Origin of the sequence: Alcanivorax sp. HI0007, from assembly GCF_001635525.1 — a bacterium.
In the GTDB taxonomy this organism is placed as follows: Bacteria; Pseudomonadota; Gammaproteobacteria; order Pseudomonadales; family Alcanivoracaceae; genus Alcanivorax.
The window spans coordinates 1-46,304 of the sequence record NZ_LWEJ01000213.1 but is presented as its reverse complement, the minus strand read 5'-3'; the positions used below and the strand labels follow the sequence as shown (position 1 = coordinate 46,304).

Genomic DNA, 46,304 nt, shown 5'->3' with positions numbered 1-46,304 from the left:
GGTGCAGACCATTCAGGCCTGGATTCATGAGCACTACAAGCAAAGCACCAGCCTGGGCCAGCTGGCGGGGGCTCAGGTGGACNGAGCCCCCGCCAGCTGCAGCGTCGCTTTACCACCACCCTGGGCGAGCCTCCACTGCAATATCTTCAGCGGGTACGCATCGAGGCAGCCCGCAAGATGCTGGAACGCGGCACCAATAACCTGGCAAAACTGTCCGAACAGGTTGGCTACCAGGACGTGAGCAGCTTTTCCCGTCTGTTCAAGCGCCATACCGGCCTGTCTCCCAGCCATTACCGTCAGCGTTTTGCCCGCACCGGCGCCCTCACTGACTGACCGTTAAAAAAGCCGACGAGCGTGAAGAACCTTGACGGTTCGTTGACGACTGGGGCCTGATGATGGGTACAACTACAAAGGAGAGACCCTGTGGAAAACCTGTCCATCTTACTCGTGGAAGACCATCGCCAACTGGCCCAGACCGTGGTGGAATTTCTGGAACAGGAAGGTGCCACGGTGGACTATGCCGGTAACACCAGTCTGGCCCGCGAATTGGTTCAGGAGCATCACTATGACCTGATGCTGCTGGATGTGATGCTGCCCGGGGAAGACGGCTACAGCTTCTGCCAGTACCTGCGCAAGGATCTGGCCCTGGACCTGCCGGTGATTTTCATGACCGCCCGTGACCAGCTGGAAGACAAGCTGGAAGGCTTCGACCGAGGTGGCGATGATTACATCGTCAAACCCTTTGCCCTGCCGGAGCTGGCAGCACGGGTCTCTGCACTGATTCGTCGACAGCGCCGCGAAGTGACCGCCAACACCTTGCAGGTGGCAGATCTGGAACTGGACCCGGCCCGCCAGGAAGTTCGCCGGGACGGTCAGCTACTGAAACTGTCCCCCACCGCCTTCCGTATTCTGCGTATCCTGATGCGCGAATCCCCCCGTGTGGTTAGCCGTGAACAGCTGGAACACGAACTCTGGGGGGATCTGGTACCGGATTCAGACGCACTGCGCAGCCATCTCTACAACCTGCGCAAGGCCGTGGACAAGCCCTTCGATAACGCTCTTCTGAACACCTTGCCCGGTGTGGGTTTCAGCATTCAGGAAGACCGGCCCAGCGCAGGTTGATTGGCAGAAAAAACGCGCCGTCCGTCTCGCGGGGCTTGTAGTTTTCATCCCGGGGACCAGAGAATACGCAAAATTTGCAATATTCCCGGTCCCTATGCCCGCCAATATTCTTCATCTCCCACACTTTTCGTCCTGCAATGCCCTGCTCGATGCGCATCTTGAAGAGCTGCAGAAACGTTTCGGGATGACCACATGGATGATTACCCGCCTGGTCGGTGACGAGCTGGTTATCTTGCGACTCAAAGATCGGCATTACCGGCTGCATCGGGGTTATCGACTGAACTGGCGCCAGAATTACTGTGATGAGGTGGTGGAAAAAGGCCGTCCGGCTATTTTTCCCGATGCCTGTGCGCATCCCGACCATGCGTCGTTGTCACGGAACAATCCGTTGAATATCCGGGCATATGTGGGGCTGCCACTGGTCGATAGCGACAACCGCAAATTCGGCACTCTCTGTGCCATCGATCCACAACCCCAGTCTGACAGCCTGCAGGACGCCGCCACCTCCCTGATTCACGAGGCCGCCCTGATCAGCTTCCTGCTCAGCAACGCGGTGCGCGAAGCCAGGGAAAAACGTCTCACCACCTTTGTGGAGCATCCGGACCGATGTGACGATACCGGCCTGCCGGGCCATGAAGGCTGGCAAGACATTTGCCGACAGGAAGCCAGCAATTGCCGGGATTTCGGTCTGGAGTCATCGGTCCTTTATCTGCAGGCCCCACAGGGCAGCAACAGCCTGACCATTGCCGATTCCCTGGCCGCCCTGCTGCGGGAACAGGACAGCATTGCCCACCTGGGCGATAATCGTTTCGGGATCATGCTGGCAGACACCGATGAAACCAAGTCCCACCGTGTGGCAGACCGGATTCGTGATGCCTTGAACGCCAAACAATTGCTGGTGCGCATTGACCGGGAACGGCTGGTCAGCGGCTAGTAGGGCCTCTGTATAACGCCTTCAGGCTCACTCTTTCCTCTTTCTGCTGACTCGCCCCAACGGATTGCAGGCCTGGCTGGCAGGCCCGGCAGCACTCGCAGCGCCCGAATACTCCAGAGCACAGGGGCGCGAACTGAAAGGCAAAATTGCCGGGTTTTGTGGCTAGGAAAAACGGATCGCCACTTCCGTGCCGCGCCCCGGGGCACTGGTGACCATCAGGTGCCAGTGATAGCGCTCACAGAGGCGTTGTACGATCGCCAGTCCCAGACCGTGGCCGGCTTCCTGGCTTTGCCCCCGCTCGAACGGTTTGAGGATTCGCGCCAACTCATCCGCATCCATACCGGCGCCATAATCCACCACGTGCACGGTTTTTTCCGCCACCAGAATGGTGACATCACCGGAGCCACTGTAGTTGATGGCGTTGCGCACCAGGTTGGTTAATACAATCGTCAATGCCACTTCCGGGCTGTGCACCGTGAGCAAGGCAGTCTGACGCACCTGCAGGCGAATCTGCTTGCGATCGGCCAGCGGGCTGAGGCGCTCCATCAGATTCACTGCCAGGTCGTTGACGATCACATCCTCATTGTCTGGCTGACGCTGTTCCGTCCGCGCCAACATCAGCAAGGTTTCCAGCGTCGCCTCCATGTCTTCGACGGTATCTTCCATGCGACGAATCAGCGGACGATCCCCGATCTGACTGACCAGTAATTCCAGGTTGGCACGAAACACCGCCAGCGGGGTTCTCAGCTCGTGGCTGGCATCGCGGGTGAACTGCCGCTCGCGCTCCACGAAACTCACCAACCTGTCCGCATAGGCATCAAGGGCCGCCACCAACACGGCCACTTCGCTGTCAGTGTCCGCATCAATACCGCTCAGATCCGGGCGCGCAACGCTGGGATCTTCCACCGGAGTCTGCCGCAAACGATCCGCCAGCTGGACCAGTGGCGACAACAGGTCGCGGGACTTTTTCCAGCCCAGGAACGAGGTGATATAGATCACCAGAAGGACACCGGTGAGCGGCAGAATACCAAACAGGAATGCCAGCACGGATACCCGTTGCTCATCGAAAATCAGATACAGCCGGGCATTCCCCTGACGCTCGATATAGACAATCGGACGTTCGCCAGCGAGGTCCGCCCGCTGGTAACCGTCCGGCAGAGACTGCAGCACCTGCGGGATGTCATCGTTCACCGCTTCACTGTTCAGCAGCCCAAGCAGATGCCGGGTATTCGGGCGCGGCTGAGTGGGATTGTCATCCAGCAGGGACCAGTAGTGCTCGGCTTCCTTGATCAGCGCCTGCTTGACCAGTACCTGCTCGATGATGTTGGCGGTCGCCCAGACGCCCAGCACGGTCGTCAGACTGATCAGCAACAGCTGCAACAGATAGACACGGGTAATACGATGCTGGACGCCGGTTTTCTTCATGCACAATGCTCAACAATGTCAGCCGGCGGCATTTGCCGGACGGGAAAACAGATAGTGGGCCACGAACCACTCTTCCCCGTCACGATAGTCAAACAACTCCGCACAAGCCATGAAAAACATGCGCCAGCGTTGCAACCAGACCTTTCCTTCGCCCTTGCCATAAACCTCATCCAGCAACGGGATCAGTTGGGACTGTTTCTGGTCCGCCAGATCCAGCCAGGCTTCCAGGGTCCGCGCATAATGGGTACCGTTCACGGCCCAGCGCTGATCTTCTTCCAGCTTGCCCGCACAGTGCGGCAACCAGTCGTAGGCCGGCATCATGCCACCGGTGAAAAAGTAACGGGCCATCCAGTCGCTGCTGCCTTCGTCTTCAAACAGATAGGTCAGGTTGCGATGGCAAAAGACATGGATAAACAGTTTGCCGCCGGGCTTGAGCCAATCGTGGATCCGCGCCATCAATGCTGTGTGATTACGCATGTGCTCGAACATTTCCACCGACACCACGCGGTCAAACGGTTGATCCGGATGGTACAGGGACGCGTCAGCGGTGATCACACGTACATTGGTCAGACCCTTTTCCGCCGCCCGGCCCATAATGAAGGCTTTCTGTGACGCCGAGTTGGAAATGGCGGTTATGCGACTACCGGGGTAATGCTCGGCCATCCACAGGGTCAGCGATCCCCAGCCACACCCCATTTCGAGAATATCCTGACCGTTGTCCAGCTCTGCCCGCTCGCAGGTCATTGCCAGCATGGTGCGCTCGGCCTCAGCCAGGTCGTTAACGCCTTTGGGCCAGTAAGCGCTGGAATATTTCAGATAGGGGCCAAGCACCTGCTCATAAAACCGGGAATCCACCTCGTAATGTTGCTCGTTGGCTTCATCCTGACCCACCGCCACCGGGCCCTGTTTCAGCGCGCTTTCCAGGTCCTCGCGACGCTGCTTCTGTCGCTCCTGCTCAAGCCGCTTTCCCAACAAACGCCGGATACCGAAACGTACCAGGGCATCCGGCAACAGGCCGGACTCCGCCATTTGAATCATCATGCTTTGGGTCTCCAGGGAAAGAACGCACTGGTGGTGCGTTGATAGTCGCGATAATCGTCGCCACGGGATTTAAGTGCCTGCTTTTCGGTGTAGGGGATACCCGTGACGAACCACAGGAACACGAACATGGCCACTGGCAGGCACCACAACCAGGCACCCTGACTGGCGCCAATGGCAATCAGTGGGTAGCTGCACCAGTGCAACCACTCGAAAAAGTAATTGGGGTGACGGGAATAGCGCCACAACCCGTCTCGGCAGGTACGACCGGCGCTGTCGGGTTTGCGCTTGAAGCGTGCCAGTTGTCTGTCGGCAAGGCTCTCACCGGCAATCGCCAATGCCCCCAGACAAGCCCCGGCAAGCACCGCTATGCTGACGCTGTCCTGCTGGTTGCCAATCACCCAGAATGTGAGGGCAAACCCCCATGCCAACAGTGCCTGGCCCCAGTAAAACAACAGAAAAACCGGTTGGGTCTTTTCCTGCAAGGCCTCGCGCATGGCCGCATAGCGACCGTCTTCCCGGGACTCACTGGCGACACGTCGAAAGATATGGCTGCCCAGACGCACAGACCAGAGCAACAGCAAGGCGCCGGCAACCCAGCGAGGCAATACCTCTCCGCTGCCGGTCACCAGAAAGATCAGGCCGACCACTCCCACAGACCAGGACCAGAAAACATCCACCCAGCCCGCATTGCGGGTCTGCAGTTGTTGTAACCACAACACGGTGGCAACAATCAGCAAGGCCACAAGCAACAAATAATGTATCTCAGGCATGATGATGTTCCTTTTCGCCGGTAAGTTGTGCGGCGTAGGCCAGCAACGGCACGGCCACCGCCCATACCACACCATAGGTGATCGCAATGGGCAGCCACTCAAGGGGCGCGCTGGCAGCGCCAAGCCTCATCCCCATGGTGACCGAAAAGACCCCGCCAATGGCACCAAAAGCGGCTCCCAGCCAGGGTCTGCCGCATAGCCAGTTGAGGCTGTAATGAAAACTGACGGCAAACCCCAGCCACAGCGCCCAGATCCATGCCGGCGCCAACCAGGGGTGCTGCCAGCCGGTATAGGCCAGTAGCCCACTGCTCAGCCAGATCGGCTCAAGCAAGAGGCAAAGTACCAGCCCCCACAAGAGCATGGCGACATTTTTCGACCAGCGCGGGTCGAACCACCATTGTCCGGCCAGCATCACCGCCAAAACCGTCCAGGAAGGCCAGGACATTTCCCTGGCACCGCCAAACACCGCGGCAGCCCACAGCAGCTGAAAGCCGACAAAGTTGATAATCAAGGGAGCAGGCAATCGTTTCATCAGCGAACAGTGCACCGCGACTCGTCAATGGCCTGTGAAATTCCTTCACAGCCGGATCACCTGACTGCGATCAGACTCGCCTCATGAAATCATTACTTTTGACAATGGTGTTGCTGGTACCGGTTCTACTAACGGGCTGTAGTAGTACCCCGCTTGGCCCCTATGGCTACACCGACCAATTTCTGGAACGCCTGGAAGCAGACGGCCAGGTTGCTGTGCAACCTGATGACGACACCTTGTCCCGCTTTATTGATTTCTACAATCCGCTGGATCATCAGCGCATCGCCGAAGGGATCGACCAGATTTATGCCAGCGATGTGTATTTCAACGACACCCTGGTGATCGTGCGGGACAGGGAGACTCTGCAGAAACACCTCCTGGCCACCGCCGAACGGTTGAGCTACATGTCACTGGAGCCGTTGAATGTGGTCCGCGACGGACAACAGGTCTACCTGGTCTGGGTCATGGAAGCGCATTTTTCCCTGCTGGGTCGGGAGCGCTTGTCCCGCACCATTGGCATCAGCCAGCTGCGCTTCAACCGCGACGGACAGGTTTTCTTCCACCAGGATTTCTGGGACAGCAGCCAGGGCCTGGATCAACATTTGCCAGTATTAGGACCGATGACACGATGGCTACGCGATCACTGACCCGTTCCTTTCTCCTTTCAATGTCCTGCCTGTTGGTAATGGGCAGCCCTGCCCAGGCGGATGACTGGCAGCAGTGCCACCGCAGTGATGTGAAGGCATTACGCTTTATTACCGTGGGTGAAGCTCGCTTGCTTCGGCAGGATTGCAATGTGGATGACCTGCTGGCCGCCCCCATGAGACTGGAGTTCAGCTACCAACGGGAGGTGCCTGGTGATGCCTTTGCCAAGGCCGCCATGAACTTTCTGGAGAAAAACCTCAGCGACAGCGAGTTCGAACAGCTGAAGCCCCGTTTTGAACGATTCAACAGCCATTATCAGGATATTGGCGATGGCGACACCTACGCCATGGTTTACCAGAACGAGCAGCTGCAATTGCTGCTCAACAACGATCCCCTCACCAGTGAACAAGGTGCGCAATTCGCAGAGGCCTACCTGACAATCTGGTTCGGGGAGAAACCCTACTCCAGCAATCTCAAGCAGGCCCTGCTGGGCAATCCCTGACTGCGTCTCCACTATTGCGCCTGGGCGGGGCAATCGGGATACTGATTGGATAAAAATCAATATCTTGTTCGGGGATATCACAGCATGTCCAAGCTGTTCCATGTGGTGGCCTCATCGGCCCGGCAGACAAGCCGGCACGACCGTGCCACCGCACTCAAGGGCACCCTGCTGATTACACTCAGCGCCGTATTGCTCTCTCTGATCCTTACCAGCATCGCCATTCTCGTGGTGGGTGAGAGGGACTGGCTTTCCGCCCTGATTCTGGCCACCGTGCTGCCGCTGATGCTGCTGCCGCCCCCACTTTATCTGGTGGCCAGCCGTTTGATGTCACTGGATCGGCAGAATCACCAGCTGCAACAGCTGGCCCGCGAGGATCACCTGACCGGGCTGTTCAACCGCCCTCACCTGCTCAGCATGCTGGAAAGAGAACTGGCATTGAGTCAACGTCATAACTACACGGTTTCCATTCTGTTACTGGAGATTAACGACTTCACCCAGTTGCTGGATGAATACGGTCGCCATACCGGTGAAAAAGCATTGCGCCTGTTTGCCGATTGTATCCGTGAAAAAATCCGCGAAAGCGATCTGTTCGGACGCTTCGATGGCGCCCAGTTCCTGCTGGTACTCCCCCACACGAACTACGATGATGCCGCCCGAATGGGTGAGGGTCTGCGCGCACTCACTGCCGGCATAAGACTGTCTAGCCCGCGACCCGGAGAAGCACAGCCGGAAAATGTCAGGATCAGCGCCAAAATCGGTGTTGCCAGCACCGAAAACAGTGGCCGCAATATCAATCCTCTGCTTAACGAAGCCGACTATGCGCTTTACCAGAACCGCAACGAAGGACGCGACCGTTCTGAAGTGCCGAAAAGCAATCTTTAAATCGTACCTCAAAAATAAAAAGTAATGCTTTTACACTAGATAATTACAAAACCCCACTCCGCCGATACCAAACTATTTCCATATTTGTAAATTTTTTTATTAATCTGTCATGTGAGGATTTACATGGGAGACCGGCTGCACAACACTGACCCGGTGTTTGTACTGCCTATTGGACAAAACAAGGAAGGAGCTTATGAACGCTAAACATTTTTTGGCGGCTAGTATTGCTTGCGCATCTGTCACTGCGACCACTGCGGTCACTGCTGATGAAATTCCCGAGCGTTATTTCTACTTTGGTGGTCACATCAGTGAGAACTGGATCGACATCGGCGATCACTACGACCAGAACACCAGCGAGAACAGTGTAACCCTTCCCGGTGCCCAACTGGGCTACCGCTTCAACCGTGACTGGTCTGTCCAGGGTTGGTGGGAGCGTAACAACTCCAACACTGACCTGATTGGTGATGCAGACATCAACATCGCTCACGGTAGCCTGCGTAAACACTTCGCCGGCAACTCCGCGTTCGAACCCTACGTGGGTATCGGTGCCGGTGAGTTCCGCACCGAGCCGACCAGCGACAGCTCCAACGATTTCAAGGAAACCATCGGTACCCTGGAAACCGGTTTCCAGACCCTGCTGCACCCGCACTTCCTGCTGGACGTGGGCGCTCGTCCCTACTACAGCTTCCGCACCGAGCGCTGGGATGCTGAAGTCTATGCAGGCCTGAACTTCCTGATCGGTGCATCCGAGAAGGAAGAAGAGCCGGCGCCGGTAGTTGAAAACGTGGTAACCGACAGCGACGGTGACGGCGTACCTGATGATCGCGATCAGTGTGCCAACACCCCGGCTGGCGCCCAGGTTGACGCAACCGGCTGCGAACTGGACGACGATGGTGACGGCGTAGTCAACAGTGCCGACGAATGCCCGGATACTCCGGCCGGCGCACTGGTAGACGAGAAAGGCTGTCAGCAGTACCTGGAAAAAGACGTTAAGGAAACCCTGTACGTTGAGTTCGGTCTGGACAAGGCGGAAGTGCGTCAGACTTCCTACCCTGACCTGGAGCGTCTGGCTGAAGAGATGCGCAAGTATCCCTCTGCTGACCTGGTACTGGAAGGTCACACCGACAGCACTGGCGCAGCGAGCTACAACAAGTCGCTCTCCAAGAAGCGTGCTGATGCAGTGAAGAAAGTACTGGTGGAAGAGTTCAACATCAGCACTGACCGCATCACCACCGAAGGCTACGGCGAAGAGAAGCCGATTGCCGATAACGGCACCAGTGAAGGCCGCGCGGAGAACCGTCGCGTAGAAGCCATCATGAAGGCCACTACCCAGGAAGCTCAGTACCAATAAGAGCTTTTCCTGAACGAAAAAGGGCCGGCATTGCCGGCCCTTTTTTTATGCTCTTCGTCGTAGGGTGCACTGAGCCTAAGGCGAACTGCACCGATTCAACGCCGGGGTGGTGCAGTTCGCCTTAGGCTCAGTGCACCCTACCCACCATCTCAACCCTTGCGGCGAGCCGCGAAAAACGCCTTCAGCATGGCCGCACTCTCCGCCGCCAGCAGCCCGCCTTCCACCAGCAGCTTGTGGTTATAGAAGTCCACCTGCGGCAACTGCAATTGACTCTCACAGACCCCGGCTCGGGGCTCTTTGGCTGCATAGACCAGACGAGCTACACGGGCATGAACCATGGCACCAAAACACATGGTGCAGGGCTCAAGGGTCACGTACAGCGTGCTTCCCGGTAAGCGGTAATTCTGCTCGGCACGTGCAGCAGCACGTAGCGCCACCACTTCCGCATGGGCGGAGGGATCATGGGCGATGATGGGTTGATTGTAGCCCTCGCCCAGCACCTGCTGATCACGGACCAGCACGGCCCCCACCGGCACTTCGCCTGCCTCGGCAGCCTGCCGGGCCAGTTCCAGCGCCCGCTGCATCCAGATTTCGTCGTTCATGGTTCTATCCTGATCAATGCGGGGCCATGGTATGTCGCAGCCGGCCCTAGCACCAGCACCCCATTTCGTTACAATCATGCCATCAATCGCATTGAGAGCTGTTATGACATCCATCGGAACGCCTTTTACCGACACCGCCACCCGCGTCATGCTGCTGGGCAGCGGCGAACTGGGCCGGGAAGTGGCCATCGAACTGATTCGTTATGGCTGCGAAGTGATCGCCGTGGACCGCTACGATCATGCCCCGGCCATGCAGGTGGCCCAGCGTCGTCATGTCATCAACATGCTCGATGGTGCCGCCCTGCGCCAGTTGGTCGAACAGGAAAAGCCGGCACTGATCGTGCCGGAAATCGAAGCCATCGCCACCGACGAACTGGTTCAACTGGAAAGCGAAGGCTTTACCGTGGTGCCCACTGCCCGGGCTGCAAGACTGACCATGAACCGCGAAGGCATTCGCCGCCTGGCAGCAGAAGAATTGTCACTGCCCACCTCCCCTTACCGCTTTGCGGAAAGCCTGGAGGAATACCAGCAGGCTGTTGCCGAGATAGGTCTGCCCTGCGTGGTCAAACCGGTGATGAGTTCCTCCGGCAAGGGCCAGAGCACCGTGAAAACCGAAACTGACATCCAGTCCGCCTGGGACTATGCCCAGTCCGGAGGACGCGCCGGTCAGGGGCGGGTGATCGTTGAGGGCTTTGTGGACTTCGATTACGAAATCACCCTGCTTACCGTGCGCCACCGGGATGGCACCACCTACTGCTCCCCCATCGGTCACCGTCAGGAAAATGGCGATTATCAGGAATCCTGGCAACCCCAGCCCATGAGCGACAAGGCGCTGAAAGCCTCCCAGGAAGTGGCGGGTGCCATCACCGAGGCACTGGGCGGCCTGGGCATTTTCGGCGTGGAGCTGTTTATCAAGGGCGATCAGGTGTATTTCAGCGAAGTGTCACCGCGCCCCCATGACACCGGCCTGGTAACCCTGCTCTCACAGAACCTGTCCGAGTTCGCCCTGCATGCCCGCGCCATTCTCGGACTGCCAGTCCCTGACATCGAACAACGGGGACCCAGTGCCTCTTCGGTACTGCTGGTGCAAGGCGACTCCAACCAGATGCGTTACCGTGGGCTGGACCAGGCCCTGGCCCAACCGGAAACGGAAGTGCGCCTGTTCGGCAAACCGGAAGTGAAGGGCAGCCGCCGCCTGGGGGTTGCCCTGGCCCGTGGTGAATCCATCCAGGAAGCGCGTGACAAGGCGAATGCCGCCAGTGCCGCACTGAAAGTCGATCTATAAAACGAGGTTAATCGCCATGCAGAATCAGGATACGCACAGCAAGGTCATCGGCTATCTGCTGTGGATTTTCGGCTTTATGGGCGCCCACCGGTTTTACTACGGCCGCCAGATCACCGGCACCATCTGGTTTTTTACGCTGGGGCTGTTTTTCATCGGCTGGATCATCGATCTGTTCCTGATCCCGGGAATGGATGATGCCGCCGACGAACGCTACGAACCCGGTAGTATCGACTACAACATCGGCTGGGTTCTGCTTACCTTCCTGGGCATCTTCGGCATTCACCGCTTCTACATGGGCAAGGTAATCACCGGGATCATTTACCTGCTCACCGCCGGCCTGTTCGGGCTGGGCATTCTCTACGATTTCTGGACCCTGAACGGCCAGATCACCGAGAAGAACCGCCTGGCCTGAACCCGGCATACGCCACGCCCATTGCGGGCGTGGCCTCAACGCATCACAAACCCGGCAAACAACACCGCGAAACCACCCACCTCGGCCACGATCAACGACACCATGAATGTGGACATGGCCAACTCCGGCACACTGCCGCCGCCCAGCCGGTGGGGCCGTTGCAACTGGTTACGGGTGTCCTGCAGAAAACCGTGGAGAATATAACTGCCAATGGCCAGGCCGAAGAACAGCAGGCTCGCCAGGACGGCCAACGTATTGATCCAGTCGTCCCAGACGCTAAGCAACGCAAACCGCTCCAGCACCAGACAGGCAAAGGCGTACATCAGGCTGGCCCGGTGCGCCACATCCACGTAGTAATGGGCACGCCCCTTTTCACTGGTAGCCACCTGCCAGTACTTCCACACCCCGGTCAGCAGGCCGGTCAGAAAGTAAATGCCGCAGCCCCACAACGCCCACTGGTCTGCTGTCATTGTGCTCTCTCCTTATAATTCAAAAAAACGGGCCAGGGTCGCCTGCATGTGCGGCCGGGTATGGCAATAGCGCCGCCGCCCTTCCCTTTCTACCCGGATAAGCCCGGCCTCCGCCAGTTCACGCACATGGTGGGATACCGTAGGGGCACCAATATTGAGACGCTGCATGAAGTCCCCGAAGGCACAACCCGCCGGCACTTTCGCCAGATCCGCATGACCATGGGCCCGGCAATGCTCCAGAATCACCTGGTAGATTCGCAAGCGGTTAGGATTGGACAGGGCCCGAAAGGCCGCTGCCAACTGCTCCGCCGAGCTCTCCGATATGTCTTTCCGTGCCAAAACCGGCACCTCCCCACAAAACAGTTTGACGGGTATAAAACTAACTTATAGTTTGACCATCATCAAACTATACAGCTGCTGACCGTAACAGGTCGTTGGAGGACAATCGTGAGCCACGCGGACACTCTCGGGCAATCACTGGCCCTGCCCTGCGGAATAACGCTGAAGAATCGCTTCGCCAAATCCGCCATGAGCGAAGCGCTGGGAACCATCGATAATCATGTGACCCCGGCGCTGGAGCGACTCTACGGTCGCTGGGCCCAGGGCGGCACCGGGTTGCTGATTACCGGCAATATCATGGTCGACCGCAACCACACCGGTGAGCCCCGAAACGTGGTGCTGGAAGACAAGCGCGACATGACCCTGCTGAAACGCTGGGCGGATGCGGGCCAGAGCCAGGGCAATGATATCTGGGTGCAACTGAACCACCCGGGCAAACAGATCCCGCGCATGCTCGCCAGCGGCGATACCCTGGCGCCTTCCGCGGTGCCCTTCGGCAAGGAACTCAAGAGCGCCTTCAAAACGCCACGGGCGCTCAACGAAGACGAGATTTTCGATATCATCCGGCGCTTTGCCACCAGCGCGGCACTGGCAAAAGAGGCCGGCTTTACCGGTGTCCAAATCCATGGCGCCCACGGATATCTGGTCAGCCAGTTCCTGTCCGGCCACCATAACCGTCGTAACGACAAATGGGGCGGCTCCCTGGAAAACCGTATGCGTTTCCCGCAGGAAATCTATCGCGCTATCCGCGACGCCGTTGGCCCGGATTACCCGGTGAGCATCAAACTCAACTCTGCAGATTTTCAGCGTGGTGGTTTCACCGAAGAAGAATCCATGACCGTGGCCGAAACCCTGGCCGCCGAAGGGCTGGATCTGCTGGAAATCTCCGGGGGTAACTATGAAAACCCGGCCATGGCCGGCGCCAGAGGTGTGCGCGAAAGCACGGTGAAGCGGGAAGCCTACTTCCTGGACTACGCCCAGGCCATTCGCCAGCGGGTTTCCATACCGCTGATGGTCACCGGCGGCTTCCGCTCGGCCCAGGCCATGGCGCAAGCGGTGGAAAGCGGCGCCACCGACCTGGTCGGTATTGCCCGTCCTCTGGCCGTGGAACCGGATCTGGCCAACCGCATTCTCGCCGGCCAGGAAGGGGTCATCAGCCGCGTCACGCCGCGCAAGACCGGCATCAAGATGATCGACGAAATGGCCATGATGGAAGTGTCCTGGTTCTCCCGTCAGCTGCATCGCATGGGCAAGGGAAAGGACCCGAAACCGGATGAGAGCGTCCTGCTGTCGCTGTTCAAGGTAGTCACCGAGATGGGGATTGGTAGCTTCAAGACTCGACGGTTGCGGGCGAATAATTAGTTGAAAGTTCAAAGTTGAAAGTTACAACGCGCGATAGGTGTGTTGTAACTTAAACGCAAGAGGCCGCGCTTATCGTTAAGCGCGGCCTCTTGCTTTTCCGGGACAGGAGAAACCTTCCAGCGTTTCAACTTTGAACTTTACACTTTCAACTGTCTTTACAACGCAGCAGCCACTTCCGCGCCCTGACGAATAGCACGCTTGGCGTCGAGCTCTGCAGCCAGGTCAGCGCCGCCGATCAGGTGGAAGTTTTTCGCGTCTTCCTGATACAGCTCACGCAGGGATTCCTGACCGGCACAGATCACCACGTGATCCACGTCCAGCACCCGGCTTTCCTCGCCAATCTTGATATGCAGGCCGGCATCATCGATTTTCTCGTAGCTACAGCCCTTGAGCATTTCCACATTGCGGGATTTCAGGGTGGCACGGTGTACCCATCCGGATGTCTTGCCCAGGTCCTTGCCCAGTGAGGTTGGCTTGCGTTGCAGCAGGGTGATCTGTCGTGCCGGTTTTTCCACGTCCGGCTCTACCAGCCCACCCGGGGCATCGCTGTTCATGTCCACGCCCCACTCCTTCATCCACTCCGGCAAAGGCTGCTCACCCTCGCGGGGATGTTCGGCCAGGAACTCGGACACGTCAAAGCCGATACCACCGGCGCCGATCACGGCCACCTTTTCGCCCACCTGGGCCTTGCCACGCAGGACATCCACGTAGGAAAGCACTTTGGGATGATCAATACCGGGAATGCCCGGGGTGCGCGGCAGCACCCCGGTAGCAATAACGATTTCGTCAAAACCCTGGGCCTGCAGATCGGCCACTTCCACTCGCGTATTAAGCTTCAGGGTGACGCCGGTGTTTTCGATCCGCTTGCCGAAGTAACGGATGGTGTTGTGGAATTCTTCCTTGCCGGGGATCACCTTGGCCATGTTGAACTGGCCACCGATTTCGCCGGCCTGATCAAACAGGGTCACATCATGGCCCCGCTCTGCCGCCACCGTGGCACAGGACAATCCCGCCGGGCCGGCGCCCACCACCGCCACCTTCTTCGGCTTGGCAGTGCGCAGGTAGAGAAGCTCGGTTTCGTGGCAGGCTCGGGGGTTGACCAGACAGGACGCCCGCTTGAGCTGGAAAGTGTGGTCCAGACAGGCCTGGTTACAGGCGATACAGGTATTGATCTCGTCCGCTTTGCCCTGCTCGGTTTTCTTCACGAACTCCGGGTCCGCCAGCAACTGGCGGGCCATGGACACGGCATCCGCCTGGCCACTCTTGAGAATCTCTTCCGCCACATCCGGATCGTTGATGCGGTTGGACGCGACCACCGGAATGGAAACCACGTCCTTCACCTGGCGGGTGGCCTCCACGAAGGCTGCCCGTGGCACGGAGGTAACGATGGTGGGCACCCGGGCTTCGTGCCAGCCGATACCGGAATTCAGCAGACTGGCGCCGGCCGCTTCCAGCTCCCTGGCCAGATCCAGCACTTCCTCACGGGTGGACCCTTCCGGGACCAGATCAATCACCGACATGCGGAACATGATGATGAAATCATCACCACAGCGTTTGCGGGTTTCGCGCACGATTTCCACCGGGAAACGGCGGCGGTTTTCCGCATTGCCACCGTACTTGTCCTTGCGCTTGTTGGTGCGCGGCGCGGTGAACTGGTTAATCAGGTAGCCTTCGGAGCCCATGATTTCCACGCCATCGTAACCGGCCTTCTTGGCCAGGTAGGCCGTGTGGGCAAAATCCTTCACCGTCTGCTCCACCTCTTTGGTGGACATGGCCTTGGGCTTGAACGGATTGATCGGGCTCTTGATGGCAGAGGCAGAGCGGGAGAACGGGTGGTAACTGTAACGGCCGGCATGCAGCACCTGCAGGGCAATCTTGCCCCCTTCCCGATGTACCGCATCGGTGACCTTACGGTGGTTCATCACATCAAAGCGGCTGTTGAACAGCCCGGAGAACGGATAAAACCAGCCCTTCTTGTTCGGGTTGAAACCACCAGTGACAATAAGGCCAACGCCACCGCGGGCACGCTCGGCAAAATAGGCTGCCAGCTTGGGAAACTGCCAGAAACGGTCTTCCAGTCCGGTATGCATGGACCCCATAATCACCCGGTTCTTGAGCTGGGTGTGGCCCAGATCCAGGGGGGAAAGCAGGTTGGAATAGCGGTCGGCTGTCATGGTGTATGCTCCGTATCGTCACCAAAGATGGCTACGCGTTAATTATCTGGACGGCGTCAAGTTAATGGCTTATTTTGACACTGTCAAGATTATTCCTGAAACTACCCTGGCAAGTGACACGTTGAACGTTTCAACGCGGCATCTGCGTGGCCATAATCTGCACCACCCTGGCCGCGCTCAAACCCGCTAGTTCGCGTAACCGGCGGCTTGTCTGCCGCCTGCTTTAACAGCGCGTTGTAACTTGCCACTTTCAACTTGCAACTGGATTACCCATGTCACGACCCGCCCGCTACCACCACGGCGACCTGCATTCCACACTGCTCCGGGAAGCCAACCGCTTGCTGGACGAGGACGGCATTGATGGTCTCTCCCTGCGCAAACTGGCAGAACGGGCCGGCGTCTCCCGCACCGCACCCTACCATCACTTTCGTGACAAGAATGCCCTGCTCTGCGCCCTGGCCACCCAGGCCTTCAGCCAGCTGGATGAGATGATCGCCCGGCAATTGCAGGGTGACGGCTCCCGGGAACGGATTCAGCACTTTGTCAGCGAGTACCTGCGTTTTGCCACCGAACACCCGGAACAGTATGAGCTGATGTTTGGCCGCACCATCTGGAAAAGCGGAGACCCCACCGACGAACTGAAAGCGGTGGCCTACCGCAGTTTCCGCCACTATGCCGAGCGGCTGGGCAGCCAGCTTCAGGGCCGACTTCCCGCTGACACGGATCCGCTACGGGTTGCCCAGGCCAGCTGGGCCACCATTCACGGGCTCTGCCGCCTGGTCATCGATGGCATCTATGTGAACCGGGACGACATGGAAGCGGTGAGCCAACAGGCCGTGGCGTTGATCATGGCCGCCCTCAAACCGGTGAAAAACGACTGATACACCGCCAATAACGACTCACTGGGTATTCGGGTCATAGGACTGCTCCACCACTTCGGGCTAGCCTGAGAGAAAGGGAGAGACAAAAGACCCGAGCCATGAAAACAATAGCCACGTTCTGTCGCGTCTGCGAACCCTCCTGTGGCCTGGTGGCCCAGGTGGAAGACAACATTGTCCAGCGCCTGCAACCCGACAGGAACCATCCTGTCAGTCAGGGGTTCGCCTGTCACAAGGGCGTCAATTACCTGGCCATTCACCAGGATCCGGATCGCCTGGACTACCCCCTGCAACGTGAGGGCTCCCGGCAGCCCGGTGAAGGGCAATGGCATCAGCAAGACTGGGATAGCGCTATCGCCGCTGTCGGAGATCAGCTTGCACAGATCCGCGACCAGTATGGTGCGGATGCCATCGGCGGATATATCGGCAACCCCACCGCCTTCAATGCCCTTGGCAGCCAGGGTATCGGTGAGTTTTTCATGGGTATCGGCAGCCGCCGTATCTTCAACTCCGGCACCCAGGACTGCTCCAACAAGTTTGCTGCCGGCGAAGCCGTTTTCGGCACCAGCACCCTGCACCCGTTACCGGATATCGACAATACGGACTGCCTGCTGATCTTCGGCGAAAACCCCAAAGTCTCACACATGAGCTTTATTTCCATTGCCGATCCCATGGCCAAAATTCGCGCGGCCTGCCAACGGGGCGCCCGTGTCTTTTACATCAACCCACGCAGGATCGAATCCGCCAGCCCGAAGACCGGCGAGGTGATACAGATTCTGCCGGACACCGACTTCTATCTCATGGCCGCCCTGCTCCACGAGATTGATGCGCTGGGTCGTTTCAACCAAGCCGTGCTGCGCGACCATGGCAATCACGTGGATGAACTGCGTGAGGTGATCGCGCCCTATTCCGCCGACAGCGTGGCCGATGTGGTGGGGCTTAGCGCTGGAGATATCCGTGCCCTGGCGGATACCTTCAGCGCGGCCAAGCGTGCCTCGGTGCACATGTCCACCGGCGTCAACATGGGTCGACAGGGCACCCTCTGCTACTGGCTCCTGCAGATGCTGAGCTTCGTCACCGGCAACCTGGACAGGGAAGGGGGCAATTTCTACAGCGAGGGCTTCTACCCGGCCGCCAAAGCGGGCCGTGCCCGGCCTGACGACAGCCTGTTCTTCTCCACCCGATACGGCGAGTTACGGCATATCCGGGGCGCCCTGCCCAGCAACCTGCTGCCGGACATGATCCTGGATGACGACAACCCTGTGCGGGCCCTGGTGGTGATTGCCGGCAACCCCCTGCTCAGCGTGGGCGGCGAGGATCGCTGGCGCCAGGCCCTGGAAAAACTGGACCTGCTTGTTGTCATCGACCTGTTTCGCAACGCCACCGGGGAGTACGCACACTTTCTGCTACCCTCCGCAGATATGCTGGAGCGACCGGATATCAATATCTGCGGCTTGGGCATGCAGTACCGCCCCCATGTGCAATACACCGATGCCGTGGTGCCGCCAGCCCATCAACGCAAGGAAGAATGGTGGATCCTGTCCCGGCTACTGCAACGCATGGGCTTAAGCGCTCCTCTGCTGGAGCAGACCCCGGCCAACCCCTTCGGGCGACTGGAACATATGATGTCCCGACACCAGCTGGACGTGGCGACCCTGAAGCAGGCCCCCTCCGGTACCGTGGTTCTCGACACCCAGCCCATTGGCCGCCTCTACAGGGACTTCGTGCAGACCGACGACAAACGGGTGGACTGCTGTCCGCCCCTGTTTGCCGAAGCCATTACCCTGGCGCGGCAACAGTTCGATGCCCTCAAACACACTGCCCCGCCATTCCGGTTGATCACTCTGCGGACCAACTACATGCACAACAGCTGGTACCAGAATGTGGCCAACCTGAAACGGGGTCAGCATGACCATAATCCCTTGCACATGAACCCCCAGGACATGGCCTCACTGGGACTGGCTGATGGCGACCATTTGATCCTCAAAAACGAGTACGGGGAAGTGATGGCGCAGGCCCGCGGGGATGACTCCCTGCGGCCCGGCGTGGTAGCCATGACCCATGGCTGGGGCAACCAGAAAACCCCAGGGCTGACCGTGGCCAATCGCTACCCGGGGGTGAATATCAATGCCCTGCTGCCCCACGGTCCGGGCAGCTTCGAAAAGCTGAGCAACCAGGCATTCATGAGTGGCATACCGGTAACCATCAAAGCCGCAGGCAAGCTCGCCTGAAACCCGTGCAAGGCAACCGCTGTCAGTGCCTGTTCAGAAAGGCCTTGAGCGCGGCGATATAATCATCAAACGCCTCGTACTGAGGCACGTGGCCAATGCCGTCCATCTCCACCAGGACCGCATGAGGAATGCGACTGGCAGCCTCCTTGCCCAGGCGATCATAACGGCCCAGCTGATCCCTTTGCGCTTCCGGAGCCCGGTTACGTCCCAGTGCGGTTCGATCACGGGTACCGATAATCAGTAATGTGGGCAGGGTCAGCCGATCGAAATCATGCACCACCGGCTGGCTGTAGATCATGTCGTAGTGCAATGCGGAATTCCATGCAATGCGCCGGTAATCCGGACCACGCATCCACCCCTGCTGCAGGGTGAGCAGGGGGTCATAGGTCTTTTTCCACTGACCATCAAAATAGCTGCGGGTCATGTAGGCTTTGACCTTCTCCGGGTTCTTGTTCATTTCTCCCTGATACCAGGCGTCCACGGACTGCCATGGCACCTGCTTGCGCTGCCAGTCTTCCAGGCCAATGGGATTAACCAGCACCAGTGCATCGCTGCGATCCGGAAACATCAACGCAAAGCGGGTGGCCAGCATGCCCCCCATGGAGTGCCCCACCACTGTGACACGGTCCACCTTCAGGGTATCCAGCAGACGGCGGGTCTGGTCGGCGAGGGTCTGGAAGCTGTATTGAAAATGCGCCGGTTTCGATGACTTGCCAAACCCGATCTGGTCCGGCGCTACCACCCGATACCCTTCGGCCAATAAGGCCGACATGGTGTCTTGCCAGTACGCACCGGAAAAATTCTTGCCGTGCAAAAGCAGGACTGTTTTTCCATTGCCCTGTTTCGGCGCCACATCCATGTAGGCCATCTCCAGATCCTGTTGCTGATCCTCCAGACTCAACATCTGCACCGGGAAGGGATAGTCGAAATCCGTCAGACGGGCATCAAGAGAAACCGGTGCCGCGACCAGTCGTCCGGCCAGTAACAGTCCCAGCAGCACCAGCCACAACCGCTGTTCTTTCATGGGGCTCTCCTTACTCAGGCGTTGTCAGGGGTTTATGGTCCGAGTGCGCTCACCCTGGCCAGGTTCCCTGCCGGTGATCACGATGGCTGGCGCCCACCAAGCAGAAGCGGTAGCCGCACCACTACCTGCAAGCCCCCCAGCGGGCTTTCCCCCAGGGACAGATCGCCGCCATAAGCCGCCACGGTATCGCTGATAATGGCCAGCCCAAGGCCATCCCCCGGTGTGCGTTCGTCCAGCCTCTGACCCCGCTGCAGGACCTGCTGGCGACGCTCAGGGGCAATCCCCGGACCATCATCCTCCACACACAGGCACAGCTGTCCGTCACCTTGATCCAGTGTCAGGCGAATGTGGCTTTTTGCCCATTTGAACGCGTTATCCAGCAGATTGCCCAGCACTTCCAGCATATCGTCCCGCTCCAGTGGCAGAGCGGTCAGCTGGTCCCCTTCTACCGTCACTTGCAGGGAACGGTGATGAGCCCGCTCCAGTGTCGTGACGAGCAGGGGCACATGATCGGCCGGACAAAACCGGTTGCTGGCCGTTACCCCCGCCGCCACGCGGGCCCGTCCCAGCGCCCGGCGGATCGTCGCTTCCATCTGATCCAGCTGCTCTTGCAGCAATGCATGGAGGGCAGGATCCGCGGTTTTCAGTTGTTCATTGCAGCGATTTTTCAACACCGCCAGCGGGGTTTTCAGCGCATGCCCCAGGTCCCCCAGCCCATGGCGGGAGCGCTGCAGCTGTTGTTCGGTATGCCGTTGCAGACGGTTGATTTCCACCACCAGCGGGTGCAACTCCAGCGCCACGTTTTCATTGAGCGTATTGCGCTGGCCACCGCGAAGCTGTTCGATCTCCTTGCGGGCTTGCCGCAACGGCGACAGCCCCCGGCGCAACAACCACTGTTGCACCCCTGCCAACACCAGCAGCACCACCAGCCAGGCAATCAGCACAGCGGTGCGGGTGCGGGCGTACGCGGTCATCACCGGGGTGTAATCCTGGGCCACAACGATGGTCACCGGCTGATCGTTCATCCGGTATTCACCGCGGTAACGCAGTAACTGCTGACCGCCCGGCCCGGGCTGCAGCATCGGGTCCATGCCGGGGGACTCCGGCATGGACAGCGTGGCATCCCACAGTGACCGGGAGCGCCAGCGGCTGTCATCCACCAGCACCACGAAATAACGTCCGGAGAGAGGCCGCCGGTAAGCCGGATGCAGTCGCGTCGGGTCCAGCGTCAGCACATCATTCCGGTCCCGGCCAATGGCGGTGAGCACCCCGGCCGCATCGTCACGCAGCGAGGCGCTGAGCGAGTCACGTTGTTCTCGCTCCAGCCACCACAGCGCCCCCTGGCTAATCAACAGCCCCGCCAGCAGCAAGCTGACGAACAGGCTGATACCCAGGCGACGGCCGATGGAGGTCATCCCTGCCCCCCGATAAAGACATAGCCCTGCCCCCGGCGGGTTTCGATCACATCCTTGCCGAGTTTGCGGCGCAGGCGATTCACGTGCACTTCCAGTACATTGGAATCTCGATCACTTTCGTTGTCATACAGGTGGGAGGCCAGCTGCCCCTTGGATAACAACCGACCCGGGTTGTGCATGAAATATCGCAACATGCGGAACTCGGCACCGGTAAGCGTCATTTCCTGCTCACCCTGCCAGACACTCTGGCGCTGCTCATCCAGTGTCAGGCTGCCCACACGCAAACCGGCATCATTGACGTTGCCGTGGCTACGCCGCAACAGGGCCTGCACCCGCAGCAGTAATTCATCCGGATGGAACGGTTTGGTCAGGTAATCGTCGGCGCCCAGCTGCAGCCCCTCGATTTTTTCCGACCAACTGTCCCGGGCGGTGAGAATCAACACCGGCACACCGAGCCCCTCTGCTCGCCACTGCCGCAGAACCTGCAGGCCATCCATACCGGGTAGCCCCAGATCCAGAATCACCAGATCGAAGGGATCATCATGGGCCCTGACAAGGGCATCTCGACCATCAGCCAGCCAATCCACCGCATAGCCGTGTTCGCGAAACATGGGGATCAATTGATCGGCCAGGGATACGCTGTCTTCCACCAACATCAGCCGCATCAATCGTCTCGCTCATCATCCAGCCAGGCCCCGTCACGGGCATCGATTTCCAGTTCGCGCACCACCCTGTCACGGGTCAACAACTCGATTTCATAAATCAGGATACCGTCATCCCGTTCCAGCTCCACTTCCAGCAAGCGAGCCTCCGGATAACGGCCAAGGATAGCATCCAGTACAGTTTCAAACGGCAGCACCACGCCCTGCTCCCGAAGACGCAGAGCTTCTTCGTGGCTGACATCGTCCGCAATCGACGAACTGGAAAACAGGCCAAGCAGGGCGAGTAACCCCGCCCTGCTGACCCGTTTCGACATTGTCACAATTTCAGTCCCGTTCATCCTTCAGCACATCGCCGGTACTGGCATCAATGTCCACATCCCATTCCTGGCCCTGGCCATCACGGAGCTCCACCTGATAGATGTAGCGACCGTATTCGTTTTCCAGATCGGTGTCGGTGATCTGTGCGTCGGGATGCGTATCCATGGCCACCTTGTCCAGCGTCTCCAGGGACTGGATTGTGCCGTCTTTCACTAACTGTGGCACTTGCTGGTGGGGTACATCATCCGCATGAACGGTACCGGCGGCGGCCACGCCGAGCAGGGCGGCAATCAGAGGGGTTCGGGAAAATCTCATGGTGTTGCTCCTTTCCTGTTGGGTTTGAGTCCCTGTGGGGATAGGAAACACTCTAAGAGCACAACCTGAATTTACCCTGAACGCTACCTGAAACCAGCATGAATCCGTGGGCAGCGGATATTTCAGGCATAAAAAAACCGGCCCGAAGGCCGGTTTTTTGCGTCATGCCAGCGATTATTTCTCGAGAATCGCTACCACGCCCTGACCGCCAGCAGCACACACGGAGATCAGTGCGCGGCCGGAGCCTTTTTCGTTCAGCAGCTTGGCCGCATTGGCGATGATACGGCCACCGGTGGCAGCGAACGGGTGGCCGGCTGCCAGGGAGGAGCCTTTCACGTTCAGCTTGCTGCGGTCGATGCTGCCCAGCGCCTTCTTGCGACCCAGACGCTCTTTGCAGAAGGTCTCGTCTTCCCAGGCTTTCAGGGTAGACAGTACCTGGGACGCGAAGGCTTCGTGGATTTCGTAGAAATCGAAGTCCTGCAGGGTCAGGTCCAGCTTGTCCAGCATGCTCGGCACAGCGTAGGCCGGTGCCATCAGCAGGCCTTCTTTCTTGCCGATGAAGTCCACGGCAGCGGCTTCACCGATGGTCAGGTAGGCCAGTACCGGCAGGCCACGCTCTTTGGCCCACTCTTCGGTGGCCAGCAGTACTGTGGACGCACCGTCGGTCAGCGGGGTGGAGTTGGCCGGGGTCATGGTGCCGTCCGGGCCACCGAAGCAAGGCTTCAGGGTAGCCAGTTTTTCCAGGGTGGAGTCACCGCGCATGTTGTTGTCACGCTCCAGGCCCTTGAACGGGCTGATCAGGTCATCCTGCCAGCCATCTTCATAGGACTTGGCCAGGTTCTGGTGGGATTTCCACGCCAGCTCGTCCTGGTCTTCCCGGGCAATGCCCCACTCTTTGGCGGTGATCGCCTGGTGCTCACCCATGGACAGGCCGGTACGGGGCTCGCCGTTCTTGGGGATGTCGGGCATCAGGGATTTCGGATTGAGCAGCTTCAGGCCCAGCTTGGCGCGTTCGCCGTTGGTCTTGGCACGGTTCAGCGCCATGAACACCTTGCGGGCTTCTTCGTTGACGCCCAGGGGCGCATCAGAGGTGGTGTCCACACCACCGGCGATGGCGCAATCGATCTGACCCAGCGCAATCTTGTTGGCCACCAGGATGGCCGCTTCCAGACCGGTGCCGCAGGCTTGCTGCAGGTCATAGGCCGGGGTTTCCGGGGCCAGCTTGGAGCCCAGTACGGATTCGCGCACCAGGTTGAAATCGCGGGCGTGCTTCATTACTGCACCGGCAGCCACTTCGTCGATCTTCTCGCCGTGCAACTTGAAACGATCCACCAGACCGTCGATAGCAGCAGTCAGCATTTCCTGGTTGCTGGTATCAATATACGCAGAGTTGGAACGGGCAAACGGGATACGGTTACCGCCGATAATGGCAACCTTACGTACGGCTTTACCTGCCAGCATAGTCATGTCCTCTAAAGATGGCGGTGAGCAACGACAGCGTGAAAACGCTACAGTATTCACTCGAATGGGCGCAGTCTACCCGCAACCGGCACGGCCTCATTGGCTCAAACGCCTGTTTGACTCCCGGCGCCGGTCAATACACCTGCCACATTGCAGTGATTCAATACGCGCCAGTGTGCGACAGGGCTGATTCCCATGCCCTACGAAAGAAGTCTGATTTTGGCCGTTCTTTCCCTGGCACATCTTTAAACTCGCTCTGGTTGCACTAATGTAGCCAGACACATTCATCTTCTGATGGCAAAGGACAGGATCATGAGCGATACCTATCAGGCGATTGCCAATTCCTCTATGGGCAAGGCGCTGTTTGGCGCAATCAATCTCCCCATCCCGGTGATTCTCGATCGCTGGCAGCCGGGCCAGGCTTCTTTCATCAAGGGCCGCGTACTGGTGGGCGCCGCCAAGGGTTCCACCGGTATCGATACCGTCCTCGCGACATTGAAAGGGGCGCCGGAAGCACAGGTCGCCGTGCTGGCCAACACCGGCAACGCCACCGAGCTGCAGAAGAAAGCCGGCAAGCTGGGCGTGAGCGCGGACAACTACACCGCCAACCGCGAAGACGATGCCAAGTTCAAGGGCCTGGTATTCGATGCCACCGGTATCCAGAACCCGGATGAGCTGAAAGCCCTGTGGGAATTCTTCCACCCGGTAATTCGCAAGCTGGAAAAATGTGCCCGCGTTGTGGTCATTGGCCGCACCCCGGAAAAACAGACCGGCGCCACCCGTGTGGCCCAGCGCGCCCTGGAAGGTTTCACCCGCTCTGTGGGCAAGGAAATCAAGAAAGGCGCCACCGCCCAGCTGGTGTATGTAGACGAAGGTGCTGAAGCACAATTGGCGTCTCCCCTGCACTTCTTCCTGTCGCCGAAATCCGCCTACGTGTCCGGCCAGGTGGTTCGTGTTTCCGAAGCCGGCTTCAAGGCGACCAAGTTTGACTGGGACAAGCCGCTGGCGGGCAAAAAAGCGCTGGTCACCGGCGGTTCCCGCGGTATCGGTGCGGCCATTGCCGAAGTTCTGGCCCGCGACGGCGCCACCGTGACCGTGCTGGATATCCCGCCCATGGCTGATGACCTGAACCAGGTGGCCGAGCAGATCGGTGGCGATACCCTGGAACTGGACATCACCGCTGACGACGCCCCCGCCACTATCGCTGCCAAGGCGAAGGAAATCGGCGGCTACGACGTGGTCGTGCACAATGCCGGCGTCACCCGTGACAAGATGTTGGGCAACATGCCGGAGAAATTCTGGGACATGGTGCTGAACATCAACATCGCCAGCCAGCTGCGCATCAACGAAAAACTGCTGGCTGACGGCGGCATGGGTGAAGGTGGACGCATCATCTCCATCAGCTCCATCGCCGGTATCGCCGGTAACCTGGGCCAGACCAACTACGGCGCTTCCAAGGCAGCCGTGATCGGCATGATCGATGCCTACAAGGACGAGTACGCCGAGAAAGGCATCACCATCAATGCCGTGGCCCCGGGCTTCATCGAAACCCAGATGACCGCCGCTATCCCCTTCACCATCCGTGAAGCGGGCCGTCGCATGAACGCCATGAACCAGGGCGGCCAGCCGGTAGACGTGGCTGAAACCATCGCCTTCTTTGCCAGCCCGGCCTCTCAGGGTCTGACCGGCAACGTGGTGCGTGTGTGTGGCCAGATGCTGCTGGGTGCGTAACAGCTGCAAGCCTCAAGCTGCAACACGGTTTGAGGCTTTCGCCACACGATCGACAAAAGAGCCGCGCCGCAAGGTGCGGCTCTTTTGTTTGTGGGTTGTACTCCCAATCTATCAACGATAGCCGCTGTAGGAGCTCCTCTTGAGGGGCGAACCGAGCGATGCGAGGCGGCAGACACATCCGTTCCCGCACTCTTTTCTAAAAGCTGCCGAGCCTTGAAGCGCCTGATCATCCTTCGGATGATTTCCGCGTTCACACACAGTTCGCCCCTCAAGAGGACTATTCGCTACGCTCACCCTTCGGGCCGCACTGTACTGCATGCGTTACTTCGCTGCGCTCTGTTCCTACAGCGGTTTCATAGATATGCCGTCGTAAAGGCCCACCACCAACAAGATCGTCGTAGAAATCCTGGCGCATCCAGTCCCCGGTTTTATCTTTTCGCAACTCGCTCCTCGTCACTCGCTACTGCTTTATAAAAAGCCCCACCGGGTTACCCCGGCAGGGCCTGAAAAATCCCGTGCTCTCCCGCAACGAAACACGGTGTGATCAGCGCGGCGGCACTCAGGCCGCTTTCGCCAGCTTGTCTTCGCGTTTCTTTTTCGCTTTCGCCGCTCCGCCCGGCATGTACTGACGCACATCCCAGAAGAAATAACGCTTCAACACGCTGTTGGCTTCGTCATCATTCTGCCGCCAGCCATACATTGCGGGTTTCTCCCTCTCGATGGCCAGGGTGCCGAAAATCAGCCAGTCGTAAATGGCCAGCGTGGAGGTCACGTTCCTGGCGGAATTGGGGCCACGGGAATGATGATGGTGATGCTGGGTCGGGAAGGTCAGCACATGGGCCAGTGCCCACATGGTCTTGCGCACCCAGGCCCACCGGTGGTTATGGAAATACAGATCCCAGTTCCAGTTCACATGGGTCTGGGCCGCCCAGATGCCCTTGATGGCGGTTCCGATCAGAAACACCTCTACCAGCCCCAGATACAGGCACACCAGCTGGAAGGTGTAGTTGGGCATGATCAGCCACCAGGCCCAGCCGTTCACAAAGGTCTGGGTCACAGACAATTGCCCCTTGTTGTCCTGGCCGCCTGCCAGGTGGTGGGGCCGATGACTCATCTTGTAGAACGCCTGCACCCATTGCAGCAGCCGGTTCTTCGGTCGGCGGCTGTGGGCAAACAGGTGGAAGGAGCCATGGATAAACTCTTCGATGCAGAAGAAGACGATCAGGGTCGGCCAGAAATACTGCTCTTCAAGCCAGGCCAGGGAGCCCGCACTGCCAGGAAACAGGCCGGACAGCCCCAACGTCAGCAGCAGTAGTACCAGGGGCCGTTGCACGACCACCATCATCAAGGTGGCCAGGAAGGCGACCTTCCAGTCCTGACGGGTCTTTTTTCCGTCGCGGGTCCGTCCGGCGAGGACTTCCCAGATCGCGGCGAGGACAATAAAAACTGTCACAAAGGTAGTGAGTTGCTGGTCCATTGTTATTCTCCGGTTCAAGCATGTTGTTGCGCACACCGTTGAAAATAGACACCGGGTACTCCTTTTCCTAATTGATATTTGATATAAGTAATATCCATGAAACTGAATTTACGCAGTGTCGACCTGAACCTGCTGCCAGTATTCCACGCCATCATGGAGGCAGGGCAGCTGTCCCGGGCGGCAGAACAGCTTGGCATGAGCCAGCCAGCGATCAGCGCGGCGCTGCAACGGTTGCGTCATACCCTGAGCGACGAGCTGTTTGTGCGGACTCGCCAGGGCATGTTGCCCACTCCCCGTGCCCGGGAACTGCATCAGCATCTGGCGCCCCAACTGGCTTCACTGCGCGACGTTCTGGATCCGCGCAATCGCTTTGACCCTGCCACCAGCCAACGGCATTTCCGCCTGCTCAGCACAGATTATTTCGAGATGGTACTGCTTCCGCCCTTACTGCAACGGATCCGCCAGCACGCACCGGACGTAATGCTGGAAGTGGCGCCGGTCGGTGACAACATGGCGGATACCCTGCACAAGGCCCATGCGGACCTGGCCGTGGATGCATTTGTGCCGGAAGACAGCCGGCTTCGTCGGCACGTCCTGCTGGAAGAAAATCTGGTGGTGGTTGCCCGGCGGGGTCATCCGCAATTTCGCGGTCGCTGCAGTAAAAGGCGCTTCCTGGAGGCGGAACACGTGGTGTTGCCGGAGCGTCACCGTCGACTGCCGCTGGATCTGGTTCTGAACGCGCCCGGCTGGCAGCGCCGCACCGGCGCCCGGGTGACCCAATTTGCCAGTATGCTCGCCGTCACCGCCCGCTCGGACATGATCGCCACGGTGCCCGAGCGTCTGGCTCGCCATTATGCCCATGGGCTGCAATTGCAGATATTGCCGTTCCCGGTAGCGATTCCCCCGGTACCGATTTATGCGCTCTGGCCCGACGCCCAGAACGGGGACCCCGCCCATCGCTGGCTACGTCAGCAACTGGCCGATTCCCTGGACACTGAACCTGTCCCTTGAATCCCTGTCCAATTACCACCATGTTTGAACACACAGACTTCTGACACAGGACACCCCATGGGTTTCGGTCGCATTTTCTTCTTCATCTTCGCTTTTGCCCTGCTGGAAGTACTGGTACTGGCGAAGGTCGCCGGCCTGATCGGCTGGCCGATCACCATCATCGCCACGGTGGTTACTGCCCTGCTGGGCAGCTATCTGTTTCGTCGTCAGGGGCTGGAAACCTGGGTACGACTGAACCAGCGCATGCAGCAAGGTGACATGCCCGGCCAGGAAATGGTGGAAGGGATCATGCTGCTGCTCGGCGGCGCCCTGCTGATCACCCCCGGCTTCATTACTGACGCGGTGGGCTTTGCCCTGCTACTGCCAGGCTCCCGCCGTGCCATGGCCCGCAAGGTGATCGAGAAAGGCACCCTGCAGGGCTTTACCACCATGCAGGGAGGAGGCTTCACCTACAGCAGTTATACCCGACAGGGTCCCAACCCGTTTCAGCAGCCCCCCGGCCGGGACGATGGCAATGTAACCATCGAGGGGGAAGCCCACCGCACCGACGAACGCTAATCACAGCGTCAGCGTCGGGGAAATCCCCTGGCGCCAATTGAGGTGGCATGTCTAACCCGGTGCGTCGGCGGTTCAGCCGGTTCGCGCGCGCTCCCCTCCCCCTGCTAAACTCCGCGCCTTTACCTGACCCAGCCCGTTCGGCGGAGGCGCCATGAGCCTGTTTCTCAACCCCATTGTCTGGTCCGTGATTCTGCTCATGGGCCTGAGCATTGCGCGCATGAACGTGGTACTCGCCCTGCTCTGCGCGGCGCTGGTGGCCGGCATGGGCAGTGGCCTGGATCTGCAAAGCACCCTGTCTGCCTTTGGCGACGGCCTGGGTGGCGGCGCCAATATCGCCCTGAGTTATGCCCTGCTGGGGGCCTTTGCGGTGGCCATTGCCCGCTCCGGGATTACCGAATGGCTGGCCGCACGGATCATTGCCCGGCTCGGTCGCACCCCGGCGCCGGACCAGCTGCGTCTGATTCGCACGCTGCTACTCATGGTGCTGCTGGCCGCCGCCATCATGAGCCAGAACCTGGTGCCCATTCATATCGCCTTTATCCCGATCCTGGTGCCACCGCTACTGGAAGTGATGCACCAGCTGCGCCTGGACCGGCGACTGGCGGCCTGTGTGCTCACCTTCGGGCTGATTACCCCGTATATGGTGTTGCCGGTGGGTTTCGGCAGCATTTTCCTGCATACCCAACTTGGCCCCAGCCTGGCAAAAGCGGGTCTGGAAATTCCCAAGGGGGAACTGCCCCTGGCCATGCTGCTGCCCGCTGCCGGCATGGTGGTGGGCTTGATTCTCGCCTTCATCCGTTATCGCAAGCCCCGCGACTACCGGCCTGTGGCGCTGCCGGGCGAAGAGCAGCACGCGCCGCTTTCGCTGCGAAATGTGATCGTCGCCGCCATTGCCCTGGCCGCCGCCCTGGCACTTCAGCTCTACAGCGATTCAATCATTCTCGGCGCCCTGGTGGGGTTTATGGTGTTTACAGCGGGGGGCGTGGTGCCCTGGCGGGAATCCCAGGACGCCTTTACCCAGGGCGTGAAAATGATGTCCCTGATCGGCTTTATCATGATTGCTGCCAACGGCTACGCTGCCGTGGTGGGTGCCAGCGGACAGGTGCCATTGCTGGTGGAGAGTGTGACCAGTGGTTTGCAAAGCCCGCCGGTGGCAGCGGCACTGCTATTACTGCTCGGCTTGTTTGTGACGCTGGGGATTGGCTCGTCGTTTTCCACCATCCCCATCATCACCACCCTGTATGTGCCGCTCTGCCTGGCACTGGGTTTCTCACCACTGGCCACCGCCGCCCTGGTGGGCAGTGCGGCTGCCCTGGGTGACGCCGGTTCCCCGGCCTCGGACTCCACGCTGGGTCCCACCGCCGGTCTGAACGCCGATGGCCAGCACGACCATATCCGTGACACGGTGATTCCCACTTTTATTCATTACAACCTGCCGCTGATCGCCGCTGGCTGGCTCGCCGCCATGGTGCTTTGAACAGAGGGCACGCTACCTGGACCGTTGGAGCCTTGCTCGCAAGGCGACTCTTTCGGGTATCCCTTTTTCACTGGTCCTTCGCCTTGTGAACAAGGCTCCAACGGGGTGATTACTTGCTCTTCCACATGCGGGCCACGGCCTTGTCGCTCCCCAACAGACCGACCACTTCACACACCAGCCCCACTGCCAGGAAAACCGCCACCGGAATCAGCCCGCCGTACAACTCAGCCACCACCGTTGCCGCTGCCGCCCCGGTGGACAGCACCAGAAACAGGGCCCCCACCACGATCAGGATTTTTCGGTGCGACGGGCGATAGGCATAGTTGTCATCGCCGGACTCAAACGGGTTGAGGATGGGAGAAAACACTTTGCGAAGAAATTCTTTCACTGGTTAACACCGATTCAATGTATTGATGAATGCCCCACTACCCGGTGAAGCAAGGATGGTGCCATGAGATGGAGCCATGAAATCTTTCACGGACAAACCGTAAAAAGGCGCCCTCGGCGCCTTTCTTTTGCTTTTCTGTTGCCCACGATCGACGCCTAACTTCTCTCCGCGGCATCTTCTTCCGCCTTCAACTTTCGATACTCAATGGGTGTCATACCGACCCAGCGCTTGAACGCCCGGTAGAAGGTGGACGGCTCCGAAAACCCGGTGAGATAGACGATTTCGTCGATGGATTCTTCGGTGCCGGCGAGCAGGCGTTTGGCCAGACGGCAACGATAATCGGCAACCAGCTGGTTGAAGTTGGTGCCGGCATCGGCCAGCCGGGTACGCAACTGGCGAGCCTTGATGCCCAGTCGCTCGGCCACTTCTTCCAAATTGGCATGGCCGGATTCCAGCAGCTCACCGATCAGGCGATTGACCTGGGCGACCAGATCCTGCTTTTCCAGACGAGCCACCTGTTCGCTGGCCAGCTGCTCGTGCAGGTGCAACAGTTCCGGCTCGTGGTGGGCCGACGGCAGATTCATGACCCGGGCATCGAAGTACATGCCGATACTCGGCATATCGAACTTCACCGGACAATCGAAGAGCCGCTCGTATTCCTGCTGGTCCGCATGACGGCTATGACCGAAGTGGACTTCAAGCGGCTCGAAGGCACCGTCAGTGACGAAACGAAAGAACTTGATCACGCCCATCATCATGCATTCATTGAGATGGCTGAGACGTTTGCTCCAGATCATCTGTTTGAGAAAGACCCGATCCCCTTCCTCGAACAATTCCCCCTGGGCAGCGTCTGACAGCAGGCGCTGGTAATCCAGGGCACGTTTCAGGCCCTCGCCAAAAGTGGGGCTGGACAGGAACAGGTATTCCAGGACCTGGCCCTTGTAAACAGGAATATGCTCACCCAGGTGCAGGCCGACGTGTTCATCACCGGAGACTTTCTCCAGTGCCTGCCAGAACCATTCCTGGGCATCGTGGGGCGTACGCAGGTCAGGAACCTGAAGAATGGATTTGTCGAGACCGACTTCTGCCAACACGGCATCGGCATCAATACCGGCGTTAATCATGGCCTTGTAGGCCATTCGTAACAGCACACCGGAATCTGTCATTTCTGCCATGCGTTCTGCCTTGTCCCCAAATAAAAAAAGCTACTCTCAGATTGACTGAGAGTAGCATAAGGATGGCAGGGCCGGAACCAGCGCAGGACCGGCCCCAACCAGGAGATCGAGCTGCCCGGGAGTGATCAGGCAGCCTTGCGGGTTTCTGACTGCGGTTCACGGGTCAGGGATACCACTTTGGCTCGCAGGCCATTGAGTGGACCCTTGTCGCTGCCGCCCTGGGTCTTGCTGGGCAAAGACAGCTTGAAGATCCGCTTCCACACACTCAGAGACTGCTTCACAAACGAGCCAGTGTTATAAGGCAGACCGTGCTTTTCACAGATGGCACGCACTTCCGGCGCAATTTTCGCGTAGCGATGGGCCGGCATGTCCGGGAACAGGTGGTGCTCGATCTGGAAGCTCAGGTTGCCGCTCATCACGTGCATCAGACGGCCGCCTTCAAAGTTGGCCGAGCCCAGCAGCTGACGGACATACCACTGTCCACGGGTCTCGTTCTCAATCACGGACTCCGGGAACTGCTCCACCTCTTCCGGGAAGTGACCATTGAAGATCACCTGGGAAGACCACAGGTTGCGCGCCAGGTTGGCGGTCACATTACCGGCAAACACGAAGGGCGCAAACGGGCCAGCCAGTGCCGGGAACAGCAGGTAGTCCTTGAACAGCTGCTTGCGCATCTTTTTCCAGGTCGGCTTGAACTCCGCTTTCAGCTCTTCCTTGGTCTTGGTCTTGTAGACCAGGTAGTCCTCCAGCTTGAGGCTCTGGATCGCCACAAAGTGCTGGAAGAAGGTGGCCAGGATGCCTGCCAGGATCGGGTTGAACAGGAAGCGCGGCTCCCAGTTCTGATCATCGGACATGCGCAGAATGCCATAACCAATGTCATGGTCCTTGTCGAGCACGTTGGTGAACGTGTGGTGCTCGAAATTGTGAGTCTGCTTCCAGGCCGTATTGGTGCAGGTGTTGTCCCAGTCAAAGACCTTGGAGTTAATGGCCGGATCGCCCATCCAGTCATACTGGCCGTGCATCACGTTATGGCCGATCTCCATGTTGTCGAGGATCTTGGAGGCAGACAGACAGGCTACACCGGCCAGCCATGCCGGCGGCAGGAAACCTGCCATCAGCAGACCGCGGCCGGCCACTTCCAGACGACGCTGACGCTTGATCAGGGTACGGATGTAGTTGGCATCTTTTTCGCCCAGGTCCGCCATTTCCCGATTACGGATGGCATCCAGTTCCTGGCCAATGGTCTCGAATTGTTCGGCGGTCAAGTTGCTGAAAATACTCATGTGCTTTCTCCTTAAACCCGGTTTGAAGATTCGTCCTGTGACGCTTCGGTTTGGGTGAATCCGTTTAGATGTCCAGGGTCACCGTGCCCACCGGCACGCTGACGCAAATTTGAATGTCTTCTTCGCCACTGCTGATCTCACCGGTGCGGATATCGCGCACGTCACCGGCGGTCTTGCGGCAGGTACAGGCGTGGCAGATGCCCATGCGGCAACCGGATTCCGGGGTCAGCCCGGCAGATTCCGCTTGCTCAAGCAGGGTGGCACCATTGTTAACGGCCATTTTCTCGCTCTGCACGAAACGCACTTCGCCTTCCGCGCTGTCGCTTTCGATCTGCGGCGCCGCCAGGGTGAACTGCTCCTTGTGCAGACGCTCTGCCAGGCCGTCCTCTTCCCAGACTTTTTCCACCGCAGCCATCATCGGCGGCGGACCACACAGAAAAGTGGTTGCCTGTGCAAATTCCGGCGCAGCAATGTACAGGTGTTCACGGGAAAACAGGCCGGACAGTTCGCCCTGTTCACCCTCATCATTGAAGCAGCGCACCAGGGTCACGTTGTCGTGGGTCCGTGCGATCTCGTCCAGCTCGCTGGCATAGATCATGTCGGCGGCGCTGTTGGCGTAATGCAGGAAAGTGATCGGGCCGCTGAAGCCCTCATCACAGAGGGTGCGCAGCATGGACATCACCGGGGTGATACCGCTGCCACCACTGATCAGCAGCACCTGCTCCGGGCGTTGTTCCGGCAGGGCGAATTCGCCGTCCGCCTGGGACAGCAACACCACATCACCCACACTCAGTTGTTCACGCAGGTGACGGGAAACAAAGCCGTTGGCGTGCACTTTGGCGGTGAGCTCGATGCAGCCATCGGCGCGGTGCAGGGAGTTGGCCGGCGAATAACAGCGGGTCTGGCGCTTGCCGTTGATGGTGACGGAAAGCTGCACGAACTGGCCCGGGATAAAGCCTTCCCAGTTGTGATTGGGGCGCAGGGTCAGGGTCACGCTGTCATTGGTCAGGTAGCGCACGGCTTCCACCTTGGCGCGCACCTCATTGACGGACCACAGCGGATTGAACACTTCCAGATAACGGTCAACGCCATGGGGATAGGAAAGAATATCCGCCACGCGGGACTGCAGCAGGCGGGTCAGGCCTTGCTGAAAACGGCTGGAGGTCTGTGTCATTGCGTTCATTGGGTTCATCCCTGTAAGTGAACAGTTGTACGCATTATTCACAGGCTCACCGTTTTCGTCAACACCTGTACACACAATTTTGTAAAAACCTTCACTATCATGCAGTTACACATGTTTTCTGCGCACCAGTTGCATCACGGGCTCACAACGGGGAGAATTTACAGCGTATTTTCAGGGTCTGTGGGTGCGTGATGCCCGCCAGTACCCCGGCATTGTCCTGCCCGAGCAGCCGGAAACGGGAATGAAACTGCCGATCGGGCCTGGCCAACGACCTGAACCCCCCATGCAGAGGCGACCGGAATGAGCAAGGAAAGCACCAGCAGAACCCGCAAGCCGAAACGGGGGCAAACCCGTGAAGCTCTGATGGCAGCGGCGCTGGATCTGGTCGTCAAGAAAGCCCCGTTTTCCGCATTGAGTCTGCGTGAAGTCACCAAGAAAGCCGGAGTGGTCCCCACTGCCTTCTACCGGCATTTTCCGGACATGAGCGCCCTGGGGCTGACGCTGCTGGACGAATCCTTCCGTACCCTGCGTCATATGATGCGCCAGGTCCGCCAGGAAGAGCTCCCCAATGAACGGATGCTGCGCGGCTCCCTGGAGGTGTACTTCAACTATGTCCGCAACAACCGGGCGCACTTCCTGTTCGTGTCCAAGGAACTGGCCGGTGGCACGCCCACCATGCGCAACGCCATCCGCCGGGAAATCCGTATGTTCACCAACGAGCTGGCCATGGATATGGCCCGCTTTCCCTTCCTCAACCACGTGAACGCAGAAGACCTGCAAATGATGGCCGGGCTGGTAGTCAACAACGTGACCGCCCTCACCCAGGAAATGCTGGAACTGGAAGAAGACGACGAATTCGGCCAGAACCAGGTTCTCGGCACCGCCGAAAAACAGCTGCGGCTGATCTATTTCGGGGTCGGCATGTGGAAATCCAAACCGGACCAGTGAACCGGTCCCTGCCACCTTCCTTCTTGCAGACAAACCTCTGTCACAGTTTTATTTACGTGTGCTTTAGTCCCTATACAGCTTGTCTGCGCGGCCAATAGCGCATCGCCGGCCCTGCTCTATACTCCCAGCAACATCGTCGTTCCATGATCTTTACGCCTCTGCCGGTCGCCGCGCAGGGACATAAAGATCATGGGTCTGAGACCACCACACGACCAACGGGAAAGGATCGAGTAATGAGTGAGGTAAAATTCCGCGAACTGCGCAACGCGCCCCCCATGGTGATCAACTTCGCCAAAGCGGTCATGCGCGCCACCGTAAAGCCGGGCAGCAACCCCACCCTGCCGGAAATCGGCCTGCGCCTGAACGATGTGGCCCTGGACGAGAAGCACCTGGCCGCCTACCGCAAGGTGTGTGGCTTTGCCGCCGACGGCAAGCTGCCGGTGACCTACCCGCACATGCACGCCTTCCCGCTGCATATGGCCCTGATTCTCAGCGACGGCTTCCCGTTCCCGGCCATGGGCCTGGTGCACGTGCGCAACAGCATCACCCAGTATCGCCCTATCAGCGAGCGTGAGCAGCTGAACGTGAAATGCTACCTGGGCAATCTGACCAAGGTGGACAAGGGCTACGAGTTCTCCATCTTTACCAGCATCAGCACCGGCGGTGAACGAGTCTGGGAAAGCGAATCAGTGAATTTCTTCCGCAGTGGCGGCGGTGGCAGCAGCAAGAAGAAAGATGCGCCCAAGCCCCAGCCGGCCACCGATACCGTGGAATGGAAAGTCCCCGGTGACACCGGCCGTCGCTACGGCGCGGTATCCGGTGACCGTAACCCGATTCACCTGTACCCGCTGTCCGCCAAACTGTTCGGCTTCAAGCGCCAGATTGCCCACGGCATGTGGTCCAAGGCCCGCTGCCTGGCCGAGCTGCAGAACCAGCTGCCGGAAGAAGCCTTCACCGTGGATGTGCAGTTCAAACTGCCCATGTTCATCCCCGCCACCGTGAAGTTCGAGAACAAGCCCGTCGATGGCGGCAGCGACTTCCGCCTGCTGGCCAAGGACGGCATCAAGCCGCACCTGGCCGGCCAGATCCGTCCGGCGGAGTAAAAACAGCTACAAGCGTCAAGCCACAAGCTGCAACGCGGGCAGGGCCGTGCTAATCACATAGCGCCCTGCCCGCGTTTTTTTGTGGGGGCGGCGACGATAGGAGCGTTGCTTGCGGCGCGATTCGAACCTTGCCGTAGGTTGTTGATGTAGGAGCACCTCTTGAGGTGCGAACCGAGCGAAGCGAGGCGAGGCGAGGCGACAAAGATCAAAGTCCGTCCGCCATTCTTTCTGGAACCTGTCGAGCGCTGATATCCCTGATCGCCCTCCGGCCGATTTCCGCGCAAGCGCGGTTCGCCATGCAAGCATAGCTCCTACAGCGGCGTCGTAGACAGCACCGGGGGCGGGGAACTTCTCCGCCTTTCCCAATCCAACCAGCGTAGCTTGTAGCTTGTAGCTTGTAGCTTGTAGCTTGTAGCTTGTAGCTTGTAGCTTGTAGCTTGTAGCTTGTAGCTTGTAGCTTGTAGCTTGTAGCTTGTAGCTTGTAGCTTGTAGCTTGTAGCTGTTCTAAACTCGCCCCCCATGCGCGACGATACCCGTGATTACCTGTCCCTGTTTCTCAACGACACGCCCCTGCTGGATGTGCGTGCTCCTGTGGAATTCGCCAAGGGCGCCTTCCCTGGCACCACCAATATCGCCCTGATCAACGACGACGAACGCCACCGGATTGGCATCTGCTACAAGCAGCATGGCCAGCAGGCGGCCATTGACCTGGGTAACCAGCTGGTCAGCGGCGAGGAGCGGGAACGGCGTATGCAGGCCTGGCAACACTGGTGGCAGGCCAACCCGAACGGTTACCTGTATTGCTTCCGGGGCGGGCTGCGCAGCCAGACCACCCAGGCCTGGCTGCGTGAAGCAGGGATCGATGCACCACTGGTCACCGGCGGCTACAAGGCCATGCGCCGCTTCCTGCTGGACGAGCTGGAGGCCTGCATCACCACGCTGCCCTTTGACATTCTCTGTGGCCGTACCGGCTGCGCCAAAACCCGGGTCATCGAGAGCCAGTCCAACGCCGTGGATCTGGAAGGCCTGGCTCATCATCGTGGCTCCGCCTTCGGGCGACGCCCCGGGGGGCAGCCCACCCAGATCGATTTCGATAATGCCCTGGCCATCGCCATGATCAGGCAACGGGCGCAGACCCCGGCCCGGGTTTTGCTGGAAGACGAAAGCAAGCTGATCGGCCGCTGCCATCTGCCCTTCTCTCTGCAGGACAAGATCCGGACCTGCCCGCGCATCATCATCAATGAGACGCTGGAATCCCGGGTGCAGGTGACTCTGGAAGACTATGTGGTCGGCCCGCTGGAAGAATACCGTCAACATTTCGGCGAGCAGCAAGGCCTGCACTTTCTCGGTGAGGAACTGCTTGCCGCCATGGATCGCATTCGCCGCCGCCTGGGCGGACTGCGTCACCAGCAGTTACGCCAGCTGCTCAGCGAAGCCCTGGCCGTGCAAGCCATCAGCGGCGATACCGATTTGCACCAGGACTGGATCCGTATTCTTCTGCGTGACTACTACGACCCCATGTATGACTACATGCTCTCCCACCGGGAAGGAGACATCGTCTTTGAGGGTAGCCGCGATGAAGTAATGGCATTTCTGGAAGAACGCCAGACGCCAGAAGCCTGAAACCCCAAGCAACTGTTGGAGCTTTGCTCGCAAAGCGAAGAGCTACCCGCTGCCATGGCGCCGAGACAACCCCCTTCGCCTTGCAAGCAAGGCTCCAACGAAAGGCGGAGGGGAATTATCTCCCCGGTTTGGCTACGAAATTCCGTTGGAGCTTTGCTCGCAAAGCGAAGGTTACCCGCTGGCATGGCGCCGGAATAACACCCTTCGCCTTGCGAGCAAGGCTCCAACGGGTATTTCTCTTTCGGCAGGGTTGCTGACTGGTATCCAGCCCCCGGCGCTCTATAATCACCTTGTCGTGTCTGGCCGGACCCGCGACAGGATTTCCACATTGTCCGGTAAGCCTCCCTATTGAACGGAGTCAACAATGCGCCTCAAGTTTCTTGCTGCCCTGTGCTCAGCACTGCTGCTTTCTGCCTGTAACGAACCGCAAACCGAGACCTTCACTTTCACCGCCATCCCCGACCAGGATGAATCGCAACTGGAAAAACGCTTCGGCGGGGTTGCCCTTTATCTGGAAGAGCAACTGGGTGTCCCGGTGAAATATGTCCCGGTGAAATCCTATGCGGCGGCGGTCACCGCCTTTCGCAATAACGAAGTACAAATGGCCTGGTTTGGCGGTCTGTCCGGTGTGCAGGCCCGCCGCCTGGTACCCGGCTCCCAGGCCATCGCACAGGGCCTGGAAGATCCGGACTTCAAGTCCTACTTCATCGCCAACGCCAGCACTGGCCTGAGCCCATCCGAGACGCTCACCGAGGCGTTTGTCGAGCAACCCTCTTTCACTTTCGGGTCCAAGGGCAGCACGTCCGGACGACTGATGCCGGAGTTCTACCTGCGTGAGACCTTCAACCAGTCTCCGGAACAGCTGTTCGAGAAAGTCGGTTTCTCCGGGGATCACAGCGCCACCATTGCCCTGGTACAAAGCGGCGCCTATGCCACCGGCGCAGTGAACTACAAGGTCTGGGAACGTGAGCTGGAAGAAGGCAAGATCGACACCGACAAGGTCCAGGTTATCTGGGAAACTCCCGGCTATCCGGACTATCACTGGACCGTGCGTGGCGACCTGAACGACAGCTTCGGTGACGGCTTCACCCAGCGTGTCACCGACGCCCTGCTGGCCATTGATGATCCGGTTCTGCTCAATGCCTTCCCCCGGGAAAAGTTCATCCCCGCCAGCAATGACGACTTTGCGCCCATCGAGGAAACCGCCAAAGCCATCGGCCTGCTGGACGCCGAGTAAGTCGCAGGGCATTCCGTTGACCTTTCGTCTTGAAAACGCACGGCTTGGCCATCCCGGCCAGGTCGTGTTTACGTCCCTGTCGCTGACCATTGCCGACGGCGAGAAGGTGGCGCTGCTGGGCCCTTCCGGTGCCGGCAAATCCACCCTGCTGGCCGCCCTGCGCCAACAGCAGGAAGTCCGCTGTGCCTGGTGCCCCCAGACCGGCGACCTGGTGCCCATGCTGAGCGTCTTCCACAACCTCTACATGGGCGCCCTGCCCCGCAACCGGACGTTGACCAACCTGCGTAACCTGATCTGGCCCAGTGCCGGGGAAAAGGCCAGCGTGGGCGAACTGGCCCGGGAACTGGGACTGGAGGACAAGCTCTTTACCAGCGTGGACCAGCTATCCGGCGGGCAGGCGCAACGGGTGGCGCTGGGGCGGGCACTCTATACGCAGCGCCCGGTGTTGCTGGCCGACGAACCGGTCTCCAGCCTGGACGAACATCAGGGGCTGGATCTGCTGCAGCGGGCCCTGGCCCGGCACCCGACCACCGTGGTCGCCCTGCATGACCGCGAGCTGGCTCTGCAATGCTGCGACCGCATCATCGGTCTGGGCGAAGGCAAGATTCTCCTCGACGCCCCGGCCAGCACGCTGAGCCTGAGTGATCTGGACACGCTCTACCAATGAGCCCCAGCTCCCGGCAGCCCGTCAACACCACCGCCGCCCGCTGGCGCCGCGCCAGCTTGTGGCTCGCAGTGGCCGGGTTGATCGCCCTGACGATTGCCGATCTGGAGATCACCCGCTCCTCCCCGGGCAGTGAACTGCTGCGCATGGGCCAGGGCTTTCTGGCACCGGATTTTTTCTCCACCGACCACCTCTGGCGCGCACTGGCCAACACCCTGGCCTTCGCCTGGCAGGGCACGGCCCTGGCGGCACTGTTCGGCTTCCTTATGGCCATGGCCTGGCACCACCGCTGGGTGCGGGGCCTGGCGGCCAGCATCCGCGCGGTCCACGAACTGTTCTGGGGATTACTGCTGTTGCAGGTAGCCGGGCTGAGCACCGTCACCGGGGTGCTGGCCATCGCCATTCCCTACGCGGGCATCTTCGCCAAGGTCTTCGGCGAATTTCTGGAAGAAGCGGACCCAAGCCCTGCCAATGCCCTGCCCGTCAGCGGACAGCGCCTGAGCGTATTCTTCTACGCTCGCCTGCCGCTGGTCTGGCAGGCCTGCAAGGCTTACGGCGGCTACCGGCTGGAGTGCGCCATCCGCGCATCCGCCATTCTCGGTTTTATCGGTTTGCCCACCCTGGGCTTCCACCTGGAAACCGCCTTCCGTGAGGGCAACTACGACCAGGGCGCCGCCCTGTTGTACCTGTTCTTTGCCATCATCTTTACCCTGCGCTGGTGGCTGCGCCCGACCCTGATCCCGGTTTACCTGCTGGCCGCCATCGCCTGGGCGCCACCGCTGTTCACCGGCCGGCTCGACACCCTGGTGCGCTTCGTCACGGTGGATCTGGTGCCGGTGCCGCTGCGCCAGGGGGGTGGACTCACGGAACTGTGGCACTGGTTTGCCATGCTCTGGCAACAACAGCTGTGGCCGGGGCTGTGGCAGACTCTGGTGCTGGGTCTCGGCGCCCTGTTGCTCACGGGTCTGCTGTCGCTGCTGTTGTTCCCGCTGATTTCGCCGTTATTCGGCAACCGGGCCAGTCGCACCGCCGGCAATGGCCTGCTGGTGGTCATGCGCACCACCCCGGAATTCTTTCTCGCGTTCTTTTTCCTGATTTTGCTCGGCCCGTCCATGCTGCCCGGCATCCTGGCCCTGGCCCTGCACACCGGCGCCATCGTCGCCCACCTCACTGGCCGCTTCAGCGAGAGCCTGACACTCCGTGCGGACGCCCCCATCGGCATCAACCGCTACGCCTGGGAGGTACTGCCCCGGGTCACCCCCAACCTGCTGGCCTTCCTGCTCTACCGCTGGGAAGTGATCATGCGGGAAACGGCAGTGCTGGGCATTCTTGGCATCCATACCCTGGGTTTCTATATTGATTCCAGCGTGGCGGAATTCCGCTTCGACCGGACCCTGCTGTTGATCCTGGCCACGGTCATGCTCAATCTGGCGGTCGATGCATTGTCGCGGGGGTTGCGAAAGCGGCTACGATTGAAGCCTGGGTTGGGTCTTTGAAACCGACCAAACGCACCCGTTATTTTCAAGGCAGCTTATGAAACTCTACCAAGTTGATGCCTTCACCTCGTCCCTGTTTGCCGGCAACCCGGCGGCGGTGGTACCGCTGGAACGCTGGCCGGACGATGCCCTGCTGCAGAACATCGCCATGGAGAACAACCTGTCGGAGACCGCCTTTCTGGTCCCCGACGAGACCGGCTATTCACTGCGCTGGTTTACGCCCCGTGTGGAAGTGGATCTGTGCGGCCATGCCACCCTGGCCGCCGCCTGGGTGGTGTTCAATGCGCTGGGGTTTCCCGGTGAACGGATTCGTTTCAACACCGCATCCGGCGCGCTTTATGTGCATCGTAGCGGTCAGACCCTGAGTCTGGATTTTCCTGCCCGGCCCGGGCTCCCGGTCAGCCATCGTGACCCCTTCGAACAGGCACTGGGCATGTCGCTCAAGGACGTGCTGCAAGCCCGTGACACCCTGGTGGTGCTGGACAGCGCCGATCAGGTACGCCACTTTCAGCCGGATTTCACCGCCATCGGCAAGCTGGATACCTTTGCGATCATGATCACCGCCCCCGGCGATGACTGCGATTTTGTCAGCCGTTTTTTTGCGCCGGCCAAGGGCGTGCCGGAAGATCCCGTCACCGGTTCCGCCCACTGCACTCTGGTGCCCTACTGGGCCGAGCGACTGGGCAAATCCACCCTGCATGCCCGCCAGCTTTCCGCCCGCGGTGGTGAGTTGTTCTGCTCCCTGGAAGGAGATCGGGTTACCCTTAGTGGCCAGGCCCGCTGCTTTCTAAAAGGCGACATTCTGCTGTGATGACTCCCTCGGCTAACCACGACCTGGTATTGATTGGCGGCGGCCACAGCCATGCCCTGGCCCTGCGCATGCTGGCCATGAAACCGCTCCCCGGTGTGCGAATCACTCTCGTCTCGCCGGACGCCCTCAGTGCCTACTCTGGCATGTTGCCCGGTCTGATCGCCGGCCACTACCGCCTCACGGATACCCATGTGGACCTGTACCGGCTGTGTATCGCCACCGGCACCCGCTTTATCCGCGCCGCGGTGACAAGGATCTGCAGCGCCGAACGTCGCCTCACTCTGGAGGATGGCAGCACCCTGGAATACGACTGGCTGAGCCTGGATGTGGGCGCCACTCCTGACCTGCAGCCGGTAGGCGGTGGCCATCCGGATATCGTGCCGGTGAAACCGGTGGCCAGCTTCCATCAGCGATGGCAACAGTGGCGCGACAAGGACAGTCCACTGGCGGTGGTGGGCGCCGGGGCCGGGGGAACCGAAATGGTCCTGGCCATTGCCGAGCATCAACGCCGAGAGGGTCTCAGCGCGCCCCTGTCACTGATCAGCGGCGGCATCCTGCTACCCGGCTACCCGGAGCCGGTGCGGCGACGCATGCGCAGCTATCTGGATGACTACGGCATCCGGGTGCGCGAACACACCCGGGTGGAAAAACACCATGACCGCCTCTACGCCAACGATGCCCCGCTGGACGCCTCCCGGGTGCTCTGGTGCACCGGCGTACGTGGCACCCCGGTTATCGCCAACAGCGATCTAGAGTGTGACGATCAGGGCTTTGTGCGAGTACACGCCACGCTGCAAAGTCGTAGCGATCCGCGCGTATTTGCCGCCGGGGATTGCGCGGCTTTTCCCGACAGCCTGCCCAAGGCCGGCGTCTATGCGGTCCGCCAGGCCAAGGTATTGGCCCATAACCTGAGCGCGGCCATCGCCGGGCAACCCTTGCAACATTACCGGCCGCAAAAACACTTTCTTTCGCTGCTCTCCGCCGGCGGCAAACAGGCGGTGGCCAGCCGTGGTGGTGCCCTGTTTGCATCCGGGGGCTGGGTATGGCGCTGGAAAGACCGGATCGACCGGGCCTTCATGGACAAGTTCGACCGTCAGCTGCCCGCCATGGCACCCGCCTCCGCAGACCCGGATACACGGCACTGTGCCGGCTGTGGCGCCAAGGTCGGCAGCGACGCCTTGCAGGATGCCTTGCGGGATTTGCAGCCACATGTCCGTGACGACATCGAGGCCGGTGTGGATACCGCTGATGATGCGGCGATCATTCAGTGGGCTGATAACAAACGTCTGGTACAGAGTCTGGATTTCTTTCCGGCCTTTATCGACGAGCCGTTCCTGTTTGGCCGGGTGGCGGCGTTACACAGCCTGAGCGACCTGTATGCCATGAACGCCACACCCCACTCTGCGCTGGCCAACGTAACCCTGCCCTGGCACCACCCGAAACTGCAGGGACGGGATTTGCAACGCCTGATGGCCGGTGCGGTGCAAGAACTGAACGCCGCCGGCTGCACCCTGGTGGGCGGCCACACCATTGAAGGGCCGCAAATGGCTGCGGGCTTTACGGTGAATGGTCTGGGGGACCCGCAACAACTCTGGCACAAGGGCGGCGCTCGGCCCGGAGATCGCCTGTTGCTGACCAAGCCCCTGGGTAGCGGGGTACACCTGGCCGCCATGATGCAGACAGGTAAACTGCACGGCCCCTGGCTGGATACCACCCTGACGCATCTTCTGGTCAGCAACCGCCTCGCCCAACAAGCCATGCAGGACCTGTCCGTGCATGCCTGCACCGATATCACCGGCTTCGGCCTGCTCGGGCATCTCCATGAAATTTGTCAGCAAAGCGATGTGGCCATGGTGATTGATACCGATAAGGTGTCTCTGCTGCCCGGCACCCTGTCGCTGATCGAAAACGGCGTGACAAGCACCCTCAACGACGCCAACCGGCAAGTGCTGATGCATTGCCATGCGCAGCATATTGCAGACGCAATGCTCACCGCTCTGTGCGACCCGCAAACCGCCGGCGGCCTGCTTTTCAGCATTCCCGAAACCGACCTGGAACACGCTCTGGCGCGTTTTCGTGAAGCCCGCGTCAAGGTGATGGAAATTGGTAAAGTCCTTGTAAAAAATGATGCGTTTTCGGCAGCTATCCTGCTTCGTTAGCGTCAGACTGTTACGGTAAATAAGTGATGGCAGTTCATTGCAGGCGCCCTCGACCCAGTATTCCTGCACTGAGCTTGCCCCTCAAACTGGCTGAATGGAGAGTGATCATGACCAAGCGTATTACCGGTATTCTGAGTGCAGCACTATTACTGTTCATGCAGGTGCTGATCGTCCCCGCCGCCCAGGCCGCCATGATCGGTAACGACACGGTCATTCAACAACAGGACCGCGCGGCCATGAAAGCCCAGGTAATGGAGCTGATGGATCACCAGGTTGCCGCCAAGGCACTGGGTGACTACGGTGTCAGCAAGGATCAGGTCAGCCAGCGACTCGACCGGCTCACCGATCAGGAACTGCAGCAGCTGGCCCAGAAAGCGGAAGAGTTGCCCGCGGGTCAGGGCGTGGTGGGTGTGATTCTCGCCATCATCCTGATTCTGATTCTGCTCGATCTGCTGGGCGCCACTAACGTGTTTCCGGCCATTAATCCCATCAACTGATCCATGACTGTCCGTTTCGGCGAGGAGCCTGTGGCTCCTCGCCCTCCCCGCCCCGCCCTTGCCAACCCTGCCAGCCTGACGGGCCTCCTCAGCCTGCTGGTTCTGTTTTTACTGAGTGGATGCCAAAGTTTTCCACCTCCCGAGAGTGCCCAGGTAGACACGGAGCAGGAGCTGGTGGTGCCCTTCGTTCCCCAGGAAAAATACCAATGCGGTCCCGCGGCCCTGGCCATGATGCTGCAATGGGCCGGCAAGCCGGTGACGGCAGACAGTTTGGTGGACGAAGTGTGGCTCCCGGAGCGGGAAGGCAGCCTGGGAATCGAATTGCGTGCTGCCGCGCGCAGTCGCGGCCTGATGGCATACCCGGTAGAAAACAGCCAGGCGCTGTTTACGGAACTGCAGGCAGGCCGCCCGGTACTGGTGCTACAGAACTTGGCGCTACGCCGCTGGCCCCAGTGGCATTTCGCCGTGGTCACCGGCTATCGGGACCAGGGCAACACCATGGTGTTGCACAGCGGCACCGATGCCGGCAAGACCACCCACTGGAACCGCTTTATCCGGACCTGGGCCCGCGCGGATCAGTGGGGCTTTACCCTGGTTGAGCCCGGTCAGCTGCCTGCCAGTGCGGAACCGGACACCCTGTTCCGGGCCATTTCCGCCCTGCCCGATGGCGATGCCTTCTGGCCCGCCGCCGTGGCGGCATTCCCGGACAGCGGCAAACTCTGGTTCGGACACGGCAACAGCCTGTGGAAACAGGGACAGCAGCACAAGGCGCTGGAGGCCTTTCGCACCGCCACCGAGAAAGCGCCGGACTTTGCCGCCGCCTGGAACAATCGCGCCTACGCGGAACAGGCCCTGGGCAATAAAAAAAGCGCCAACGACAGCATCTGCCGCGCCCATGCATTGGCGCCCGGGGATCAGACCATCCGCGACAGTGTGGCTGAGCTAACCGGTCAGTCCTGTTCTTCTTCTGCGGACGCCCCGTCGGCGGAAGGCTGTTGCGCCGCTAACTGATTCCGCTGCTCGCGCAGTTTTGCCAGCTTGGCCTCCCCCTCTGCCAGTTGCGCCTCGCTGATGCCTTCGGCGCGGCCTTTGGCAATCATCGCTTCCAGTTTCGGGATACGTTGATCAACGGCACTGGCGAACGAGGCATACACGTTCTGTTTCTGGCGCTGCTCGTACTGTTGATACAGCGCCGGATCGGCCAGCTCGGCCGCACTGGGCGGCTCACGCAAATCCGTTGGCGGGGCCAGCGGCGGTGTACGCGGATCGCCATGGCGCATGCTTTCACGCAGGGCCCTCACCGCTTGAGGCGAAGGCATCGGCCCGGCAGC

The 46,304-nt window shown here is 59.7% G+C and carries 46 protein-coding genes; 26 read left to right on the top strand and 20 right to left on the bottom strand.

Annotated features, from left to right (window positions below; all coding sequences use genetic code 11):
- Positions 1-96 precede the first annotated feature (96 nt).
- The 3 genes from A3714_RS18245 to A3714_RS10875 all read left to right on the top strand — a co-directional run bounded on the left by A3714_RS18245 (position 97) and on the right by A3714_RS10875 (position 2,056).
- Positions 97-333, top strand: a complete 237-nt coding sequence (locus A3714_RS18245) for a helix-turn-helix domain-containing protein (protein WP_369817832.1) — start codon at positions 97-99, stop codon at positions 331-333.
- Positions 334-432: 99 nt separating this feature from the next.
- Positions 433-1,122, top strand: a complete 690-nt coding sequence (locus A3714_RS10880; RefSeq protein ID WP_197461968.1) for a response regulator transcription factor — start codon at positions 433-435, stop codon at positions 1,120-1,122.
- A gap of 94 nt (positions 1,123-1,216) precedes the next feature.
- Entirely contained in the window at positions 1,217-2,056 is an 840-nt protein-coding gene (locus A3714_RS10875; protein WP_082844725.1) for a GAF domain-containing protein, read from the top strand.
- Positions 2,057-2,218: 162 nt separating this feature from the next.
- Here A3714_RS10875 and A3714_RS10870 read toward each other — a convergent pair whose 3' ends face one another.
- The 4 genes from A3714_RS10870 to A3714_RS10855 are packed head-to-tail and all read right to left on the bottom strand — an operon-like array spanning position 2,219 to position 5,824.
- Positions 2,219-3,481 (bottom strand): HAMP domain-containing sensor histidine kinase, encoded by a 1,263-nt coding sequence (locus A3714_RS10870; protein ID WP_062817858.1) that lies wholly within the window; start codon positions 3,479-3,481, stop codon positions 2,219-2,221.
- Positions 3,482-3,499: 18 nt separating this feature from the next.
- Positions 3,500-4,522, bottom strand: a complete 1,023-nt coding sequence (locus A3714_RS10865; RefSeq protein ID WP_082810940.1) for a cyclopropane-fatty-acyl-phospholipid synthase family protein — start codon at positions 4,520-4,522, stop codon at positions 3,500-3,502.
- Entirely contained in the window at positions 4,519-5,292 is a 774-nt protein-coding gene (locus A3714_RS10860) for a DUF1295 domain-containing protein (RefSeq protein ID WP_062817859.1), read from the bottom strand. Before A3714_RS10860 ends, A3714_RS10865 begins: the two co-directional genes overlap by 4 nt.
- The gene (locus A3714_RS10855) at positions 5,285-5,824 is read right to left on the bottom strand and encodes a DUF2878 domain-containing protein (RefSeq protein ID WP_062817890.1); all 540 of its coding nucleotides are present in this window, start codon (positions 5,822-5,824) and stop codon (positions 5,285-5,287) included. The genes A3714_RS10860 and A3714_RS10855 overlap by 8 nt, the downstream gene beginning before the upstream one ends.
- An 83-nt stretch (positions 5,825-5,907) precedes the next feature.
- On the opposite strand from A3714_RS10855, the gene A3714_RS10850 reads away from it, so the two are divergent.
- The 4 genes from A3714_RS10850 (at position 5,908) to A3714_RS10835 (ending at position 9,204) form a co-directional block, all read left to right on the top strand.
- Positions 5,908-6,471: a nuclear transport factor 2 family protein gene (locus A3714_RS10850; protein WP_063509157.1), complete on the top strand. Its 564-nt coding sequence runs from the start codon at positions 5,908-5,910 to the stop codon at positions 6,469-6,471.
- The gene (locus tag A3714_RS10845; RefSeq protein ID WP_063509158.1) at positions 6,453-6,971 is read left to right on the top strand and encodes a chalcone isomerase family protein; all 519 of its coding nucleotides are present in this window, start codon (positions 6,453-6,455) and stop codon (positions 6,969-6,971) included. Before A3714_RS10850 ends, A3714_RS10845 begins: the two co-directional genes overlap by 19 nt.
- A gap of 84 nt (positions 6,972-7,055) precedes the next feature.
- Positions 7,056-7,853, top strand: a complete 798-nt coding sequence (locus A3714_RS10840; protein ID WP_063509159.1) for a GGDEF domain-containing protein — start codon at positions 7,056-7,058, stop codon at positions 7,851-7,853.
- Positions 7,854-8,046: 193 nt separating this feature from the next.
- Positions 8,047-9,204, top strand: a complete 1,158-nt coding sequence (locus tag A3714_RS10835; RefSeq protein ID WP_062817863.1) for an OmpA family protein — start codon at positions 8,047-8,049, stop codon at positions 9,202-9,204.
- Between the two features lie 149 nt (positions 9,205-9,353).
- Here the strand turns inward: A3714_RS10835 and tadA are convergent, their stop codons facing one another.
- Positions 9,354-9,806 (bottom strand): tRNA adenosine(34) deaminase TadA, encoded by a 453-nt coding sequence (gene tadA / locus A3714_RS10830; protein WP_063509160.1) that lies wholly within the window; start codon positions 9,804-9,806, stop codon positions 9,354-9,356.
- A gap of 103 nt (positions 9,807-9,909) precedes the next feature.
- Between tadA and purT the strand changes: the two genes are divergently transcribed.
- Both purT and A3714_RS10820 read left to right on the top strand, forming a co-directional pair.
- Entirely contained in the window at positions 9,910-11,091 is a 1,182-nt protein-coding gene (gene purT / locus A3714_RS10825) for a formate-dependent phosphoribosylglycinamide formyltransferase (RefSeq protein ID WP_063509161.1), read from the top strand.
- Positions 11,092-11,107: 16 nt separating this feature from the next.
- Positions 11,108-11,503 (top strand): TM2 domain-containing protein, encoded by a 396-nt coding sequence (locus A3714_RS10820; protein WP_035246668.1) that lies wholly within the window; start codon positions 11,108-11,110, stop codon positions 11,501-11,503.
- Between the two features lie 35 nt (positions 11,504-11,538).
- On the opposite strand, the gene A3714_RS10815 is transcribed toward A3714_RS10820, so the two are convergent.
- Together A3714_RS10815 and A3714_RS10810 are read right to left on the bottom strand one after the other, a co-directional pair.
- A complete protein-coding gene (locus A3714_RS10815) occupies positions 11,539-11,973 on the bottom strand; it encodes a hypothetical protein (protein ID WP_062817866.1) in 435 nt (144 codons plus the stop codon).
- A gap of 12 nt (positions 11,974-11,985) precedes the next feature.
- Complete coding sequence (locus tag A3714_RS10810; protein ID WP_063531308.1) at positions 11,986-12,321, bottom strand: helix-turn-helix transcriptional regulator; 336 nt, start codon at positions 12,319-12,321, stop codon at positions 11,986-11,988.
- A gap of 99 nt (positions 12,322-12,420) precedes the next feature.
- Here A3714_RS10810 and A3714_RS10805 point away from each other — a divergent pair, with 99 nt between their 5' ends.
- Positions 12,421-13,674, top strand: a complete 1,254-nt coding sequence (locus A3714_RS10805) for an NADH:flavin oxidoreductase/NADH oxidase family protein (protein WP_063509162.1) — start codon at positions 12,421-12,423, stop codon at positions 13,672-13,674.
- 155 nt (positions 13,675-13,829) lie between these two features.
- Here the strand turns inward: A3714_RS10805 and A3714_RS10800 are convergent, their stop codons facing one another.
- The gene (locus tag A3714_RS10800) at positions 13,830-15,848 is read right to left on the bottom strand and encodes an NADPH-dependent 2,4-dienoyl-CoA reductase (protein WP_063509163.1); all 2,019 of its coding nucleotides are present in this window, start codon (positions 15,846-15,848) and stop codon (positions 13,830-13,832) included.
- Between the two features lie 272 nt (positions 15,849-16,120).
- On the opposite strand from A3714_RS10800, the gene A3714_RS10795 reads away from it, so the two are divergent.
- Together A3714_RS10795 and A3714_RS10790 are read left to right on the top strand one after the other, a co-directional pair.
- The gene (locus A3714_RS10795; protein ID WP_063509164.1) at positions 16,121-16,729 is read left to right on the top strand and encodes a TetR/AcrR family transcriptional regulator; all 609 of its coding nucleotides are present in this window, start codon (positions 16,121-16,123) and stop codon (positions 16,727-16,729) included.
- A gap of 98 nt (positions 16,730-16,827) precedes the next feature.
- Positions 16,828-18,957 carry a molybdopterin-dependent oxidoreductase gene (locus A3714_RS10790; protein ID WP_063509165.1) on the top strand — a complete coding sequence of 710 codons (2,130 nt, stop codon included), beginning with the start codon at positions 16,828-16,830 and terminating at the stop codon, positions 18,955-18,957.
- A 22-nt stretch (positions 18,958-18,979) separates the two neighbouring features.
- On the opposite strand, the gene A3714_RS10785 is transcribed toward A3714_RS10790, so the two are convergent.
- From A3714_RS10785 to A3714_RS10760, 6 genes are all read right to left on the bottom strand, one after another.
- Positions 18,980-19,981 carry an alpha/beta fold hydrolase gene (locus A3714_RS10785; protein WP_063509166.1) on the bottom strand — a complete coding sequence of 334 codons (1,002 nt, stop codon included), beginning with the start codon at positions 19,979-19,981 and terminating at the stop codon, positions 18,980-18,982.
- A 77-nt stretch (positions 19,982-20,058) separates the two neighbouring features.
- Complete coding sequence (locus A3714_RS10780) at positions 20,059-21,396, bottom strand: ATP-binding protein (protein WP_063509167.1); 1,338 nt, start codon at positions 21,394-21,396, stop codon at positions 20,059-20,061.
- Positions 21,393-22,061 carry a response regulator transcription factor gene (locus tag A3714_RS10775; protein WP_063509168.1) on the bottom strand — a complete coding sequence of 223 codons (669 nt, stop codon included), beginning with the start codon at positions 22,059-22,061 and terminating at the stop codon, positions 21,393-21,395. The genes A3714_RS10780 and A3714_RS10775 overlap by 4 nt, the downstream gene beginning before the upstream one ends.
- Entirely contained in the window at positions 22,061-22,372 is a 312-nt protein-coding gene (locus A3714_RS10770) for a PepSY domain-containing protein (protein WP_062817875.1), read from the bottom strand. Before A3714_RS10770 ends, A3714_RS10775 begins: the two co-directional genes overlap by 1 nt.
- Positions 22,373-22,382: 10 nt before the next feature.
- A complete protein-coding gene (locus A3714_RS10765) occupies positions 22,383-22,691 on the bottom strand; it encodes a PepSY domain-containing protein (protein ID WP_062817876.1) in 309 nt (102 codons plus the stop codon).
- A gap of 174 nt (positions 22,692-22,865) precedes the next feature.
- The gene (locus tag A3714_RS10760; RefSeq protein WP_062817877.1) at positions 22,866-24,152 is read right to left on the bottom strand and encodes an acetyl-CoA C-acetyltransferase; all 1,287 of its coding nucleotides are present in this window, start codon (positions 24,150-24,152) and stop codon (positions 22,866-22,868) included.
- A gap of 312 nt (positions 24,153-24,464) precedes the next feature.
- Between A3714_RS10760 and A3714_RS10755 the strand changes: the two genes are divergently transcribed.
- Complete coding sequence (locus A3714_RS10755; RefSeq protein ID WP_063509169.1) at positions 24,465-25,883, top strand: 3-oxoacyl-ACP reductase; 1,419 nt, start codon at positions 24,465-24,467, stop codon at positions 25,881-25,883.
- A 559-nt stretch (positions 25,884-26,442) separates the two neighbouring features.
- Here A3714_RS10755 and A3714_RS10750 read toward each other — a convergent pair.
- A complete protein-coding gene (locus A3714_RS10750) occupies positions 26,443-27,360 on the bottom strand; it encodes a sterol desaturase family protein (RefSeq protein ID WP_062817879.1) in 918 nt (305 codons plus the stop codon).
- 96 nt (positions 27,361-27,456) lie between these two features.
- Between A3714_RS10750 and A3714_RS10745 the strand changes: the two genes are divergently transcribed.
- The 3 genes from A3714_RS10745 to A3714_RS10735 all read left to right on the top strand — a co-directional run bounded on the left by A3714_RS10745 (position 27,457) and on the right by A3714_RS10735 (position 30,406).
- Complete coding sequence (locus A3714_RS10745) at positions 27,457-28,371, top strand: LysR family transcriptional regulator (protein WP_063509437.1); 915 nt, start codon at positions 27,457-27,459, stop codon at positions 28,369-28,371.
- Positions 28,372-28,428: 57 nt separating this feature from the next.
- Positions 28,429-28,929, top strand: coding sequence for an FxsA family protein (locus A3714_RS10740; protein WP_063509436.1), 501 nt, complete (start codon positions 28,429-28,431; stop codon positions 28,927-28,929).
- Positions 28,930-29,080: 151 nt separating this feature from the next.
- A complete protein-coding gene (locus A3714_RS10735; RefSeq protein WP_063509435.1) occupies positions 29,081-30,406 on the top strand; it encodes a Na+/H+ antiporter family protein in 1,326 nt (441 codons plus the stop codon).
- A gap of 109 nt (positions 30,407-30,515) precedes the next feature.
- Here A3714_RS10735 and A3714_RS10730 read toward each other — a convergent pair whose 3' ends face one another.
- The 4 genes from A3714_RS10730 to A3714_RS10715 all read right to left on the bottom strand — a co-directional run bounded on the left by A3714_RS10730 (position 30,516) and on the right by A3714_RS10715 (position 34,435).
- Positions 30,516-30,794, bottom strand: a complete 279-nt coding sequence (locus A3714_RS10730; RefSeq protein ID WP_062817883.1) for a hypothetical protein — start codon at positions 30,792-30,794, stop codon at positions 30,516-30,518.
- Between the two features lie 155 nt (positions 30,795-30,949).
- A complete protein-coding gene (locus A3714_RS10725) occupies positions 30,950-31,969 on the bottom strand; it encodes an AraC family transcriptional regulator (RefSeq protein WP_062817884.1) in 1,020 nt (339 codons plus the stop codon).
- A gap of 125 nt (positions 31,970-32,094) precedes the next feature.
- Entirely contained in the window at positions 32,095-33,252 is a 1,158-nt protein-coding gene (locus tag A3714_RS10720) for an acyl-CoA desaturase (protein ID WP_063509434.1), read from the bottom strand.
- A 64-nt stretch (positions 33,253-33,316) separates the two neighbouring features.
- Positions 33,317-34,435 carry a ferredoxin reductase gene (locus A3714_RS10715; protein ID WP_231865968.1) on the bottom strand — a complete coding sequence of 373 codons (1,119 nt, stop codon included), beginning with the start codon at positions 34,433-34,435 and terminating at the stop codon, positions 33,317-33,319.
- A 300-nt stretch (positions 34,436-34,735) separates the two neighbouring features.
- Between A3714_RS10715 and A3714_RS10710 the strand changes: the two genes are divergently transcribed.
- The 10 genes from A3714_RS10710 (at position 34,736) to A3714_RS10665 (ending at position 45,984) form a co-directional block, all read left to right on the top strand.
- Positions 34,736-35,383, top strand: coding sequence for a TetR family transcriptional regulator (locus tag A3714_RS10710; protein ID WP_062817886.1), 648 nt, complete (start codon positions 34,736-34,738; stop codon positions 35,381-35,383).
- A 233-nt stretch (positions 35,384-35,616) separates the two neighbouring features.
- The gene (locus A3714_RS10705; protein ID WP_062817887.1) at positions 35,617-36,486 is read left to right on the top strand and encodes a MaoC family dehydratase; all 870 of its coding nucleotides are present in this window, start codon (positions 35,617-35,619) and stop codon (positions 36,484-36,486) included.
- 519 nt (positions 36,487-37,005) lie between these two features.
- The gene (mnmH, locus tag A3714_RS10700; RefSeq protein ID WP_063509432.1) at positions 37,006-38,109 is read left to right on the top strand and encodes a tRNA 2-selenouridine(34) synthase MnmH; all 1,104 of its coding nucleotides are present in this window, start codon (positions 37,006-37,008) and stop codon (positions 38,107-38,109) included.
- A gap of 364 nt (positions 38,110-38,473) precedes the next feature.
- Positions 38,474-39,346, top strand: coding sequence for a putative selenate ABC transporter substrate-binding protein (locus A3714_RS10695; RefSeq protein ID WP_063509431.1), 873 nt, complete (start codon positions 38,474-38,476; stop codon positions 39,344-39,346).
- 16 nt (positions 39,347-39,362) lie between these two features.
- Positions 39,363-40,013: an ATP-binding cassette domain-containing protein gene (locus tag A3714_RS10690; protein WP_063509430.1), complete on the top strand. Its 651-nt coding sequence runs from the start codon at positions 39,363-39,365 to the stop codon at positions 40,011-40,013.
- A complete protein-coding gene (locus tag A3714_RS10685; protein ID WP_156492925.1) occupies positions 40,010-41,506 on the top strand; it encodes an ABC transporter permease in 1,497 nt (498 codons plus the stop codon). The genes A3714_RS10690 and A3714_RS10685 overlap by 4 nt, the downstream gene beginning before the upstream one ends.
- A gap of 37 nt (positions 41,507-41,543) precedes the next feature.
- Entirely contained in the window at positions 41,544-42,317 is a 774-nt protein-coding gene (locus A3714_RS10680) for a PhzF family phenazine biosynthesis protein (RefSeq protein ID WP_063509429.1), read from the top strand.
- Complete coding sequence (gene selD, locus A3714_RS10675; protein WP_231865969.1) at positions 42,317-44,476, top strand: selenide, water dikinase SelD; 2,160 nt, start codon at positions 42,317-42,319, stop codon at positions 44,474-44,476. The genes A3714_RS10680 and selD overlap by 1 nt, the downstream gene beginning before the upstream one ends.
- Before the next feature lie 107 nt (positions 44,477-44,583).
- On the top strand, positions 44,584-44,973 hold the full coding sequence (locus tag A3714_RS10670; RefSeq protein WP_062817718.1) for a PA2779 family protein: 390 nt from the start codon (positions 44,584-44,586) through the stop codon (positions 44,971-44,973).
- A 177-nt stretch (positions 44,974-45,150) separates the two neighbouring features.
- Entirely contained in the window at positions 45,151-45,984 is an 834-nt protein-coding gene (locus A3714_RS10665) for a PA2778 family cysteine peptidase (protein WP_231867850.1), read from the top strand.
- Here the strand turns inward: A3714_RS10665 and A3714_RS10660 are convergent.
- Positions 45,924-46,304 (bottom strand): hypothetical protein (locus A3714_RS10660; protein ID WP_231867849.1); only part of this gene is annotated, 381 nt, incomplete at its 5' end. The genes A3714_RS10665 and A3714_RS10660 overlap by 61 nt on opposite strands.

Excerpts from the sequence above, each read along its gene's own strand:
- A3714_RS10765 (WP_062817876.1), bottom strand. The coding sequence starts at position 22,691 with ATGAGATTTTCCCGAACCCCTCTGATTGCCGCCCTGCTCGGCGTGGCC.
- A3714_RS10705 (WP_062817887.1), top strand. The coding sequence starts at position 35,617 with ATGAGTGAGGTAAAATTCCGCGAACTGCGCAACGCGCCCCCCATGGTG.
- A3714_RS10760 (WP_062817877.1), bottom strand. The coding sequence starts at position 24,152 with ATGCTGGCAGGTAAAGCCGTACGTAAGGTTGCCATTATCGGCGGTAAC.
- A3714_RS10715 (WP_231865968.1), bottom strand. The coding sequence starts at position 34,435 with ATGAACGCAATGACACAGACCTCCAGCCGTTTTCAGCAAGGCCTGACC.
- A3714_RS10840 (WP_063509159.1), top strand. The coding sequence starts at position 7,056 with ATGTCCAAGCTGTTCCATGTGGTGGCCTCATCGGCCCGGCAGACAAGC.
- A3714_RS10725 (WP_062817884.1), bottom strand. The coding sequence starts at position 31,969 with ATGGCAGAAATGACAGATTCCGGTGTGCTGTTACGAATGGCCTACAAG.
- A3714_RS10785 (WP_063509166.1), bottom strand. The coding sequence starts at position 19,981 with ATGAAAGAACAGCGGTTGTGGCTGGTGCTGCTGGGACTGTTACTGGCC.
- A3714_RS10770 (WP_062817875.1), bottom strand. The coding sequence starts at position 22,372 with ATGTCGAAACGGGTCAGCAGGGCGGGGTTACTCGCCCTGCTTGGCCTG.
- A3714_RS10865 (WP_082810940.1), bottom strand. The coding sequence starts at position 4,522 with ATGATGATTCAAATGGCGGAGTCCGGCCTGTTGCCGGATGCCCTGGTA.
- A3714_RS10800 (WP_063509163.1), bottom strand. The coding sequence starts at position 15,848 with ATGACAGCCGACCGCTATTCCAACCTGCTTTCCCCCCTGGATCTGGGC.
- A3714_RS10755 (WP_063509169.1), top strand. The coding sequence starts at position 24,465 with ATGAGCGATACCTATCAGGCGATTGCCAATTCCTCTATGGGCAAGGCG.
- A3714_RS10795 (WP_063509164.1), top strand. The coding sequence starts at position 16,121 with ATGTCACGACCCGCCCGCTACCACCACGGCGACCTGCATTCCACACTG.
- tadA (WP_063509160.1), bottom strand. The coding sequence starts at position 9,806 with ATGAACGACGAAATCTGGATGCAGCGGGCGCTGGAACTGGCCCGGCAG.
- A3714_RS10710 (WP_062817886.1), top strand. The coding sequence starts at position 34,736 with ATGAGCAAGGAAAGCACCAGCAGAACCCGCAAGCCGAAACGGGGGCAA.
- A3714_RS10815 (WP_062817866.1), bottom strand. The coding sequence starts at position 11,973 with ATGACAGCAGACCAGTGGGCGTTGTGGGGCTGCGGCATTTACTTTCTG.
- A3714_RS10685 (WP_156492925.1), top strand. The coding sequence starts at position 40,010 with ATGAGCCCCAGCTCCCGGCAGCCCGTCAACACCACCGCCGCCCGCTGG.
- A3714_RS10780 (WP_063509167.1), bottom strand. The coding sequence starts at position 21,396 with ATGACCTCCATCGGCCGTCGCCTGGGTATCAGCCTGTTCGTCAGCTTG.
- A3714_RS10745 (WP_063509437.1), top strand. The coding sequence starts at position 27,457 with ATGAAACTGAATTTACGCAGTGTCGACCTGAACCTGCTGCCAGTATTC.
- A3714_RS10695 (WP_063509431.1), top strand. The coding sequence starts at position 38,474 with ATGCGCCTCAAGTTTCTTGCTGCCCTGTGCTCAGCACTGCTGCTTTCT.
- A3714_RS10860 (WP_062817859.1), bottom strand. The coding sequence starts at position 5,292 with ATGCCTGAGATACATTATTTGTTGCTTGTGGCCTTGCTGATTGTTGCC.
- A3714_RS10820 (WP_035246668.1), top strand. The coding sequence starts at position 11,108 with ATGCAGAATCAGGATACGCACAGCAAGGTCATCGGCTATCTGCTGTGG.
- A3714_RS10740 (WP_063509436.1), top strand. The coding sequence starts at position 28,429 with ATGGGTTTCGGTCGCATTTTCTTCTTCATCTTCGCTTTTGCCCTGCTG.
- A3714_RS10720 (WP_063509434.1), bottom strand. The coding sequence starts at position 33,252 with ATGAGTATTTTCAGCAACTTGACCGCCGAACAATTCGAGACCATTGGC.
- A3714_RS10870 (WP_062817858.1), bottom strand. The coding sequence starts at position 3,481 with ATGAAGAAAACCGGCGTCCAGCATCGTATTACCCGTGTCTATCTGTTG.
- A3714_RS10790 (WP_063509165.1), top strand. The coding sequence starts at position 16,828 with ATGAAAACAATAGCCACGTTCTGTCGCGTCTGCGAACCCTCCTGTGGC.
- A3714_RS10750 (WP_062817879.1), bottom strand. The coding sequence starts at position 27,360 with ATGGACCAGCAACTCACTACCTTTGTGACAGTTTTTATTGTCCTCGCC.
- selD (WP_231865969.1), top strand. The coding sequence starts at position 42,317 with ATGACTCCCTCGGCTAACCACGACCTGGTATTGATTGGCGGCGGCCAC.
- A3714_RS10850 (WP_063509157.1), top strand. The coding sequence starts at position 5,908 with ATGAAATCATTACTTTTGACAATGGTGTTGCTGGTACCGGTTCTACTA.
- A3714_RS10835 (WP_062817863.1), top strand. The coding sequence starts at position 8,047 with ATGAACGCTAAACATTTTTTGGCGGCTAGTATTGCTTGCGCATCTGTC.
- A3714_RS10775 (WP_063509168.1), bottom strand. The coding sequence starts at position 22,061 with ATGCGGCTGATGTTGGTGGAAGACAGCGTATCCCTGGCCGATCAATTG.
- A3714_RS10735 (WP_063509435.1), top strand. The coding sequence starts at position 29,081 with ATGAGCCTGTTTCTCAACCCCATTGTCTGGTCCGTGATTCTGCTCATG.
- mnmH (WP_063509432.1), top strand. The coding sequence starts at position 37,006 with ATGCGCGACGATACCCGTGATTACCTGTCCCTGTTTCTCAACGACACG.
- A3714_RS10680 (WP_063509429.1), top strand. The coding sequence starts at position 41,544 with ATGAAACTCTACCAAGTTGATGCCTTCACCTCGTCCCTGTTTGCCGGC.
- A3714_RS10670 (WP_062817718.1), top strand. The coding sequence starts at position 44,584 with ATGACCAAGCGTATTACCGGTATTCTGAGTGCAGCACTATTACTGTTC.
- purT (WP_063509161.1), top strand. The coding sequence starts at position 9,910 with ATGACATCCATCGGAACGCCTTTTACCGACACCGCCACCCGCGTCATG.
- A3714_RS10845 (WP_063509158.1), top strand. The coding sequence starts at position 6,453 with ATGGCTACGCGATCACTGACCCGTTCCTTTCTCCTTTCAATGTCCTGC.
- A3714_RS10875 (WP_082844725.1), top strand. The coding sequence starts at position 1,217 with ATGCCCGCCAATATTCTTCATCTCCCACACTTTTCGTCCTGCAATGCC.
- A3714_RS10855 (WP_062817890.1), bottom strand. The coding sequence starts at position 5,824 with ATGAAACGATTGCCTGCTCCCTTGATTATCAACTTTGTCGGCTTTCAG.